Below are 44,270 nucleotides of genomic sequence, written 5' to 3'. Positions count from 1 at the left end.
GAGGGAGGGATTCGAACCCTCGGTAGAGTGTTACCCCTACAACCGCTTAGCAGGCGGATGCCTTCAGCCGCTCGGCCACCTCTCCGCGCGCCTGTCGTGTTCGTTCTGGCGGAGGGCGAGGGACTCGAACCCCCAAGGGCTTGCGCCCGGCGGATTTCAAATCCGCTGCCTTACCAGTTAGGACTAGCCCTCCACATGTGAATCCTCCGCGGGGGGAGGATTCTGCGAGAGTATACGAAGCGGGCGGACGGGTGTCAACCGGAATAGGGCCCGTCCGCGCCCGACGGACCGCGGGCGGCCGCCTCGTCCGCCTCCCACGCCGCGAGACGCCGCCGGTTGCGCCGCCGCCTGACCGCCCAGGCGAGGAGAAAGAGGAACGCGAGCGGCGTCCACCAGGAGGCCGAGGAGACGAACGCCCCTCCCGTCCGGTACCGCTTCCTGACGACCGCGTCGAGCCGGAGGGCGAAGGCGTCGACCGGCTCGCCGAACGTTGACGCGAAGGCCTCGTCGAAATCCCCGGTCTTCTCGATGAAGGCCGCGACGGTCCGCAGATCGTCCGGACGGTCGTTGAGGAGTTCCATGACGGCGAGGTAACTCAGCCCGTAGGCGAGGGAGGCCTCGTCGGCGGGGCGTGGAAAGCGGCCCTCGAGCTCGTCCACGAGCGGCGGTTCGTACCGCCAGAGCAGACGGGCGAGGCGGAGCTGCTCGCCGAAGCCCCACTCGCGGGAGAGCCGCATCGCCACCCCCTCGAGAAACCAGGTCGGGCACGCGGCGCCGCCGGTCCGCTGCGCGAAGAGGACGTGGGCGATCTCGTGGCGCAGGATCGTGGAGAGGGAACGGGGACCGTCGGCGAGCCGCGAGGCGTCGAGCCCGATCTCCCCGCGGTCGATTCGGCTGAAGGCGGCGCTCCATTCGGGGAGGATGCCCCGGTGGAGGCGGCGGTAGTGTTCGGTGTCGCCGGCGATGTCGACGACGATCGCCCCCGGCCGCGCGAGCCCGATCGCCTCGGCGATCCCTGGCGCCTCGGCGACGACGATCCGGACCGTCTCCTCTGCGAGCGCCCGCCGGTTGGCCGGATAGCGGACGACGACGTTCTCCCCCCTCAGGACCTCCTCCCCCGCCGCCGGTCCGGCGAGGACGGCGAGGAGGATCGCGGCGGCCGCGGCGATGCGGGTCACGGCGTCGACCCCGGCGCGATGACGCCGCCTCCCAGGACGACCCCGTCCCGGTACAGGACGAGCGACTGCCCCGGCGTCGGCGCGCGCTGGAACTCGGCGAGCTCGACAACGAACCCGCCGCGCACGATCGTGACGGCGGCGACGTCGGCGGGCCGGTGACGGGACCGTATCTTCGCCTCGAGGGGCGGAAGAAGCCGCCTCGTGCGGAGACGGGGAGACCGGCAAAGGACGCGGCGCGCGCCGAGGGCCTTCGCGGGCGCGAGGACGATCCGCCGCTTCGCCGGATCGATCTCCTTGACGTAGCGCGCCCCCGGCCCCGCGATTCCCAGGCCGCGCCGCTGCCCCACGGTGAAGAGCGCCGTCCCGTCGTGACGGCCGAGCACGCGTCCCTCCTCGTCGACGACCTCCCCCGGTTCGACGTCGATCCGGCCGGCGAGGAAATCGCGGAGACCGCCCGCCGGCACGAAACAGGCGTCCTGGCTCTCCCCGGCGCGCTGCGGCGCGACGCCGGCCCGCGCGGCCGCCCTGACGACCTCCTCCTTGCAAAGCCCGCCGAGGGGAAAGATTGTCCGCTCGAGGATCGAGACCGGCACGCGGTAGAGGAAATAGGACTGGTCCTTCTCTTCGTCGAGACCGGCGGCGAGAAACACGGCGCCTCGCGAAAAGCGCACCGTGCGCGCGTAGTGCCCCGTCGCGACGAGGGGCAGGCCCCGCCTGTCCGCCGCGCGGGCGAGGGCGGGAAACTTCACCTTCTCGTTGCAGAGGATGCAGGGGTTGGGAGTCTCCCCCCGGCGGTAGGCATCGACGAAACGGCCGATCACCTCGCGATCGAAGTCTTCCGCGAGATCCTCGACGACGTGCTCGACGCCGAGGCGGCGGCAGAGGGCCGCCGCGCCGAGGACGTCCGCGTCGTCGCTCTGTCCGCGATTCGATGCACACGGCGCCGATCGCGGAACAAACCGGAAGGTCACGCCGACGACGCGGTATCCCCGCCCGGCGAGGATCCACGCGGCCGCGGCGGAGTCGACGCCGCCGCTCATCCCGACGGCGACGCCCGCGCCGCGCCCCTCGGGCACCCCGCCGGCGGCGGCGATCGCTTCGCGGAGATCGTCCGGCGACTTCGTCATAGCGGCGAGAGTTCGCGGAGACGGGACACGACCGCGGGAAAGGCTTCGAGAAAGGCGTCGACCTCGTCGTCCGTGTTTTGGGCGCCGAGAGAGATGCGGACGGCCCCCTGGGCGACGTCCGGCTCGAGTCCCATCGCGAGCAGGACGTGACTCGTCTCCTCCGAACCGCTCGCGCAGGCGCTGACGCTCGAGACGGCGAAGCCGAGCACGGCGAGGTTGAGCGTGATCGCCTCCCCCTCGATCCGCGGCACGGCGAGGCTGATCGTGTTGGGTATCCGCCGGACGCCGCCGCCGTTCACGATGATCCCCCCGGTTCTCTCGAGCAACCCCGCCTGGAGCCGGTCGCGGAGCCGGCCGATCCGCATCGCCTCCCCCGGAATGGCCTCCCGCGCGATACGGCACGCCTCGCCGAACCCGACGATCGCCGGAACGTTCATCGTGCCCGGCCGGAGTCCGCGTTCCTGGGCGCCCCCGGTCATGAACCGTTCGAGCTCGATCCCGCGGCGCACGTAGAGGGCGCCGATACCCTTCGGCCCGTAGAACTTGTGCGCCGAGACGGAGAGCATGTCGATCCCGAGAGCCTCCACGTCGACGGGGATCTTGCCGACGCCCTGGACGCCGTCGACGTGCAGCGGGACGCCGCGGGCGCGGCAGAGCCGGGCGATGTCGGCGATCGGCTGGACGACTCCCGTCTCGTTGTTGGCGAGCATGACGCTCGCGAGCGCGGTGTCGGGGCGGAGCGCGTCCCCGAACGCGTCGAGACTGACGACGCCGTCCTCGTCGACCGGCGCGTAATCCACCTCGACGCCGCCGCGCTCGAGATCGCGGCAGGTCGCATAAACGGCCGGATGCTCGATCATGCTCGTCACCACGTGCGGCCGCGCCTTGCCGCGGACCGATCCGCGGACGGCGAGGTTATCGGACTCGGTGCCCCCCGAGGTGAAGATGATCTCGTCGGGCGCGCAGCCTATGAGCGCGGCGAGGCTCGCCCGCGCCCCTTCGACCGCCTCGTGCGCCTCGCTTCCGAAGTGATGGATGCTGTGCGGATTCCCCGGCCTGTCGGTGAACCAGGGGATCATCGCCTCGACGACCTCCGGCCGCGCGGCGGTCGTGGCATTGTGATCGAAATAGACGCGCCCGGCCGGCCTGATCGTCATCGCCCCGCCTTTCCGCGCTCCGGCCCCGCGCCGGGATCATTCATGTCGCAGGCGACATCGGCGAGCGTGTAGGATCCGAGGACACCGGTGATGTCGTCGCCGAGCTTGCGAAGCAGTGGCTGCGCCGCGCACCGGTCGATCCGATCGCACTCCTCGCTCTCGGAGCCTTCCGGGCAGACGCATTTCGCCACGCAGAGCGGCCCCTCGAGCGCCCGGGCGATCTGGTCGACACCGATCTGATCCGGGGATCGGGCGAGACGGAAGCCGCCGCCGGGTCCCCGCACGCCCACGACGACCCCACCGCGGCGGAGCCGCGCGAGGAGTTGCTCGAGGAACGCCGGGGAGAGATCCTCGAGTTCGGCGATGCGTCTCGCCGACACGGGCCCCTGGCCGTGCCGCGCCGCGATCACGGAGAGGGCGCGCAGCCCGTATCTGAACATGCTGGTGAATTTCATCGCGGATACACCTCGTCCCCATCGGCTTCGAACGTACGGTGGAACACTATAGGGAAACCGCGGGCCGGCGGTCAAGAGCCGATCCCCCGCCTGATCGTCTATTCGAGCAGGGAGACGTGCTCGATCTTCGCGCCCTTCTCGATCTCCGTCACGGCGTCCATCCCCTCGACGACGTGTCCGAAGAGGGTGTACTCCCCGTTGAAGGTCGAGCGCTTCTCCTTCATGATGTAGAATTGCGCGATCGCCGAGTCGTAGTCGTCCGGCAGCCTGGCGATGCCGACGGCGCCCGGATCGTGCCAGACCGTCTGGCCGAACATCTCTCCCTCGATCGGCGGCAGCTCGCACTCCTTCTTGCCCGCCTGGACGAGATAGGACTCGACGCGGTGGAAACTGCACCCGTCGTAGAATCCCTCGCGGACGAGCGCGAGGATCCGCTCGCAGGTGCATGGCGCCTCCTCGGGCAGCAGTTCGACGACGATCCGCCCTCCCGATTCGAGCTCGATCGCGATGCGCGGGTGCGTCTCTCCGTCCGTTCCTCCCTCGCCGTCGGCCCGCGCGGCCGTCTCCCGGGCCGTGGCGGAACCGAACGCGAGGGCGGCGACGGCGACGATGGCGAGGAGCCGGCACGTCGGCGTCCATCGGTGGGTATCCATCGCTTCAGCCTCCCGAAAAAGGAAAGGCCTCCCCGACGGTCGGGGAGGCCTGCATCATCGCCTGCCGCTCGTCTCGACCGTTCGGCCGCGTCCTACTGCTGCCAGTCGTCCTGCTCCTTCTTCAGCTGGGCGCGCTTCTTGAGCTTCTCCTGCCGGTCGATCTGCTGGACGGCGTACTTGGACCACGTGTCGTCCCTGAGGCCCGCGACGATCTCGAACCGCTCGATCGCCTCGTCGTACCGTCCGAGCTTGGAGAGCGCCTCCCCCCACTGGTAGTTGAGGAAGGCCTCCTGGCCGCCGATCGCCAGGCCGCGCTGCGCGGTGGAGGCGGCCTTCTGGTAGTTTCCGATCTCGTTGTATATGCGGGCGAGAAGGGCGAAGGTGAAGGGATCGTCGCCCTTCAGCTCGAGGGCCTTCTCGTACGCGGCTGCCGCCTCCGCCTTCCGGTCGGTCTCGGCAAAGGCGAACCCGAGGCGCTGGTAGTAGGCCGACCCGTCGGGATACTGTTCCACGAGCGCCTGGTAGACCGGGATGGCCGCGGCGTAGTTCTTGTCGTCGAAAAAGATCTTGCCGAGCTGCGTCTTGAACCGGTAGTTGTCAGGCGCCGCTTCCATCGCCCGGGTCAGCAACTCGATCTGCTTCTCCTTCTCGCCCCGGTCGCCGTAGAGCCCGGCGAGGGTGCCGAGACTCGTCGCGTCGTCCGGTTTCGCGGCAACCGCCGCCTCGTAGTACCTGATCGCCCGCGGCACGTCGCCCTGCTGCTGGTAGATGAATCCCAGGTGGACGTTGCCGTCGTAGTTCGTCGCGTCGGCCGCGACGAGACGCTCGTAGTACTCGGCCGCCGCGGTCCAGTTCTTGAGGACAAGGTGGTTGTAGCCGATCGCCGCGATCAAATTCGTGTCGCCGGCGTCGAGTTCGAGCGCCTTCTCGTAGGCGGCGACGCCCCCCTCGTAGTCCTTGCGTTGCGTGAGCGTGCGACCCAGGTCCTTCCACGCGGCGAGAAAGGCCGGCTTGATGGAGACGGCCTGCCGGAGATGTGCGATCGCCTCGTCGAAGTTGCCGGCGGAGAGAAACTGCCTGGCCGACTGGTACTCGATCTCGGCGGGCCCCATTTCCTGTTCGAAGCCGCTCGCGTCGGTGATCGTGCCTGCCGCGTCCCCGCCGCCCGTCGCGACCGTGCCGCCTCCGCCACCGGAAGCGCATCCGAGGAGGGAGACGAGCAGGGCCGCCGCGCAAAGGTGGATGATCCGTTTCACCGTACCGTCCTTTCCCTGAAACCGCTGTCTTGCGTTGAAGTTCCGGTTGTGCCCACCGGAGAAAATGTAGAACACGCGCTGCGGCCTGTCAAGGCGTCATTCGTTTCGTCAGCGCACGGGCTCCCACGTGGCGTCCGTCGGCGCGTTGAGCGCCTTCTGGAGCATGACGACATTCTCGCGGGCCTTCAGCGCGAGATACCCGTCGGGTTCGAGCTCGATCACCCGTTCCCATTCGCGGAGCGCCTCGCGGTAGATCCGGCTCTCCCAGAAGAAGATCGCCAGGTAGAAGTGCGGCTGCGGATGATCGGGGGCGACGGCGAGGGCATGGGAGAGATCCTCCCACGCGTCGGCGAAATCCCTGAACTGGAAACGGATGAAGGCGGCGTGCGATCGTGCGAGGACATCGTCCGGATCGACCGCCAGGGCCTTCTCGTACATCTGCAGGGCGAGGCTGAGTCTCCCGGCGTCGTCGTGGATGACGCCCATGTTGACGAAGGACTTCGCCGCGGTCTCCCCGTACCGGGACGCTCGCTCGTACCAGGCGAGGGCCGAATCGGGCTCGTCTTTCTCGTGCCAGGCCACGCCGAGCTGGAAGAGCGTCTCGGCGTCCGGGCCGTGCTGCTCGATCAGGTACCGGAGATAGGCGATCCTGGGTTCCGGGGCGAGCCCCTCGAGCTGATCGGCGAGGGGCACCGTCTCCCCGCCCGCCGCCGGAGAGGCGGCGAGGAGAAGCAGGAGGACGAATGCGGCGGTCTTCTTCATACGCCTGTCAGCGTCCGTCGCGGGCGCGACGCGTCCAGCGCTCGGATACGTTGATGCCGATGCCGATCCGGACGGTCTGCTCCTCGATTTCGTTGCTTCCCTGCGAGCCGATCCTGCCCAGCTCGACGGAGAGATCGATGCTCCCCGGGCCGCCGGGCATCCGGAATCCCGTGCCCAGTGTGATGAAGGTGGCCGCCAGCTCCTCGCCGAGAGGATAGGTCAGGTGCCACGTTCCGGTACGGACGCCGAGACGGAGCGGCATCCGGCCGATCAAACCCGCGCCGCCAGTTTCGCCGCGCCGTTCGATCCCGACGGCGAGAAGTCGCTCGTTTTCGAGACGGCCCTCGAGAGCGGGGAATCCAGCGGCGCCCGGCGCCTCGCGGAACCACCATGAGGCGGAAAGCCACCAGCGCTCGGTGAGTCCGAACGCCGCCCCCGCCCCCCAGGCGAGAGGCAGCTCGAAATCGTACGCGCCGGTCGAATCGAGATCCTCGCGCGAGTAGGTGAACTCGTCCTCGACCTCGTAGGAGACGCGGTCGTCGACGAACCCGCCCACCCAGAGCCGCCGGTGCACCCGCGCGAGCAGGGAGGCGGACCAGGAGGTGCCTGAGAACCGGCGTTTCCTCTCGGAGACCGCCGGCTCGTAGGAGCCCTCCGGGAGCTCGACGGAGATCTCGTCGAAGATCGAACCGTGCTCGAACTGCAGCTCGCCCGCCAGGCGGATCCGGTCGACCGGCTTCCATGCGACGGTGAGCGGCACGGTGAAGAGCGTCGAGCGCCGCTTGTAGATGTCGAGCACCTTCCCCACGTCGGGAACCGACGAGGCGAATCCGAAATCGCCCCGCCCCTCGAAACGGGTCCGGTAGCCGATTCCCAGAACGAGCCCCGGCCTCACGGGCGCGGCGACCATGACCGCGGGGAGCTGGAAACGGCTCTGGCCGAGCGATTCCTTTCCCTCCCGCCCGATCGAGCTCATGCCGATCGACTCGAAGACGGAGAAGGTGATGTCGCGGAGGTCGGCGAGGGAAGCGCTGTTCTGCGTGAGCGCGCCCGTGCTGTCAGGCACGGCGATCGCCGAGAAGGCGAGCGCCCGCTGCCGGGCGCTGCCGCGGTACCGGTGCTCGCCGAGGTAGTTGAGCCCGAAGACCGACTGTCCCGTCGCCGGAACGGAGAGGAGGAGCCCGAGCAGGGCCAGCGCGGCCGTCCTTTGCGTCCTCATCTCGAGCCTCCCCCGAAATCGGCCGGCAGGGTGTAGACGATCTCCAGACAGGGCCTGAGCGAGGAATCGGCCGCGGCGGCGGTGAAGTAGCTCGCCCGCTGCACGCGGGCGGTCTCGAGGTTCGACTGCAGAACCAGCCCCGTGTTCTCCCGCCGGCCCGTGACGACGTCGATGATGAAGCCGGTCATCGACATCCTGATCGTTTCGGAGACGCGCGGGTCGAACGAGGAGATGGCGACTCCCGTCCCCTCGAGGTACCCGGGATCGGCCGGGTCGGAGGAGTCCGGCGTATAGAGGTAGTAGTAGAAGTCCTCCGTGATCCCCTGCGCGATCTCGCCGGGGGTCGCCCCGAGCCCCTCCGCGCCGTCGACGGTGACGACGAGGGCGGCCCGCTGGACGATCGCCCGCTCGTCGAGTTCGTCGAGCGTGAAGGCGAAACCGACGCGCGTCGCCGTTCCGCCGACGGTGTGCAATCCCCCCTGGCGGCCGAAGGAGACGACGGTGTAATCGGCCTCGGCCGGGATGATCCGCTCGCTGCCGTCGTCGTACAGGATGCGCAAAACCGGCGGATCGCTCCCGTAATCGACCGACTTGAACTCCGCGATCCCCAACGTGTCGGCCGGATAGGCGATCATGACGATCCCCGCCGGCCAGGGGTCGGTCACGCCGTCGACCCATTCCTGCACGGTCGCCCGTTCGAGCGCGAAGGGACCGCTCTCGAGCGAGAAAAACCGGACCGTTCCGCCGGGACCGGGGATCGCCGCCGGATCGTGCGGCGGCACGACGGTGATCGTGTCCTCCTCGTCGAAGGCGCCGAGGAGTTCGTGGAAGGTCGCCCGGACGGCGAAGGAGGCCAGCGTATCGGACACCGAGACGATCGCGAGGTCGACGGCGGCGGAATCGACGGTCTTCCCGGCGTCGAACTGGAGGGAATCGAAATCGAAGCTGACGAGGACGGCCTCGAAGCGCAGCCCGGCCAGTCCGCCGAGCTTGAGTATCGAGCTCTGTCCGACCCCCGTCGGCACGGCGAAGGTCTCGCCGGCGAGGGGCTCGACGTACCGGAAGGTCCCTCCCGCCGCGGGGTCGAAGACCCCCGACTCGACGAACTCCGCCGAATAGGGCGCCTCGGGGTCGGAACCGCAGGATGCCGCGGCGAGCGCGGCCAGGGAAAGCAAGACGACGATCCAGCGCATGGAGCCTCCCGGCGTTGCCGTGGGTTGCGACGGTGCACAGACAAGTAACACACCGGCGGCGGCACCGTCAAGACAATCGGCGGAACGGCCGCTCTCCCTTCTTACGCAGAACGGCGACGACCGTTCCGGTGAACAGTTCGCCGACGAGCGGGATGCGGGCGAGGGAGGCGAGCCGGCGGAATTTCGGGGGCCGCAGCTCCTCGATGACCGTTTCGAGGGAATCGACGCCGCGGAGGATGCGGCGCCACCGCCGGACGGTGATGCGGTTGTTTTCCAGGCGATACCGCCGCATCAGTTCGGCGGCCGTCTTTCGGGGGGCTTCCGCGCCGCGGCGGGCGAGGGCGATCTCGAGGAGTTCCTCGAGGAGTTTCTCGGAATAGAGGAGATGGCACCAGGGCGTCCGGATCCAGTCGTAGAGATGAGAACCGAGGGGCGAACCCCACGGCGTGAAGAAGAGGAAAACGGAGCCGCCGGGCCGCGCGACACGCGCCAGCTCGGGCAGGGCCGCCTCTGGCCGCGGGAAGTGCTCCATCGAGTCGTTCGCGACGACGAGATCGAAGGTGTCGTCGGCGAAGGGGAGTCGCTCCGCGTCCCCCGCGGCGAATCGCGCCCGCGAACCGTGCTCGCGCGCCCAGCGGACCGACTGCGCCACGTGGGACGGCTCCACGTCGACGCCGGTGACCGATGCGCCGACCTCGGCGTAGACGACGGTCTTGCCGCCGAGCCCGCAGCCGATGTCGAGCACCTCGCGGCCCGCCAGATCGCCGAAGAGCCCGCCGTATCGATCGAGGAGATCGCGGCCGACGTCGTACTCCCACGCCGAGTAGGCGGCGGCCGACTCGCGGCCGCCGACGCGCGGCGGCGGAAAGAGCCGGTCGAACCGCGACACGAGACGCGCGAGCGCGCTCATCACCACTCCCTCCCGGCCGACGCGGTCGCGGTTTGCTTCGACCGCGCCCCGCCGGATCGCTCGAATCCCGTTTGCCCGCGCCGGGCGGGCGCCGGGCCGGGCGGGCCGATCGATCGTCCGGAGATGACCGTCGTCCCCGTCGCCGCCAGATCGGTCGTCACGCCGAGGAGTCCCTCGCCCCCCGCTTCGCGTCGATGTAGACGTAGGCGCAGAGAGCGACGAAGAGGACGAGGCTCACGATCTCGCCGGCCGCCGTCTCGCCGAATCCGGTGTGAAGGACGTCGTCCCAGCCGGGCAGCGCGATCAGCGCGCTCACGACGCCCATCAGGGCGCCGCCGGCGATGAATCCGGAGGCGATCAGCGTGCCGCGGGCCTTCCGCATGCGCTGGACGTCGCCGTCGGCGCTGCTGCGCATGACGAGCCAGGAGACGATCCCGCCGACGAGGATTGGCGTGTTGAGCTCGATCGGCAAATACATCCCGAGCGCGAAGGCCAGCGGCGGGATGTGGATGAACTCGAGGATCAGCGCCATGAATATCCCGGCGATGTAGAGCCCCCACGGGGCGGCGGCATCGCTCATCAGCGTCCGGATCACCGCGGCCATCGCGTTCGCCTGCGGCGCGGCGAGCGCGTCCGGGCCGGAGAACCCGTAGACGCGGTTCAACAGCAGGATGACCCCGGTGACGCTCGCCGCGGCGACGAGGATGCCGAGGAATTTCCAGCTTTCCTGCCGGCGCGGGGTCGAGCCGATCCAGTAGCCGACCTTGAGGTCGCTGATGAACGCTCCCGCCGTCGAGAGGGCCGTGCAGACGACGCCCCCGATGATCAGGGCCGAGACCATCCCCGCGGGACCGTGCAGCCCCGTCTTGACGAGGACGACGCTCGAGAGGATCAGCGTCATCAAGGTCATTCCCGACACGGGGTTGACGCCGACGATCGCGATCGCGCGGGCGGCCACCGTCGTGAAGAGGAAGGAGATCACCGCGACGACGACGAGGGCGATCAGGGCGAACGTCCACGTGTCGACCACGCCGAGCCCGAAGAAGAGGAAGACGGCCACGAGGGTCGCGAAAATGAGAACGACGACCGAGGACATCGGCATGTCGGTGTCGGTCCGCTCGGTCGCCTGCTCGGCGGCGTCCCGCCCGGCGAACATCCCCTTGAGCCCCACCGAGAAGCTCGAGACGATGATCTTCGAGTTCTTGAGGATCCCGATGATCCCGGCCGCCGCGATCCCGCCGATGCCGATATGCCTCACGTAGTTGGTGAATATCTCCTCCGCCGTCATGTCGGGGATCGGGATCTCCGCCCCCCCGATCGGCACGCCGATGTGGCGCCCGAAGAACCAGACGGCCGGGATGAGAACGAGCCAGGAGACGAAGCTCCCCGCCGCGATGATCGATGCGTACTTGATCCCGATGATGTAGCCGAGCCCCATGACCGCCGCCCCGGCGTTGACCTTGACGACGAGCTTGGCCCTGTCGGCGACGGCCGCCAGGGGCGGCAGGATCCTCGTGGAGATCACCTCGCGCCAGAGACCGAAGGTGGCGATCGCGAAATCGTAGAGTCCGCCGATCACCGCGGCCTTGACGAGGACCTTCGCCTGGTCGCCGCCCTGTTCGCCGGTGACGATCACCTCGGTGATCGCCGTCCCCTCGGGGAAGGGAAGGAGACCGTGCTGCTCCTTCACGAAGAACCGGCGCAGCGGCACGATGAACAGGATGCCGAGAAAGCCGCCGAGCAGCGCGGCGAGGAAGGTCTGGTAGAACCTGAGTTCGAGGTCGAGGATGAAGATCGCCGGCAGCGTGAAGATCATCCCCGCCACGACGACCCCGGAGGCCGAGCCGATCGACTGGATGATGACGTTCTCGAGGATCGTGCTCCGCCGCCTGAACACGCCCGACAGGCCGACGGCGAGGATCGCGATCGGGATCGCCGCCTCGAAGACCTGGCCGATCTTGAGGCCGAGGTACGCCGCCGCCGCCGTGAAGAGGACGGCCATGACGAGACCGGTCACGACGGCGCGGACGGTCGTCTCCGGGACCGACGCGCCTGCCGGGACATAGGGCGTGTAGCTCTCGCCCGCCTCGAGGGGCGTGTACGCGTTCGGGGGAAGCCCCTTGATGCCGTGCTGCTCCACGATCGTTCCTCCCTGGTCTGAGCCGGACGGTCGAATCCCGTATCGTGTTCACCTGTAACAGGGGGAACGGCGGATTGTCAACGGATTCGTCCGGTCAGGAGCGTTCGAGGGTCTCGAGGATCATTCCGAGCGTGGCCGTCTCCTTCGGCCGGTCGCCTTGCAGCAGCGTGTCGACGAGCGGGTGGCGTCCGCCGAGCGCGCGGGCGTAGGCGGCCGTTTCCCGATCGACCGTCGTGTTGTCGACCTGCCCCCAGGTCCAGTTCCGGTAACGGAGCTTCTTGACACCGTTGCGCCATTTCTTGACGAGCCTGCGCGCCGGCCCCGGCAGTTCGAGCACCTCGCGGAAGGAGATCCCCCGGTCGAGAACCGACCGGTAGATCTCCGGGTCGATCTCGCGCACGATCCGCGCCTCGGCCTCGAGGACGGCGATCGGGCCGCGGTGATCCCGGCGCAGGGCGATGTCGCGCGCGAAACCGAGTCCGAGCCGGGCGACGGCGGCGTTGATCGACGGCGAGATGAGCGGCTGGTAGACCCCCCGGCTCTTCAGGGGCAGGAGGATCATCCCGGCGAAGATCCGGCCGGGGAAGAACTCGAGCCCCCAGCGGCGGAAGGCCGCGGCCCCCGTCTCATCGTGGATATCCGCCAGGCAGTGAGCGTGCACGTCGGCGACGTACTCGGCCATCCCGCGGCGGAAGTCGGCGGGAAGATCCGCGAACTCCCGTTCGACCGCCTCGACGACGGTCTTGCCGCCGGCGACGACCAGGCGGTGGGCCGGTGAGACGATCGAGCCGACGTTCATCTCCCCCTTGAGGAACTGGCTCCCCAAGACGCCCTCGAACACCGGCTCCCCCTCGGGGATGAGCCGGTAGTACTCGTCGTAGTGCGTCCGGTAGGGATTGAGGAGCGCGTTCGTCGCCCGGAGGGTCCGCCGGAAACGGTCGATCCATGCCGACCGGAGACTGGACATGTCGATGAGGGACCACTCGACGCCGAGCTTGACGACGAGCTCGGCGATCTCGCGCGTTTCGACGAGGCGGGGCGCGCCGAAGGAGTAGGCGTGGACCGGCGCGCCGATCGCCCGGACGATGGCGAAGACGGTCCGGGAATCGCTTCCCGCCGAGATCGAGACGGCGGCGCGCCGGCCGTCGACCGCCCTGCCGGCCGCCTCGCAGAACCCGCGGACGGCGCCGCCGACCGAATCGGGCGGCAAGGCCGCCAGCCGCTCGTCGACGGGAATGGCGCCGGTGACCGAGACGCGGTGCCCGGCCGCCTCGTAGCGGAGGCCCTGCCCGGGCCGGAGTTTCTCGACGCCGTCGAACCACGTCCGTCCGGCGTCCGGGGCGAGGAAGAAGAGATACTCCCAGAGCGATTCCCGCGAGAGATCGGCGCCGGCGACGGCGGCGACGGCGAAGACGTCGTCGCTGCAGACGAAGGTGTCGTCGTCGCGGAACCAGTAATGCGTCTGTATCGCGTAGAAATCGGCGAGGCAGGCGAACCCGTCGCCGAGCGGCCCCGCCACGCTCACCAGGGAATCGTGGTCTCCCGTCGCGTCGCCGGCCGCGGCCCGCCCGAGGAGCACGGCGGCATCGTAATCGCCCAGTTCGTTGACGACGGAGACGAATTCTTCCCTCCCGCCGGCGGGACCGGCGTAGAAGATCTCGCGCCCGTCCGCACCGGGAGCCGCGCGGAGGCCGAGACGGCGCGACGCCCCGGCGGCCGTGGCGTCACGCGTTGCGACGTAGCAGTATGATCCGTCCTGTCGTTTCATGCGCCGGTAATGACGCTTTCCTGGCAAGCGGCCGTCTGGCGGCCGGAAAGCGCGTCGTTCGGTGTCCGTCGTTCCGTGCCTTTCCATGAGGATAGCAACCGAGGGACCATCGCGTCAACGTGATTCGGAATCGTTATCGCGCAATATCGCGAATTGCCGGTCACGCCCGAACGATCTTCGTCGCAGGCGCCCGGCGGCCGCCCGATTCGCGGTTGCCTTTCCTCGCGTCAGCGCGTAGAATGGCCCGGCCCCCGGATAGGCGCGGGGGCAGGACGATATGAGCATGCACAACAGCAATGGCGACGGCGCCGGCGAAGGCGGCGGAAGGATCCTGCCCGCGCTGACGATGGCGGCGACCGTCCTGTTCGCCGCCCTCCGGCTCGGTGCCGGGGCGGGGCTTCCGCACGTTTCCGTCTTCCTCTTCATGGCCGGGTACGTCGTCTTCCTGCCGGGCTGGCTTTTCGCGCGCCGCCTCTTCCCCGGCGCGAGAGGCGTCTGGCGGGCGCTCGTCGCCGCGCTTCTCGGCGCGGCGCTCTCCTTCGCGATTCTTCTCGTCCTCGCGATCTTCCGGCTCGACGCGGCGCTCCTCGGCTGGATCGTCGCGCCCGTCGTCGTGTTCTTCTCCTGGCCGGGAGGCATGCGGCAGCGGAGCGACGCGCTCCCCGATATCCGTTTCGTCGACGCGTCGATCCTCCTCGCCGCGATTCTCGCCGCCGTCATTTTCGTGATCGCGCGGGGCGACCCCCTTCTCTACACGAGCGACTCGGCCGACCATCTCGCGTATACCCGCGCCGTGGCGCGCACGGGCGAGGTCTTTCCCGACACCTTCTACTACGCGGACGGCGGGATCGAGACGCGCGACATCCGCAAGGGGATCGGGCACGCCCTCTGGGGCGCGCTCAACCGCATGGCGGGACGGCGCGACATGCTGCCCGTCTGGCCCGCCGTCTCCTCGATCGCGAGCGCGATCCTTCTTCTCGCCGCCTTCGGCGCCGGCACGCTTCTCTCCGGTCGTTCATCGATCGGGGCGATCGCCGCGGTCCTCGCCCTCTTCTTCCTCGACGGGGGGCTGCGGGGGAACGCCCTCTTCACGAACGCCTACGGCTACGCGTTCGGCCGGGGCTGGTACCTCCTCTTCCTCGGGTTCCTCGTCCGCTGGACGAGACGCGGCGGGCGCGAAAACCTGCTTCTCGCCGCCGCATCGCTCCTCGTCGCCGCGTGGACGCACGTGGCCCACGCCGCGTCGGCCGCCTTTTTCTTCGCCGTCTGCATCCCGATCTGCGCGTGGTCGCCCCCGCCGGGGGGGCGGCGGCCGGCATTCCGGCGCCTCGCCCTCTTCGCGGCGATCGCCGCGGCGACGAACCTTCCCTATCTCGTCATGCGCCTCGCGCGAGACTACGCCCCGGCCAACCCGATCCACACGCACACGCAGGGCGTGCTGCTTTTCGCCGACCGCCTCACCGTGATGAATCCGGTCGTCCTCTTCCGCGCCACGGGGCCCCTCGGCCTTCTCGCCCTCATCGCGGCCGTCCTCCTCTGGCGGCAAAGCCGAAACAACCTCTCCCTGCGGCTGCTCCTCGCGACGACGATCGCCTTCCACGCCGTGGTATTCTGCCCGCTTCTCTTCCCGCCGCTCTTCTCGCGGCTCTCGTACCTGCTCATCCGGATCGGCTTCGCGGCGCCGCCGGTCATCGTCTGCGCCTGGCTGCTCCGCGAGCTCTGGAAGAAGACGCGCGGCCGCAATCCCCTCCTCGGCGCCCCGGCGGCGACGGTCGGGCTTCTTTTCGCCGCGCTGCTGCTGCTGCCGCACCTCGCCCGCACGCCCGGTGATCTCTCCCGAAGCGGGACGCGGCGCGGCTTCCGGGATCTCGGCGACCTCTACGAGCGGATCCAGGCCCTCCCCCCCGGTTCGTCGGTCGCCGCCGACCCGGTCACGAGCTTCGGCATCCCCGCCTTCACCGACCAATTCGCCGTCTGCCCCTTCGACCAGCACGCCACGCCGAACGACGCGACCGCGCCGGCCAGGATCGCCGCGATGCGGTCGATCTTCGCCCCCGGAAGCGGGGCGCCGGAGGCGGCCGCCGCGATGCGGCGCTTCGGGGCGGCGTACCTCGCCGTCAACGGCCGCCTGCCGCGGGGAATCGAGACGATGTACTGGAAACCCGACCAAACCGGGGCGGAGCGGCTGGCGGCGGTCCTCGACCGGTCGGACTGCTTCGAGCGTCTCTGGGCCGCCGACGGGGCGTGGCTCTACGCCCTCGCCGGCGCCTGCCCGCCGGCGTCCGGCGGCGAACAGGCGCCGGCGGCGACGGTCCCGGCCGCCCCGGGGACGGGTGTCGCATCCGGTGTGCCCGGCATCCGCATCCTCTCCGTCGACCTCGCCGAGGGCGCGTCGCGCGGAGACACGCTCGGCGCGTCGATCAGGTGGACGGCGGACGAGCCGCCCGGCGCCCGCGGCTGGGTGGCCTACCTCCGGTTCGACGCGCCCTTTCCGCGCGGCCCCCTCTACCGGGAATGGTACGGCAAGATCTACCGGAAGATCGTCGAGCGCATCGAGGGGCGCCGCTACCGCTTCCGCGTGCAGTACCAGCCCCGCGGCGGGCTCGTCCCGCCCGACGAATGGCCCCCCGGCGGGGTCGTCGGCGAGCGGGTGCTATTCCGCGTCCCCGCCGATATCGCCCCCGGCCGGTACGCCGTCTCGCTTCGGCTTGCGGAGAAGACCCAGTTCTTCAACTACCGGATCGGCGACCTGCTGCGGAACGACGACTGCTTCAGCGGCCCGCCGCTCGACTCGCTGACGATCCGGTGACGGGGGTACGCATCGTGCACGACGAACGGCGGCGACACGGCGAAAGGCGGCCGAAGTGGCCTCGTTGACGAGACGAACGTCGATCCTGATCGTCTGCCGCGTGGCGAACTACGCGGTCCTGCTCCTCTCCCCGATCTTCCTCGTCAGGATCTTCGACGTGGAGGCGTACGGCCAGTACCGCGAGTTCGTCCTCTACGCGATGCTCTTCTCGCAGATCCTCCTCTTCGGCGTCAACCCGAACCTGATCTACTTCATCCCGAAGCATCCCGGCCGCGAGCGCGAGAGCATCACGCACACGGCGCTCTTCACCCTGACGACCTCGACCGTCGGCGTCGCGGCCATCCTCCTCGGCCGCGATCTCATCATCGACCGGACGAGCCTCGATTTCATCGCGCCGCTGGCCCTCTATACCTTCTTCTTCCTGAACCTCGACTTTCTCGAATACTACTGGCTCGGCCGCAAGCGGAGCGACTACGTCCTCTACTACACGACGACGCGGACGCTCCTCCGGATGGCCGCGATCATCGTCACCGCCTGGACGACGCGCAGCGTGACGGCCGTCATCTGGGCGCTGACCCTCGCCGAGGGGGTCAAGTGGCTCTTCCTCTTCTTCTATTTCCGCGGGTTCTTCACCGCCTCCCTCGACCGGTCGCTTTTGCGCGAGCAGCTGGGATTCATCCTCCCCCTCGGCTCGGCCTCCTCGATCACCTATCTCAACAACCACCTGGCGAAGCTCTTCATCTCGATCACGCTGGGACCGGAGAAGCTCGCCGTCTACACGATCGGCAACTACCAGATCCCGATCATCAACATCGTCCGCGCGAGCGTGATGGACGCGCTCTTCCCCGAGATGACCCAGGCGAACGAGCGCGACCGTCTCCGCCTCTGGCAGCGGGCGAACGTCATCTTCTGCTTTCTCGTCTTTCCCGTCTTCGTCGTCTTCTTCTGGTACGCGTCCCCCTTCATCGAGACGCTCTTCAAGAAGGAATACCTCGCGGCCGTGCCCCTCTTCCGGATCTATCTCGTGATGCTCGTCATCAACTGCTTCGAGATGGGCTCTCCGCTCAGGACGATCAACCGGAACATCTTCTTCGTGCTCGGATCGGTCTTCTTCCTCGTCGTCAACCTGGCCCTCATCCTGTCGCTCTACCGCTTGATCGGCTTCGCCGGCCCGGCGATCGCCTTCATCGCCGGCAACCTCGTGAACGTCGGATACCTGGGGCACAAGATCATGCGCTGCTACGGCGTGTCGATCCGGGGGCTCTTCATGTGGGGAAAGATCGCGCGCATCGCCGCGGCCACGATCGCGGCGATTCCCGTCCTGCTCGCGGGGAGTTTCGCGGGGCTGCATCCGGTGCCCCGCGCCGTCCTCTTCTCCCTCGCCTATCTCGCCGTCTACTACCTCGTCGTCCGTTTCATGCGGATCGACGAGGTCGTCTTCGTCTCCGACAAGATCTTCCGCCGGGTGACGAGGCGCTGACGCGGCGCCGGCGTCACTTCCGCTCGCCGAGCGGGATCTGCTCGAGCTCGAGCCACACGCCGCCCGTTTCCCACACGCGGGCGCGCACGCGGCCGATCACCTCGAGGATGTCGGCCGACGCCGCGCCTTCGGTCGTGACGATGAAGTTGGCGTGGCGGGGGGAGACGAGCGCGCCGCCGACCCGCAGCCCCTTGCAGCCGGCCGCCTCGACGAGCCGCCCCGCGTAGTCGCCCGGCGGGCGCTTGAAGACCGAGCCGGCGCTCGGCTCGTCGCAGGGATACTTCGCCCGCCGCTCCGCCCGCAGCGCATCGATCCGCCGGGTTGTCGCCGCGGGGTCGCCTCGCTCCAGTTCGAACTCGGCCGAGAGGACGAGCCAGCCGGCGTGGCGGAAGACGCTTTTCCGGTACCCGTAGGAGAGCTCGTCGCGATCGAAGGTCCGCCGCCCGTCGGGGCGGGTCATCACCTCGACCCGTCGGAGGAGATCCGCCGTCTCACGCTCGCGCGCCCCGGCGTTCATCACGACGGCGCCGCCGACGGTGCCGGGGATGCCGGCGAGCTCCTCGAGCCCGGCGAGCCCGCGTGCCGCCGCCGCCCGCGCGAGCGTCTCGAGGGGCACGCCCGCCCCGGCGCGCACGACCGTCCCGCCGTCGAAAACGATCTCCTCGTCTCCGCCGCGCAGGACGATCGTCAGCCCGTCGAGCCCCTCGTCGGGCGCGATCACGTTGGTGCCGGCGCCGAGGAGCGTGACGGGCACGCCCTGGCCGCGGGCGAAGGAGAAGGCGCGCGCGGCCGTCCCGGCCGGGCCGGCGACGAGCGCCTCGGCGGCGCCGCCCGTCCGGTAGGAGGTGAAGCGCGACAGGGGTTCGTTCCTGAGGGGCGAGACCCCCGCCGCAGCCGCCAGCCGATCGATCCATCCGTCCGTCATCGTCTCCTTCCGGGGCGCCGTCCGCGCCGCTTCGCGCCCGCGGCGCCGCGCGAATGGTATTGCAAAGGTTTGTCGGTTGCTATAGTTTTCTCCGCGCGGCCGGCGCCGCCGGGCGGTCGCCGGCCCGGAGGACGTTTCCTCCCTTCCGATACGACGAAAGGAGACTCTCGATGATACGGGAGAAGATCTCGCAGGCCCACGGCATCCTGGACGAGGAGGAGATCGGTCTCTGGCTGACCTTCGTGCGGGAGAGCGAAACGGCCGCCGATCCGGTGATGGATCTCATCGTCGGCCACCACGTGACCTGGCAATCGGCCTTCGCGATCGCCCCCGGTCACCCCCCGACGGCGATCGTCGGCTCCCTCGACGAGGCGCGCACGAGGGAGTCCGGCGCGTGGGAGACGATCGGCTACCGCGAGGGCATCGAGAAGCCGCTGCTCGAGATGATCAAACGAGTCGACCCGGCGACGATCGCGATCAATTTCTCGGAGAACGACGTGATGGCCGACGGGCTCTCGCACGGCATGTACCTTTCCCTCATGGGCTATCTCGAAAAGACCCCCTACGCCGGACGGATCGTGACGGCCGAGCGCGTCGTCTCGAAGCTCCGGGGCAGGAAGAGCCCCGAGGAGATCCGCCGGATCAAGGTGAACGTCGATCTCACGGAGGCCATCTTCGATCGCGTCACCGGATTCGTGAAACCCGGGATGACCGAGAAGGAGCTGGCCGCCTTCATTCTCGGGGAGGTCGACCGGGAAGGAGTCGACACCTCCTGGGAACGCGAGCTGTGCCCCTCGGTCTTCACCGGCCCCGAGTCGGCCGGCGCGCACGCGGGACCGACCGACCGCAGGATCGAACCGGGCCATGTCCTCAACATCGATTTCGGGACGCGCACCCTCGACTACTGCAGCGACTTGCAGCGCACGTGGTACTTTCTCCGCGAGGGCGAGACGGAGGCGCCGGCCGAGGTCACGAGCGCCTTCGAGACGATCCGCGACGCGATCCGCCTCGCCGCCGAGGCGATCCGCCCGGGCATGGAAGGGCGGGAGATAGACGCGATCGCCCGAACCCACATCACGTCCAGGGGATACGACGAGTACCCGCACGCCCTCGGCCACCAGGTCGGGCGTTCGACCCACGACGGCGCCGGTCTCCTCTGCCCCGAGTGGGAACGCTACGGGAACCTCCCCTACCTGAAGATCGAGGAGTCCCAGGTCTACACCCTCGAGCCGCGGATCACCATCCCCGGCCACGGGATCGCGACGATGGAGGAGATCATCGTCGTCAGGCCGGAGGGAGGCGAGTTCCTCTCGCGGCCGCAGACCGGACTCTGGACGGTCGGGTAAGCGGCCCCGCGGGTACCATTCTTGCTGGCCCGTGGGAGGGTCATGAACGAACGTGAACACATCGCGGCGCCGGGCCGGACAACCGGGCGCTCCCGCTTCCGGTGGCTCAGGCCGTCGGCGATAGTGCTGGGGATGGGCATCCTCGTCGGCTCGCAGATCGCCTCGCCGGCGAAGCGGGTGATCGAGGCGATCGTCGGGGTCGTCGTCGTTCTCGTTCTCTGGAACTTCTCCACGATCGGCGCGCTCTGGTTCCTCGTGGTGATGTACCCCTTCCCCTTCGCCATCTCGCTCGGGACGTCCAACTTCGTCTTCACGATCGTGATCTTCCTGATCCACATGATCCGCGTGTCGGCCGGGCAGGAACGCTTCTTTCTCGACAAACGGGTCGCCGCGCCGGTGCTCTTCCTCGTCGGCACCTACATCCTCTCGCTGTACAACGTCCTCGGGGTGCAGCCCATGCTGCTGCAGCGTTCGGCGCTCCTTCATACGGGCAACTTCATCGCCGCCGCCCTCTTCTTCTTCATGATCATCTCCTTCGTCGACAACGAGAAGGCCCTCGAGCGGACCGTCAAGTTCATGGTCGTCTGTTCCACCCTGGTGGTCATCTTCACGGTGGTAGAGATGCTCTATCCCGGCCGTACCCTGATCCCCTTCTGGCTCTACACGCGCCATCGCGCCCAGCTGATCATGCGGGACATCCGGATGGGAGGGCCATTCCACGATTTCGAGCTCGTCGCCGAATTCTTCGCGATCAACATCCTGATCCTCCTCTTCATGGTCGTCCGCGCCAGGCGGATGCTCTGGCGCGGCCTCTACCTCTTCCTGCTCGTCTCGAACCTGGCGATGATGCTCGCCACGATCACCAGGGGGGCGTTCATCTCGCTCTTCATCGGTCTCGCCTACCTGACGATCCTCTCGCGCCGCGATCTCGACATCGTCCGGTTCGTCGGCATCGCGGCGGGCTTCGCCCTGCTGATCGTCATACTGGAGACCTTCGTCTCGCAGTACACGACCTCGGGCTCCCTCTTCGAACGTCTTCTCAAGACGACCTTCGAGCGGGGGGTGGTGCCCACCAACCGGATGGCCGCCTGGAGCGGCGCGATCGAGCGGGGGATGGAGCATCCATTCATCGGGAAGGGTCCCGGGTGGGATTTCGCGAGCGGCCTCGACAAGGGGCTCTGGCCGCACAACGTCTACCTCTTCTATTTCAACATCACGGGGATCGTCGGCCTCGCCGCCTTCCTCTTCTTCCTCTGGCGGATCTTCCGGATGACCACGCCGGCGATCCACGCGTCGATCGTCACCGCGTCGTTCCCCGTCGCCTTCCTCAAGATCCTGCACGTCTGCTTCGTCTTGTTCGCGGTCGACCAGCTGAAGATCGAGTACCTCCGCAACGAGAAGTACGTCTTCTTCATCTGGCTGCTCTTCGCGATGATCGCGGCCACGAGCAACATCGTCCGGAAACAGGAACGGGAGCGGAACCGCTCCGCTCCCGTGCTCGCGCCATCGTCCGGGGGCGGCCCTACGTAACGAGGAACTTGCCGTTCCTGATGAGGGTCTTGCGCCCGGCGACGAGTGTGACCTTCTCGACGAGCCCGTCGAAGTGCCACTTGCTCTTGTTCTTTCCCAGGCCGTAGGAATCGCCGATGGCGAAGTGCACCGTGCCGAAGGCCTTCTCGGCCTCGAGCATGTTCCTGCAGATCTTCGCCCCCCGGTTGGTGCCGATCCCGAACTCGCCGATCATGCGGCCGGTCTTGTCGCGGCCGATCGACTTCATGATCTCCGTCACGCCGCGCCCTGAGAAATCGACCAGCTCCCCCTTCTCGAAGGTGAGCACGCCCCTGCCGAGCTTGTCGTCGATGAGGCCGATGACGATCCTGCCGGTGAAGGTGCTCTCCACGGGACACGTGTAGCACTCCCCGGCGGGGAGGTTGCCGTGCATCCCCTTCTTGCTGATGTCACCGTTGTCGTTCATCCACTTCCGGCCCTTGACGCTGAAGGTGATGTCGGTCCCCTTCGCGTTCGTGACGTGCACCTCGGGGCAGTCCTTGATCGTCCGGATGACCTTCTTCGTGAGGGCGTCCATCTTCCGGAAGTCGACGTTCACGAGGCGCTCCATCATGTCGGACGTGATCCCCGGCATCATGCAGATCCGGCCATACCGGCCGCCGGCGCCGACCATGAAGTAGCGGAAGGGCTTCTCCTCGGGACGGCCCTCGAGCATGTAGACCATGGCGTCGATCCTGCGGATCATCGTCTTGAAGAGCTCGGTGGGCTCGTCGATGGGCCGCAGGGTCTCCGTCATGAGGTAGGTCGTCGTCTCCGCGCCGACAGTCTTCGCCCAGTACGCCATCGCCTCGGCGATCTTCATCTTCTGCCGATCGGTGACGATGAGGAACCGCTCGCCCTTCTTCAGCTTCAGCGAATTCACGACCGCGCGTTTCGCGGCGCTGTGCAGCTTGTCCATCCCGTCCTCCTTGTTGCCGTACGAGTGTCGTCTTCCGGCCGCAGCCCGGCGCCAACCATACCGCAGACCGGCCGCGCGCGCAAGGGGGCATCGAGTTTCAGCGGAGCAGCACCGCCTTGCGCGCGAATCGGCGGCCTCCGACCAGCAGCCGCGCGAAGTAGACGCCGCTCGCCGCCCGCCGACCGGAGGCGTTCGTCCCGTCCCACCGGACGGCGTAGCTTCCCGGCGCCCGTGGCCCCTCGTCGATCGTCGCGATCCGGCGTCCGGCCGCGTCGTAGAGTTCGAGGCGCACCGCCGCCAGTCCGCCCGGGGCGTCCGCGGCCCCGACGACGTATCGGAAGATTGTCGAGGGATTGAACGGGTTCGGCCGGTTCGGCGGGAACGCCGACGCCGCCGAAGGAAGATCCGCCGGCGTCGTTCGGTCCACTTCTGTCCCGGCGAGGCGGCTCCGCCGGCCGGCGTGCCCCTCGGCGTCGATCCCCCGCGCGAGGTAGTGGAACGTTCCCGTCCGCACGGGCGTGACGACGAGAAAGGTGTCGGGGACGGCCGTCGCCGCGAGCGCGAACGACTCGCAGTCGGCGACGGGCGAGACGAGATCCAGGTAGACGCCCTGCCCGCTGATCGACGAATCGGTGTGGTAGGAGAAGCGCAGCCTGAGCGCCGCGTCGCCGAGGAGGACGCCGAGGCGGTCGAGCAAAAACAGGGCTTCGACCCACCCCTCCGAGGATCCGGTGATCCCCTCACCGCGGTTGGCGCCGAAGGGATCGGCGTCGGTGGTGAGATTGCCGGGAACCGTCTCCCAGGTGAGGCCGTCGTCGAGGCTCGCCTCGAGGTAGAAGAAGTCGTAGTAGTCCTCGATGTCGTACCAGAGCATGCACCGCAAGGTGTCGCCGAGCCAGAGAGGATAGATCGTTCGCATCTCGAGACGCGACGCCAGATCGTTTCCCCGCCCCGAATACCAGCTCCCCGGCAGGGCGTACCCCCACTCGTCGGTCTGGACGAAGCCGTCCGGCTCCCAGAGGACGTCTCCCGCCTCGCAGGAATCCTCGACGCCGCCGAGGCCGGCGATCTCCCACACGTCCCAGCGGACGGCGGGGTTCGGATCTTTCGCGGCGCTCCGTTTCCAGGAGACGAGATAGCTCGGCGCGGCGAGCGGCGTCACCGGCTCGATCGCCGGTGGGCGCGGCCCGAGGACGCCGCGCGGTTCGCCGGCGCGGCGGATGAGCGCGAGATTGAGTTCGAGCACGGCGTCGAAGGTGGGTCCGATCAACCCCTCGGGAGGAGCGAACCCGCCCTCCTCGAAGGAGTTCAGCTCGACGGTGAAGGAGAAGAAGCGGCCCTTTTCCGCCGTCTCGCCGTAGGCCCAGTCGTCGGTGTCGCCGTTCGTCGGGTAGAGGATGTCCTCCGCCGTGCAGCCGGGCGCGTACCCGTTGCCGCGTCGGAGCGTGTCGGCGAGAATCGAGAAGAGATCGTGATCGTCGGTGTAGACGGCGTCGTATCCCCACGGATAGATGATCAGCTCGCCGTAGGAATGGTACGAGAGCGCGACGGAGAACTCGCGGCCGGCGCAGAAGTCCCGGACGGCCCGCGTCTCCGGCTCGCTGAAGGGGGCGGGGCCGCGGTAGAGGCTGCTGCCCGTCGATCCGGACGAGCCGATGTCGTCGTACCCCCAGCGATACGAATAGTTGCGGTTGAGATCGATGCCGAAGGTGCCGTCCCCGTTGTCGCGGCGGTTCTTTCGCCACCACGTCCACCAGTCCCCGGCGTGGTTCTGCTCGACATAGACGTGCCCGTCGGGATTGACGATCGGCACGATCCAGATCTCCCGGCCGTCGACGAGCCCGGCGATCGCCGGGCTCTCGCCGTAGCGGCCGAGCAGGTGGCCGGCGAGCAGGAGCGGCACCTCGACCGACATGAGCTCGCGGGCGTGATGGCAGCCCATGAGCAGCACCTCGGGCTCGTCCTCGTCGATCGCGGCGTCGTCCGAGATCTTGATCGCCCGGATCGGCCGGCCCTCGACGCTCCAGCCGAGCGTGTCGATCCGCGTCAGGGCGGGGTAGGCGGCGGCGAGCGAATCGAGAGCCGCCTCCGTCTCGGCCACCGTGTGGTAGAGGCCGAGGTTCGCGTCGAGGGCGGCCGCCGCCGCGAGAGACGGCCGGGCGAGTATCCGCACGTGGAAGGTCCGGTTGCGGAGCCACGCGAGCTGCTCGTCGGTGACGGCGACGTCGAGCCGGCCGTCCGGGTAGGAGGCGATCGTCTCGACGCCGGCGGCGGCGAGGTCGGCGGGGGAGAGATCGCGCGACAGCCTGACGCGCGCGAGGGTCGTCGTTTCGGCGTCGCAGCGGAGGGCGGCGGTGATCGTCGCGGCGAGCAGGATCACGACGGCGATGCGTTTCACGGCGGCTCCTCTCTTCCCGAGCTCGCGCGGGTTGACCGGACAGATGGCGACATCGTATACTCACAGTATATCAATTCGCCGATGCCCGCGAAACCCCGACGAAAAGCGCCGTATGCCCGATACCGAGATTGTTGTCGATCCCGCCCGGCTCGTCATCAGGCGGCCGCTGCCCGATCCGCCGATCAACGACCGGCAGGCTGAGTACGCCGACCGCCAGGAGCAGTACACGCGGGACATCGGCCGCTACCGCCGCGAGGTGGAGATGTTTCTCCGTCTCGTCGACTTCCGCCCGGGAATGCGCATACTCGAGATCGGCGGCGGCGTCGGATACACCTCCTTCGAGCTCGCCGCACTCGGCGGCCACCTCGTCGACATCGACATCTGCCCGGGCAACCCCGAGTTCGTCAGGGGGTTCGCCGCGGCGAACCGGCTCGACGTGGCGTCGCTGCGCGGCGATACCTGCGCCCTCCCGTTCGGCGACGGGCACTTCGACGCCGTCTATTCCAAGGACACCTTCGAGCACGTCTGGGACGTCGACCTCGCTCTCACCGAGCAGGCGCGGGTGCTCCGCCCCGGCGGCCGCATCGTCATCGTCGTGGGAAACCTGCTCAACCCGCGCACCTTCGGCGAACAGTTCTTCGGCAAGTTCGTCCGCACGCGCGGCCGCGAGGGAGGGCCGCGCTGGCTCTTCACCAAGAGCCGCAATATCGAGAATTTCGGGATCGGCTGGTACGGAAGGGACGAGGATTTCAAGACCGCGCGCTGGTGGAAACGGCGCCTCCGCCGTCATCCCGGCCTCGAGGTTTGCGAGCTGACGACGACCCGCGCCTTCAACTTCCCCGAACGGCCTCTCTACCGTCTTCTCCGCCACTACGTCGGCGCCCACGTCATCGCCCTCGTCAAGCGGTGAGGATCATCCGTTTTTTTTCCTTGCCCGCCGCCGCCATCGGCCCTACTTTACGGAAAACCCGCCGCGACCGGAAACGAGAGGTGCAACATGCCGACATACCACTACGAATGCGAGAAATGCGGTCACGAGTTCGAGATCGACCAGGGGATCAACGACGAGCCGCGCAAACGCTGCCCGGCGTGCCGGGGCAAGGTGCACCGTGTGATCTACCCGGTCGGCCACATCCTCAAGGGGAGCGGATTCTACCGCACCGACTACCGCAGCGACGATTACCGGAAAGCCGAGAAGGCCGATACGAAGAAGCCCTCGCCGCCCTCCTGCGACAAGTGCGACAAGGCCTGCGGTTCCTGAGCCCGCATCGTCCGGGGCGGAAACAGAACGGGCGGCCGTCTTCGACGGCCGCCCGTTCTTCGTTCGTTCGTTCCGCGTATCGGGCTACTCGGTGTGGACCGCCCCGGAATCGTCACCCTCGCACATCGCCTCCGCCTGCAGGGCGCAGACCTCTTCGAGGATCCCGGCCGCCCGGTCGATCTCGGCGGCGGTGACGTTGATCGGCGGACGGAACCGGACCGTCCGCGGACCGCACTTGAGAACGATCATGCCGCGCTCGATGGCGCGCGTCACGAAGGTGTCGCGGCAGTGCGAATCGGGCAGGTCGAAGGCGCAGAAGAGTCCCATGCCCCGCGCGTTGGAGACGAGGTCGGGGTGTTTCTCCTGGATCCCGTGCAGGCGATCCTGGAAATGCTTTCCCATCGCCACGCAGTTGTCGACGAGGTTCTCCTCCTCGATGATCTCGAAGATGCGCTTCGCCCGGTACATGTCGACGAGGTTCCCCCCCCACGTGGAGTTGATCCGGCTCGAGACCTTGAAGACGCTGTCGACCTCGTTGAGCCGCTCGCTCGCCATGATTCCGCAGACCTGGGTCTTCTTGCCGAAGGCCAGGATATCCGGCTGCACGCCGAAGTTCTGGTGGCACCACATCTTCCCGGTCATGCAGACGCCGGTCTGGACCTCGTCGAAGATGAGGATGATCTCGTGCTCGTCGGCGATGCGCCTCAGCTCGGCGAAGAACTCGGGACGGAAATGGTTGTCGCCGCCCTCGCCCTGGATCGGCTCGATGATCATCGCGGCGATGTCGTCGCCGTCCTTCGCGATCGCGGCCATGATCTGCGCGATCGCCTTCTTCTCCGCCTCGACCGTCTCGGCGAGATGCGCCTCGAGCGGGAAGACGATCTTGGGATTGTCGATGCGCGGCCAGTCGAACTTCGGGAAGAGATCGGTCTTGGTCGGATCGGTGTTGGTCAGCGACATCGTGTAGCCGGTGCGTCCATGGAAGGCTTCCCGGAAATGGATGACCTTCTGACCCGTCTCCTTCTTCGCGCCGCGCGCGCGGTTCTTCCTGACCTTCCAGTCGAAGGCCGCCTTGAGCGCGTTCTCGACGGCGAGGGCGCCGCCGGAGATGAAGAAGAGATTGCCGAGCCCCTCGGGAACGGCGACGCGTGCGAAGGTATCGACGAACTCGGCCATGTAGGTCGTGTAGAGATCGGAGTTCGAGACCTTCGTGGCGGCGATCGACGCGAGGGTCGCGCGGAACCCGGGCTCGGCCAGCTTCGGGTGGTTGTGGCCGAGGGGACACGAGGCGAAATAGGTGAAGAAGTCGAGATACTCCTTGCCCGTCCGGGCGTCGCAGAGCCAGGTCCCGTGACTCTTCTCGATATCGAGAACGAAGGGGTACCCGTCGACCAGCATGTGCCGGCCCAGGGATTCGTGGACGGCGGCGGGAGCGATCGTGGAGCCTTTCATGTATCACCTCGCACTGGTTAAATTCCGCACGGAAAAGAAGTTGAACGCTTCCTCACGGCAACGGCCCGCCGGGAAAACGCAATGAATATATCCGGTTTACCCGCTTTTTTCAACTTTTTTTATACGGAGGCGGCCGGCATGCGGATCGGACGAGAAGGCGGCCCGTCTCCCCGGGGACACGGGCCGCGAAAACGGGTAAGGGGCTCGAAAGGACCCGGTGAAGGACTGGTTTCCCGGAACCCCAGTGTCAGGAGTCAATGGGAACTTTCCGGAAAGGACCGGCGAAAAGAGAGTCGATTTCTCGCCCCTTGCCCCGCGTGAGGTGATCGCAGTCCACTTCACGCTCCCGACGCTCGTCGTTCTACTTTCGTTCGAAACGCTCCCGTCTGTTCTCGGGCCAGAACGACCTCGTCTTCACGAGGGTGCTGTTCTCATCGAAGACGAATTCCTTGCCGAGTTCGTAGTACGTCCAGTGCTCCGTGACACGGCCGTATCCGTATTCGCGTATCCGGTGGACGGGAAAGCCGTTCTCCCGGTAGATGCGAAGCTTGTCCCCTTCCCACTTGTCGGCGAGATTCGCGTAGCGGACCGCCCGGCGCCCGCCCTTGCCGTGGTAGGAGTAGATCACGCGCGCCTGTGAAGCGGTCGCCACGAGGACGAGGAGCGCGACGAGAAACGCGATCCGTCTGGTCATCCCTCTCACATCCTTTCGCTGCAGAACCAAAAGATGCTATACACGCCGCCTCACAGTTGCTTATTATACCACAGATTGCCACATGGATTCAAGAAGCTGCTTTAAGTGCCAGGCAAGGTGCCGCGATGCCCGATAGTTCCCGATCGTGCCCCTGGTCGCCGGCCGTGACGCGGGGAATGCTGGTTCTCCTCTTCGTCATCTGGTCGAACGCCTTCACGGCCATCCGGCATCTGCGCGAGATCTTCCCGCCGATGCAGCTCGTCCTCGCGCGTTTTCTCCCCGTGGCGATCTTCTGTCTCGGCTGGCTGCTTCTCGACGGCCGGCGGCGGCGCGAGAGCGTCCGCCTGCTTCGCACCGCGCCACTGCGCGTCGCGATGATGGGCATCTTCGGGGTGGCCGGCTACAACGTGTTCCTCTATATCGGCCAGGGCGAGATAAAGCCGGGGGCTGCGGCGCTTCTCACCACCCTCTCCCCCCTCTTCACGGTCCTGCTCGCCGTGCCCCTGCTCCGGGAGAAGGTGCCCTTCCGCCGGATCGTCGGCGTCGTGGTGGCCTTCACCGGCCTCTATGTCGTCGTCAGGTGGGGCCGCGTCGGACGCGGCATGATCGTGGGGATCGGCGACGCCGAGGCAATCTACGCCCTCATCACCGCCCTCGCGCCCCTGAGCTGGTCGCTCTACACGATCGCCGGCAAGGACCTCCTGCGCCGGTGGTCGCCGCTGACCGTCACCTATCTCTCGACGATCATCGGGACCCTTCCCTTCCTCGTCTTCGCCGACCGGGCCTTCTTCGCGACGATCGCCGGCATGGGCTGGACCCACTGGCTCGCCCTCGGCCACCTCGCAGTCCTCTCGACGATCGTGGGATTCCACATCTGGAACACGGCCCTGCAGTCTCTCCCGGCGACGTCGGTCGCCTCCTTCATCTATCTCAACCCGCCGCTCGCGGCCCTCTTCGGATGGGCGATCTTCGGCGAGGAGATCACCCTCGTCTTCCTGCTCGGCAGCGCCGTCGTCCTCGCCGGTCTCTGGCTGACACAGCAGCGCGCCCGGCGGGTTTCCCCGACACGATAAAATTCTTGCCCGTCCGGCGGACTTTCCGGTAGGGTATCCGCAATCGGGCGCGCCCGCGGGGTTTTCGAGGAAAGGAACCGACGGTGGAATCCATCGAACGGGGCACCGACCGCGGCCAGTGGAGTTCGAAGCTCGGCTTCATACTCGCCGCTGCGGGATCGGCGATCGGTCTCGGCAACATCTGGCGATTCCCCTACGTCACGGGACAGAACGGGGGCGCCGCCTTCCTCGTCATCTACCTCGCGTGCGTCCTGCTGCTCGGACTGCCCGTCATGATCGCCGAGCTGACGCTCGGCCGCTACAGCAGGCGGAACCCCGTCGGCGCGATCGAGTCGATCCGCGCGGGAAGCGCGTGGAAGATCGTCGGCTATCTCGGGGTCATCACGGGACTCTGCATCTTCTCGTACTACGGCGTGATCGCCGGCTTCACCCTGGGATACATCTTCAAGACCCTCGTGGGCAATCTCACCCCCTACGCCGAGTTCGCCTCGAATCCGCTCGTCAACTTCCCCCTCTTCGCCGCCTTCATCGTCATCACCGTCCTCGTGGTGCAGGGAGGCGTCCGCGAGGGGATCGAGCGGTGGTCGCGCATCCTGATGCCGCTCCTCCTCGTCATGCTCGTCCTGCTCATCGTCCGCTCGATCACCCTCCCCGGCGCGGAGAAGGGGCTCACATTCTACCTGAAGCCCGATTTCGGGAAGGTCGACGGCCGGATGATCCTCGAGGCGCTCGGCCAGGCCTTCTTCTCGCTCTCGCTCGGCATGGGGTGCATGATCACCTACGGCTCCTACCTGTCGAAAAAGGACAACATCGTCACATCCGGACTGTCGGTCGCCTTCTTCGACACGCTGATCGCCGTGATGGCCGGGCTCCTCATCTTCCCCGCCCTCTTCGCGATGGGAAAGAGCCCCGACGAGGGCACCGGGCTCGTCTTCAACGTCCTGCCGGGAATCTTCTCGAGTTTGCCGGCGGGGAACATCATCGGCGCGCTCTTCTTTCTCCTCCTTTCGATCGCCGCGCTCACCTCGACGATCTCGCTTCTCGAGGTGGTCACGGCCTGGTTCGTGGACGAGCGCGGCTGGCTGCGGAAGCGGGCGGTCTGGATCACGGCGCTGCTCGCCTTCCTCCTCGGGATCCCCTCGGCCCTCTCGACGGGCATGGTCGCCCGGCTCGGGGATCTCCCCCTGCTGCACATGGATTTCTTCAGCCTCATGGGCCTCGTCTTCGGTACGATCTCCCTGGCGGTGGGCGCGCTTCTCATATCCATCTTCTTCGGCTGGATCTGGAAGATGGACAACGCCGCCGCGGAGATCGCCTCCGGATGCCCGTGGTTCGGCCGGTGGAAGGGGCTGTTCGGAATCATGCTGAAGTTCGTCTGTCCCGCGTGCATCCTCGTGCTCCTGCTCTTCAAGCTCTTCGGCGGCGAGTAGCGGCGGCCCATGCGGGGGGCGGGAGGTTGTGTCGTGAGCGCGGTGAAGAACACGATCGATTTCGTGTACGGCTACGTCTGGGAGTTCCCCGACGCCTTCCCCTACTTCATCGTCCTGCTTCTCGGCACGGGGATCTTTCTCACCTTCCGCATGCGCTTCATCCAGCTGCGGAAGGTCTTGCACAGCCTCGCCGTGATCGCCGGGTACTACGACAATCCCGAGGACGCCGGCGAGATCAACCATTTCCAGGCCCTCACCTCGGCCCTGTCGGCGACGATCGGTATCGGCAACATCGCCGGCGTCGCCACGGCGATCCACTACGGCGGCCCCGGCGCGCTCTTCTGGATGTGGGTGACCGCAATCCTCGGGACGGCCTCGAAATTCGTCGAGTGCACGTTGAGCACGCATTTCCGCAAGGTCAACGAGGAGGGCGTCGTCTCGGGCGGTCCGATGTACTACATCGAGAAGGGGCTCGGCCCCCGGTGGAAACCCCTCGCCGTCGCCTTCGCCGCCTGCGCCGTCGCCTCGTCCTTCGGCAGCGGCAACAGCGTGCAGGCCTTCACCGTGGCCGACTCCTTCCGGAGCGACTTCGGCATCCCGACGTGGATCACCGGGGCGGTCATGGCCACGCTCGTCGCCCTCGTCGTCATCGGCGGGATCAGGCGGATCGGCATGGTGACGAGCCGGCTCGTCCCCTTCATGTCCGTCGTCTACTTCCTCGGGGCCGTCACGGTCCTCTTCCTCAACGCCCCCCTCGTGCCGAAGGCGGTCTCGACGATCTTCCACGGCGCCTTTACCCCCTCGGCGGGGATCGGGGGATTCTTCGGATCGACCTTCATGTTCACGCTGATCTGGGGGATCAAACGCGGGATATTCTCGAACGAGGCCGGGCAGGGGAGCGCCCCGATCGCCCACGCGGCGGCACGGACGAAGGAACCCGTCCGGGAGGGGCTCGTCGCGATGCTCGGGCCCTATATCGACACGCTGCTGATCTGCACCCTCACCGGGCTCGTCATCGTCACCGTCGGCGTGTGGAAGAACAAGAAGCCGGAGTTCGTCCTCTTCGACGAGCAGTCGGCGATCTCGGTGATGCACGGGGAGGGACGCGTCCGCATCAACGGCGAGATAGACGGCCAGGACGCGTACGTGGGCGAATTCGCCGTGGAGGGCGGCGTGCCGCGTGGCGTCGTCTTCGTGCGGAACGACAGCCCCGTCGACGATCCGGCCGTCTACGCGGACGGCGCCCGGTTCACCGGCACGGCCGTCGTCGACGAAAACGGGACGATCCTCTTCCGCGAACCCGACGGCTCGCCGCTTCCCGGGGACGGGATGGAACTCCAGGGCTCGATGCTGCAGAACGGCTCGCCCCTGACCGCCTGGGCCTTCCAGGTGGGCCTCGCCCCGCTCGGGGGGTGGGGCAACTACATCGTGACGATCGCCGTCTTCCTCTTCGGCATCTCGACGGCGATTTCCTGGTCGTACTACGGCGACCGCAGTGTCGAGTATCTCTTCGGCGAACGGGCGATCATGCCCTACCGCGTCCTCTTCTGCATCGTCCACTTCCTCGGCGCGATCTTCTCCCTGGAAATCGTCTGGGCCTTCGGCGACACGGCGCTCGGACTCATGGCGATTCCCAACCTCGTCGCCATCCTCGCCCTCAGCGGGGTCGTCCGCCGACTGACGGTCGACTATTTCTCCCGTCCGCAGAAACGCTACCGCGCCACCCTGTTCCGGGGCCACGGCGGAAACCGATGAGCCGGAACGGCCCCCCGGTACGGGATAGCGGGGCGCGTTACGTTGACAGCCGCCCCCGGTAGGTATATAATTGAAATGAAAGGTCGCTGCTGTACTGGCAAGGTGTAATTATCTGGAGAGAAAACCGCGGGCTCAGCTCTTGCAAAAGAGTGCGTTCCAGGAGTTCACCGACCCTTTACGGCGGGGGCCTTTTTTTTCACCGGAAATTGCCCGCGAAGACCGCCCGGACGCTACTCCTCCCACCGGTCGACCTTGCCGTCGAGGATGTAGATGTAGCGTTTCTTGTTCTTCTGCCGGGGATCCTTGTAGATCCACTGTTCCTGGACCGATCCGCTGATCTCGCTCTGCCTCGTCTCGTCGGGATAGCCCCATGACTCGAGCGCGGCTTCCTTCGTCATGTCCTTGAAGAGCTCGTGGTTGTAGATGGCCTTGGCCGTCTTCTTGCCGTACGCGCGCAGGTTCATCCGGTACCGGTAATCCGGCTCCTTGAACCAGAAGAGCCTGTTCATTTTCTCCTCGAACTTCTCGAGGGTCATCGGCCGCTCTATTTCGAGGCCGTGGCGGATCTTGACGCGCCCGGGACCGCTGACGGTCACGGCGCCCGTCCAGTGGAAATCGATATCGACGATGGTGACCTCGACGTCCCGGTCGATGACTCCCTCGGGGCCGAGATCGTCGAGGAGCGACCGTGTCCATCCGGTGCGCCCCGTGTATTTCTCCTTCAGGGCGTCCATCTCATCGAGCGACAGGTCCTTGTCGATGACCCTGTTGTAGAAGGTGCAGCCGCCGAGGGCTACCGTCGCGACGAGGAGCAGCAGCAGCGATCTCTTCATCATCACGGGAACTCCTTCACCATCTGGTTGGGTATACGGTTATCCTCGGATAAGATAGGCACGGTCGCCGGGCGAATCAAGCGAAAAACCGGTCGACGCCGCGCAGGTGGCTGAGCGACATCCGTCCGCCCCCGCTGTCGATGTCGATGGCGACGAGATCGCAGCGCGCCTCGCGCCACCGCCCGCCCCGGCGTCCGGCGAGCCATCGGCCCGCGGCACGCCTCATGTTGCGCAGCTTGCGCGCGTCGATCGACGCGACGGCCCCGCCGAAGGCCCCGCTCCTGCGCGTCCTGACCTCGACGAAGGCGACGTCGCCGTCCTTCGCCGCGACGAGATCGATCTCGAGCGGACCCGACCGCCAGTTGCGGTCGAGTATCTCCCACCCGCCGAGTCCCAGGTACTCGGCGGCGATCCGTTCCCCGGCCGCGCCGAGCGCTCGCGTGTTCGCCACCGCCGCCACCCCCTTCACCTCACACGCCGTCTCCGGTCCGGAAGCTCCTGCGATGCAGCGCGGAAAGACCGAGTTCCGCGATGGCCCGCCGGTGGGCCGCCGTTCCGTACCCCTTGTGCTGTCTGAACCCGTACCCGGGATAGTCGCGGTCGCGCTCCCGCATGATACGGTCCCTCGTCACCTTGGCGACGATCGACGCCGCGGCGATGACGAAGCTCTTCCGGTCGCCCCCCGTGACCGCCTCGGCCGGACAGGCGATCTCCGGAAGACGGTTCCCGTCGACGAGGACGAGGCCGGGACGCATCCCGAGCCCCGCCACGGCTTGTTTCATCGCGCACATCGTCGCGAGGAGGATATTCGTCCTGTCGATCTCGTCGGGACCGACGATCCCAACGCACCAGGCGCCGGCCGCCCGGACGATGCGCTCGTAGAGCTCCTCGCGCTCCTTCTCGGGAACGAGCTTGGAGTCCCGCACGCGGCCGAGTTCCTCTCCCGGCTCGCAGACGACCGCGGCCGCCACGACGGGACCGGCGAGGGCGCCGCGTCCCGCCTCATCGACGCCGGCGAGCGGGCCGCTCCCCCGGGAGCGATCGAACCCGGCCAGCGCATCGACGGGGGCGAGGGTCATCTAGCGGCGCTCCGTCTTCTCGGGTATCCGCGCGGCCTTGCCCTTCAGCTTGCGGAGATAGTAGAGCTTCGCGCGCCGGACCTTGCCCCGGCGAAGCACCGTGATCCCGCCCACGTTGGGCGAGTGCAGCGGGAAGATCCGCTCGACGCCGATCCCCTGGCTGATCTTCCGCACGGTGAAAGTCTCCTTCACGCCGGCGCCGCGGCGCTGGATCACCGTTCCCTGGAATGCCTGCGTCCGGGTACGGCCGCCCTCGACGACCTGCACGTCCACGCGAACGGTGTCGCCGATTGCGAAAACGGGGATCGTCTTCTCGTCCTTGAGGTATCGCGCCGATACCGAATCCAGGATGTCCATCGTTCCTCCTTGTCGTTCTTGTCGTCGTTCGTCAGCCGTCGACGGGCGGGCCGTCGGCGGTTCCCTTGCCGAGGAGATCGGGTCGGCGGCGTTTCGTCCGCTCCCGCGCCGACCTTCTCCTCCATTCCTCTATCTTCGCGTGGTCACCGGAGATCAGCACGTCCGGCACCCGCAGTCCCTCGAATTCCGGCGGCCGCGTGTAGTGGGCCGCGTCCAGCGAGAACCCGCGCTTTCCCGAAAAGGAATCGGTGTCGCGGGAACGCTCGTCGCCGACCGCGCCGCGCAGGTAGCGGACGACGGCGTCGGCGACGACGAGGGCGGGAAACTCCCCGCCGCTCACGATATAATCGCCGATGGATATCCTCTCGTCAACAACCAGCTCGTCGACGCGGGCGTCGATGTCCTTGTACCGGCCGCAGACGAAGACGATCCTCCGGAATTCGGCGAGCCGCTCGGCGGCGGCCTGGTCGAACAGCTCCCCCGCGGGGGTCATGTGGACGACCCGCGTACCCTCCTCGCCGGGGCTGCAGACCGAACGCACCGCCTGGACGATCGGCGGCGCCATCATGATCATTCCCGGTCCGCCCCCGTAGGCGTAATCGTCGACCGTGCCGTGGTCGTCGACGGCGAAATCCCGGACGTTGACCGTCCGGAAGCGGGCCAGGCCCTTCCGCGAGGCGATCCCGAGGATCCCGGTCTCGAACGGCCCCCGGAAGAGATCGGGAAAGATCGTGACGAAATGGATATCGAGGGCCATCCCGCTACCACCCGATCTCCATCAATCCCTCGGGCGGATCGATCTCCACGACTCCCTCGCCGAGGTCGATCCGCCGGACGACATCCGCGACGAGCGGCACGAGAAACCGGCCCGTCTCCCGTTCGACGACGAGACAGTCCTGCGCGGGACCCGTGACGATGTCGACCACGCGCCCCACCGGCGCGCCGTCGACCAGCCGGACGGCGAGGCCGATCGCCTGGAAGGGCCGCAGCTCGCGCGGCAGGTCGCTCTCGTCGAGCGCGTCGACGTCGACGACGAGCGTGCTCCCGATGAGATTCTCGGCCTCGTCGATTGAATCGACGCCGCCGAGCTTGAGCACCCAGACCGTCTTCTTCGCGCGGCTCCGCTCGATCGCCGCCTCGCGGCTCTCCCCCTCGGGCGAGACGAGAAGGATCCCGTCCACGTCCAGGATCTCGGGCCAGAAATCCGGCCCGGGCAGGAACTTCACTTCCCCCTTGAGACCCACCGCCTTCACGATGGCGCCGAGCGTGACGATCGCGGCCGGCATCCCGCCGTCACTCCCTGATCTCGAGGAGCACCCGTTTGCCCATCCGGGTGGCAGCGGCGTTCACGAGAGCCCGCAACGCCTTCGCCGTCTGGCCGTTCCGGCCGATCACCTTGCCGACGTCGGCCTTGTCCACCGACAACACGATGATGATCGAATCGTCGCGTGTCTCCTCGATGATCGTGATCGACCCGGGGGCATCGACGAGCATCGCCGAGATCGACCGGATCATGTCCTTAATCTTGTCAACACTCATGGATCGCCGCCTCTTCCTGGTGGCGGCGCGCGGCCGGCGCGCCTGTTACTCGGATTCGGCCGGAGCGTCGGCGCCAGCCTCGCCGGCGGCCGCCTCCCCGGTCTCTTCGACAGCGGGAGCCGCGGCCTCCTTCGCGGCCTTTTCCTGCTCGGCCTTCAGCTTCGCCGCCGCCTTCTTGGAGAGTTTATCCTCCGTCCGGAGCTGCGCCATCGGCTGCTTCGCACGCATCGTCTCGATCGCGGTGTCGAGATCGGCGATCGCCACGCCGCGCTTCAGGAGCTGCCATCGCTCGAGCAGGCCGGCCTGCTTGAGGACGTTGGCGGCGTTCCGCGTCGGCTGGGCGCCGTCGTCGAGCCACTTGTATACCTTGTCATCGTCGAGGACGATCTCGGGGGGATCGATCAACGGGTTGTAGTGGCCGAGCGTCTCGATGAAACGGCCGTCGCGCGGACTGCGCGAGTCGGCTACCACCACGCGGAAAAAGGGCCGCTTCTTCGATCCCATCTTCTTGAGCCTGATCTTTACTGCCAATGTCGACCTCCGTATGCGGCGCCCGCGGCGCCCTAGGAGAAGGGAAATCCCGCGGGGCTCCGTCCCGCGGACTTCGAGAATCGCTTCATCATCTTCTTCATCTGCTGGAACTGGTTCAGGAGGCGGTTCACCTGCTGAACGCTGCTGCCGCTGCCGCGCGCGATCCGCCTGCGCCGCGATCCGTCGATGATCGACGGCACGCGCCGCTCCTCGCGGGTCATCGAATTGATGATGGCCTCGATCCGGACGAGCTCCTTCCCGCCGATGTCGGCGCCGAGCCCCTTCGGCTTCATGCCCGGGATCATGCCGAGCAGCTGATCGAGCGGCCCCATCTTCTTCAGACGCTGCAACTGGCCGAGAAAGTCCTCGAGCGAGAAGGACTCCTTCCGGAGCTTCGTCTCGAGCTCTCTCGCCTCCTTCTCGTCGATCTGCTCCTGCGCCTTCTCGACGAGCGTGAGGACGTCCCCCATCCCGAGGATCCTGCCAGCCATCCGGTCGGGGTGAAAGGCCTCCAGGTCTTCCGCCTTCTCCCCGACGCAGGCGAAACGGATCGGCTCGCCGGTGACGGCCGCGACGCTGAGCGCCGCGCCCCCCCGCGTGTCCCCGTCCAGCTTGGTGAGGACCACGCCGGTGAGATCGATCGCGCGCTCGAACTCCACGGCAACCGCGACGGCTTCCTGGCCCGTCATGGCGTCGAGGACGAGCAGCGTCTCCTCCGGCTTCAGGACGTCCCTGACGGTCACGAGCTCCCGCATCATCTCCTCGTCGATGTGGAGCCGTCCCGCCGTGTCCACGATCACCGTGTCGTGCAACCCCCGCCGCGCCTCCCGCAGCGCCCCCTCGACGATCTCCGCGGCGGGCATGACGCCCGGCGCGTGGCAGGGAACATCGATCTGCCCGGCGAGGACGACGAGCTGTTCGATCGCCGCCGGCCGGTGGATGTCCGCCGCGACCATGAGCGGACGCCGCCCCTTGCCGCGCAGGAACAGGGCGAGTTTCGCGACGAAGCTCGTCTTCCCCGCTCCCTGGAGGCCTGCGACCATGACACCGGCCGGTGAGCCGGAGAGGGTGAATGGCGCCGGCCGGTCGCCGAGGACGTGCACAAGCTCCTCGTGGACGATCTTGACGATCTGCTGGTCGGGGGTCAGGCTGTCGAGGACCGCGCTTCCCAGGGCCCGTTCACCGACACGCTCGACGAACCCCTTGACTACCTTGTAGTTGACGTCCGCCTCGAGCAGGGCCTTGCGCACGTCGCGCATCGCCGCCCTGATATGCGTCTCGCGGACCTTGCCCTGTCCGCGGAGTTCCTTGAACACCCTGGCGAACTTTTCGCTAAGGTCCTGAAACACCGACACCTACCCCCATCCGCAAATACAGCAAAATATCAGAAACGGCGAGCGTTGGCAAGGGAAATCGATGTCAGGCGCCGCTCAGCCCCTGATCGCCCGGATCGCCGCGGCGTAATCCTTCGCCCCGAAGACGGCGGTCCCGGCGACGAGGATGTCGGCGCCGGCCTCGCGGATGGACGCCGCGTTCTCCGCCTTGACCCCGCCGTCCACCTCGATGAGCAGTTCCAACCCTTCGCGCCGCCGGATCGCGTCGGCGCCGCGGATCTTGTCGAGCACCGCCGGCATGAACGACTGCCCCCCGAACCCCGGAAACACTCCCATGACCATGAGGAGATCGATTTGGTCGAGGAGTTCCTCGAACCGCGCGAGAGGCGTGTCGGGATTGACCGAGAGCCCGGCCAGCCTCCCGGCGTCGCGGATCCTGCCGGCGAGGGCCGCCGCGTCGTCGATCCCCGGCGCCTCGAGATGGAAGCTCACGAGCGCGCTTCCCGCCCCGATGAACCGGTCGATCCAGGCAGCCGGGTCGTCGATCATCAGGTGCGTGAAGAGGGGCAGCGAGGCCAGCCGCGAGATCGCCTCGACGACGAAGGGACCGAAGGTGATATTCGGCACGAAGTGCCCGTCCATCACGTCGAGGTGGAGCACGTCGGCCCCGGCGTGCTCGACGGCGCGGATCTCCTCGCCGAGCCGCGCGAAATCGGCGGCGAGCAGCGAGGGGGCCACCGCCGCATGCCCTGCGTCAGTCAACCGACGATACAACGAGTTCAATCGTCCCTCCTTGCCTGATCAGCGATCCCGCCGGGGGAGCCTGGTCGAGGATCGTGCCGGGAAAGCGGCCGGCGTCCCGCCGCGTCACGATGCGCGTCACCTCGAAGCCGAGCCGGGTGAGCCGGTCCCGCACGAAGGTCAGGTCCTTTCCCGCGAGATCGGGCATCCGAAAGCGGGCCGGCTCCCCGCGCATGACGAACAGCAGGTCGACGCTCGAGCCGTGCGGCACCGCCGAGCCGGGCGGCGGGCTCGTCGCGGCGACCATATTCTCCCCCGGTTCCCGCGAGAAGATGCGCACGACGCGCCCCTTGAGCAGCTCCGTGCTCTCCAGCGTGAGCTCCACCTGCCGCATCGTCATGTTCCGCAGGTCGGGGACCGTCTCCATCCGCTGGCCCGAGGAGAGGACGACGAGGATCGTCCGCCCCGATTTCAGCTGCTCGTCCGCGCCGGGATGCTGCTCGATGACGGCTCCCTCGGGCACCTCGTCCGATGGGCGGTTCGATGAGACGCGGCAGACGAGTCCGCTCCCGGCGCATCGCTTCCCCGCCTCGTCGATGTCCAGCCCCCGCACGTCGGGAACGATCGTCACGTCCGCACGGCCGACGAGCCGCGGAACGACGATCTGCTGGAAGACCACGATGCCGACGACGAAGGCGGCGAGCGCCACGAGGAGGGTGCGGGCCAATCGTTTCCAGGAATGCGTCCGGTCGCTCATCGTTCGCCTCCAAGCGTCTCTCCCGCGCACATCTCGAACCCCCGCAGGAACTCCGTGGCGTCGAGGCAGCGTTTCCCCTCGCACTGCAGCTTCTCGAGGAGCACCGACCCGCGCCCGCAGGCGACTGCGACGCCGCGGTTGGAGACCTCCAGCACGCGCCCCGGCGGCGTTTCGTAGTCGATGACGTCCCGGAGCCGCGCCCGGTGCACCTTGACGTACCGGTCGCGGCAGTAGGTGAAGGATCCCGGCCACGGGTTCATCCCGCGGACATGGTCATGGACGGCGATCGCGTCGAGTTCCCAGGGGATGCGGCCGTCCTGCTTGCCGAGACGCGGGGCGAAGCTCACGCCCGCTTCCAACTGGGGCCGCGCCTCGAGCGTCCCCGCCTCGATGCCGCGCAGCGTCTCCACGAGAAGCCCGCCGCCGAGTTCGGCGAGCCGGCCGATGAGGTCTCCCGCGGACTCCATCGCATCGACCGGGATCGCCCGCTGCAGGTAGATCGGTCCGGCGTCGAGCTCGCGCACCATCCGCATCGTCGTCACGCCGACCCAGCGGTCGCCCGCCGCGATCGCGGCATTCACCGGGCTCGCGCCCCGCCACGCGGGAAGCAGCGACGCGTGGACGTTGACGCACCCCATGCGCGGGATCCGCAGGAGACGCTCGGGAAAGATCAGCCCGAAGGCGGCGACGACGAAGAAGTCGGGCTGGAGGTCGAGGAGGCGGTCGCCCCCGCCGTTCCGGAAGGAGCCGACGATCTCCACGGGGAGTCCGAGATCCTCGGCCGCGCTGCGGACGGGGGTCGGCCGGGGGGTTCGACCCCGCCCCGCGGGGCGATCGGGCTGCGTGACGACGAGCGCCGGCGCGCAGCCGCTCTCCACGAGCGCGGCGAGCGTCGGGAGGGCGAAATGGGGGGAACCGAAAAAGACGACGCGGGCCATCTCGTCACTCCCCGTCGCGCCCGCGGAGCAGCTGGCGCAGCCGGGGCTTGAGGAGGACCCGTTTGGCCGCCGAGACCCGGTCGACGAAGAGGACGCCGTCGAGGTGGTCGAGTTCGTGCTGGATGATGCGGGCGAGGAGCCCGTCGGCGTCGAGGGTGCAGTCCCGGCCCTCGCGGTTCTGGTAGGTCACCGTGACGGCGGCCGGCCGAACAATGTTCGCCCGGATGCCGGGAACGCTGAGGCACCCCTCCTCGATGGACACTTCCTCGTCGCTGACGGCCACGATACGTGGATTGATCATCTCGACGAGGGTGTCGGGGTTATCGGGGTCGGGGTTGATCACCGCGATGAGACGGGAGACGCCCACCTGGGGCGCGGCGAGTCCCACGCCCCCCTCGATGACCATCGTCTCGGCCATCCGTTCGAGAAAGGGCACGAGCCGCTCGTCGAAATCCTCCACGGGATCTCCCATCCGGCGAAGGACCTCGGCCCCGTACGTCTTGATGCCGAGCGATGTCACGACGACCCATCCTCCCTGAACGCCGTCAGTTTTCCCTCTTCTCGATGACGGTGGCCACCGCGCTCTTGGCGATCTCGACCTTCACGTTCTCGGCGATCCGGAGAACGATGATGTGCTCCTTGACGTCGGAGACGGTGCCGAAGATCCCGCCGTTGGTGACGACGCGGTCGCCCTTGCGAAGGGCGGATACCATGTCCTGGTGTTCCTTCTGCTTTTTCTGCTGCGGCCGGATGAGAAGAAAATAGAAGATCACGAAGATCAGCAGGATCGGGATCAGGCTCGTGAAAAGTGAGGGCTGCGATCCGCCGCCGCCGCCGCTCATGAGAAAAAGCAGATGTGTCATCGTTCCTCCTCGTCGGGTTCGTCGGGGACCGTTCCGGACACGTGGTATACGCGCAGGAACTCCTCGCGCCACGGCCCGAAACGACCGTCCCGTATAACTTGACGCATTTCTTCGAGAAGATGCAAGTAGAAATGAATGCTGTGGTACGTGGCGAGCACCGGGCCGAGGATCTCACCCGCCATGAAGAGGTGCCGCAGATACGCCCGGCTGAAGGAACGGCAGACCCGGCAATCGCAGTCGGGGTCGATGGGGATCATCTCCGACGCGTGGCGGGCGTTCTTGAGATTCAGGCGCCCGCGCGACGTGAAGACCGTCCCGTTGCGCGCGTTGCGCGTGGGGATGACGCAGTCGAACAGGTCGATCCCGCGGGAGACCGACTCGACGAGGTCCTCGGGATATCCCACGCCCATGAGGTACCGCGGCTTCTCCGCGGGCAGCCGTTCCGCGGTGAAGGCCGTCATCCGGTAGAGATCCTCCTTGGGCTCGCCGACGGAGAGGCCGCCGATCGCGTAACCGGGAAAGTCGAGGGCGACGAGCCGATCTGCGCTCCGCTCGCGCAGGTCGGGCCAGACCGATCCCTGGACGATCCCGAAGAGGACCCGTTCCCAGCCGTCCTTCAGCACGCGGGGACCGCGGTGCCCGATGCTCTGCTCGGCCCACCGCTGCGTCCGCTCGACCGCCGCCGCGGCCTGCGCCTTGTCGCAGGGCCAGGGGGCGCAATGGTCGAAGACCATCATGATGTCCGAGCCGATCGCGAGCTGCGTGTCGACGACCATCTCCGGGCCGAGAAAGCGCCACGAGCCGTCGACGTGGCTCCTGAACTCGACGCCGTCGTCGCCGATGCGGTTCAGGTCGGCGAGGCTGAAGACCTGGTACCCGCCGCTGTCGGTGAGGACGGGCCCGTCCCACGACATGAACCGGTGGATCCCCCCCGCCTCCTCGATCAGCCGTTCGCCGGGGCGCAGGTGGAGGTGGTAGGTGTTGGAGAGGATGATTTTCGCCCCCGCCTCGGCGAGGTCCCGCGGCTGCATCCCCTTGACGGTCCCCTGCGTTCCGACCGGCATGAACATCGGCGTCTCGAAACCGCCGTGATCGGTGGTCAACCGGCCGAGACGGGCGCCGGTCGGATCGGTGGACAGAAGCGTGAAATCGAATGGCACCGTCGCGGCCTTCCGTCACTTGATGAACATCACGTCGCCGTACGAGTAGAAGCGGAACCGGCGGGCGACGGCCCACCGGTACGCGCGGAGGGTCTCCTCCCGTCCCGCGAAGGCGGAGACGAGCACCAGCAGGCTCGACCGGGGGAGGTGGAAGTTCGTGAGCAGCGAATCGACCACCTGGAACCGGAATCCCGGGTAGATGAAGAGCCGCGTCCAGCCGTCCAGCACGGCCTCGCCGTCGATCTCGGTCTCTTTTGCTTGCTCCGCGTGGCCGCCGGCGAGGGATTCGAGCACGCGCGTCGTCGTCGTGCCGACGGCGACGACCCGCCGCCCCGTTTCCCGCGCCGCGCGGATCTCCTCCCAGATCGCCTGGCGGACGGAAAAGCGTTCGCGCCCGAGCGTGTTCTCCTCCACCCGTTCCTTCTCGAGGGGCCGGAAGGTCCCCGGGCCGACGTGCAGGGTCACCGGCGCGATCGTGATCCCGCGGCGGCGCAGGTCGCGCAGGACGGCGTCGGAGAAGTGGAGGCCGGCGGTGGGCGCGGCCACCGAGCCCTCCCGGCGGGCGAAGAGCGTCTGGTAGCGTTCGTGGTCGCGCTCGTTCGCCTCGCGCCGGATGTAGGGAGGCAGGGGCACCCGCCCGTAGAGATTGATGAACCGCTGGGAGGGCATCTCGTCGGGGAGCGAGACGATCCACTCGCCGCCTTCGGCCCCCTCGACGGTCACGCCGAGTTCCCCCTCCCCGAAGAGGATCGTCTCCCCGGAGGCGATCCGCCGGGCGGGACGGAGGAGCGCCGACCACCGGCGCCCGCCGATCCGGCGGGTAAGGAAGATCTCCACCTGTCCGCCGGAGGCGCGGCGGCCGATCAGCCGCGCCGGGATCACCCGCGTCTCGTTGACGACGAGGATGTCGCCCTCCCGGAGAAACCGGGGGAAATTGGAAAAGCGCGTCTCCCGCAGGTCCCCGCTGCGGCGCTCGAAGTACAGCATCCTGCTCTCGTCGCGTTCGGCGGCCGGATGCTGCGCGATGAGCTCCTCGGGAAGATCGTAATCGAAGTCGCTGGTCTTCATGGCGAGTGCGGGGCCTAGATCAGTTTCCCCTGGTCCCGGCCCCCGCCGGGGGAGTCGAGCCCGAGGTGACGGCAGGCGGCGTCCGTGGCCACGCGGCCGCGGGACGTGCGGTGGAGGAATCCCTCCTTGATCAGGTAGGGCTCGTAGACGTCCTCGATCGTC

General features: G+C 67.7%; 43 protein-coding genes and 1 tRNA gene. 9 read left to right on the top strand and 35 right to left on the bottom strand.

Annotated elements, in window-relative coordinates:
- Positions 1 to 106 precede the first annotated feature (106 nt).
- From JW876_02930 to JW876_02870, 13 genes are all read right to left on the bottom strand, one after another.
- Positions 107 to 193, bottom strand: a tRNA-Ser gene (locus JW876_02930).
- 61 nt (positions 194 to 254) lie between these two features.
- Positions 255 to 1,178 (bottom strand): hypothetical protein, encoded by a 924-nt coding sequence (locus JW876_02925; GenBank protein ID MBN1884464.1) that lies wholly within the window; start codon positions 1,176 to 1,178, stop codon positions 255 to 257.
- Positions 1,175 to 2,305 (bottom strand): tRNA 2-thiouridine(34) synthase MnmA, encoded by a 1,131-nt coding sequence (gene mnmA / locus JW876_02920; protein ID MBN1884463.1) that lies wholly within the window; start codon positions 2,303 to 2,305, stop codon positions 1,175 to 1,177. The genes JW876_02925 and mnmA overlap by 4 nt, the downstream gene beginning before the upstream one ends.
- Complete coding sequence (locus tag JW876_02915) at positions 2,302 to 3,462, bottom strand: cysteine desulfurase (protein ID MBN1884462.1); 1,161 nt, start codon at positions 3,460 to 3,462, stop codon at positions 2,302 to 2,304. The genes mnmA and JW876_02915 overlap by 4 nt, the downstream gene beginning before the upstream one ends.
- Complete coding sequence (locus tag JW876_02910; protein MBN1884461.1) at positions 3,459 to 3,917, bottom strand: Rrf2 family transcriptional regulator; 459 nt, start codon at positions 3,915 to 3,917, stop codon at positions 3,459 to 3,461. The genes JW876_02915 and JW876_02910 overlap by 4 nt, the downstream gene beginning before the upstream one ends.
- A 98-nt stretch (positions 3,918 to 4,015) precedes the next feature.
- Entirely contained in the window at positions 4,016 to 4,570 is a 555-nt protein-coding gene (locus JW876_02905) for a peptidylprolyl isomerase (protein ID MBN1884460.1), read from the bottom strand.
- A 92-nt stretch (positions 4,571 to 4,662) separates the two neighbouring features.
- Positions 4,663 to 5,826, bottom strand: coding sequence for a tetratricopeptide repeat protein (locus JW876_02900; GenBank protein MBN1884459.1), 1,164 nt, complete (start codon positions 5,824 to 5,826; stop codon positions 4,663 to 4,665).
- A gap of 108 nt (positions 5,827 to 5,934) precedes the next feature.
- Complete coding sequence (locus tag JW876_02895; GenBank protein MBN1884458.1) at positions 5,935 to 6,588, bottom strand: tetratricopeptide repeat protein; 654 nt, start codon at positions 6,586 to 6,588, stop codon at positions 5,935 to 5,937.
- Between the two features lie 7 nt (positions 6,589 to 6,595).
- Positions 6,596 to 7,807 (bottom strand): hypothetical protein, encoded by a 1,212-nt coding sequence (locus JW876_02890; protein MBN1884457.1) that lies wholly within the window; start codon positions 7,805 to 7,807, stop codon positions 6,596 to 6,598.
- A complete protein-coding gene (locus JW876_02885; GenBank protein MBN1884456.1) occupies positions 7,804 to 9,000 on the bottom strand; it encodes a hypothetical protein in 1,197 nt (398 codons plus the stop codon). Before JW876_02885 ends, JW876_02890 begins: the two co-directional genes overlap by 4 nt.
- Before the next feature lie 67 nt (positions 9,001 to 9,067).
- Positions 9,068 to 9,910 carry a class I SAM-dependent methyltransferase gene (locus JW876_02880; protein ID MBN1884455.1) on the bottom strand — a complete coding sequence of 281 codons (843 nt, stop codon included), beginning with the start codon at positions 9,908 to 9,910 and terminating at the stop codon, positions 9,068 to 9,070.
- A 157-nt stretch (positions 9,911 to 10,067) separates the two neighbouring features.
- Positions 10,068 to 12,050 (bottom strand): oligopeptide transporter, OPT family, encoded by a 1,983-nt coding sequence (locus JW876_02875; GenBank protein ID MBN1884454.1) that lies wholly within the window; start codon positions 12,048 to 12,050, stop codon positions 10,068 to 10,070.
- Positions 12,051 to 12,144: 94 nt separating this feature from the next.
- The gene (locus JW876_02870) at positions 12,145 to 13,818 is read right to left on the bottom strand and encodes a hypothetical protein (GenBank protein MBN1884453.1); all 1,674 of its coding nucleotides are present in this window, start codon (positions 13,816 to 13,818) and stop codon (positions 12,145 to 12,147) included.
- A 283-nt stretch (positions 13,819 to 14,101) separates the two neighbouring features.
- Between JW876_02870 and JW876_02865 the strand changes: the two genes are divergently transcribed.
- Together JW876_02865 and JW876_02860 are read left to right on the top strand one after the other, a co-directional pair.
- Positions 14,102 to 16,627, top strand: coding sequence for a hypothetical protein (locus tag JW876_02865; protein ID MBN1884452.1), 2,526 nt, complete (start codon positions 14,102 to 14,104; stop codon positions 16,625 to 16,627).
- Between the two features lie 64 nt (positions 16,628 to 16,691).
- Positions 16,692 to 18,107 (top strand): oligosaccharide flippase family protein, encoded by a 1,416-nt coding sequence (locus tag JW876_02860; protein ID MBN1884451.1) that lies wholly within the window; start codon positions 16,692 to 16,694, stop codon positions 18,105 to 18,107.
- Positions 18,108 to 18,120: 13 nt separating this feature from the next.
- Here JW876_02860 and murB read toward each other — a convergent pair whose 3' ends face one another.
- Complete coding sequence (gene murB, locus JW876_02855) at positions 18,121 to 19,032, bottom strand: UDP-N-acetylmuramate dehydrogenase (GenBank protein MBN1884450.1); 912 nt, start codon at positions 19,030 to 19,032, stop codon at positions 18,121 to 18,123.
- Between the two features lie 170 nt (positions 19,033 to 19,202).
- Between murB and JW876_02850 the strand changes: the two genes are divergently transcribed.
- Together JW876_02850 and JW876_02845 are read left to right on the top strand one after the other, a co-directional pair.
- On the top strand, positions 19,203 to 20,378 hold the full coding sequence (locus JW876_02850; GenBank protein MBN1884449.1) for an aminopeptidase P family protein: 1,176 nt from the start codon (positions 19,203 to 19,205) through the stop codon (positions 20,376 to 20,378).
- 42 nt (positions 20,379 to 20,420) lie between these two features.
- Positions 20,421 to 21,908 (top strand): O-antigen ligase family protein, encoded by a 1,488-nt coding sequence (locus tag JW876_02845; GenBank protein ID MBN1884448.1) that lies wholly within the window; start codon positions 20,421 to 20,423, stop codon positions 21,906 to 21,908.
- Here the strand turns inward: JW876_02845 and JW876_02840 are convergent.
- Both JW876_02840 and JW876_02835 read right to left on the bottom strand, forming a co-directional pair.
- A complete protein-coding gene (locus tag JW876_02840; GenBank protein ID MBN1884447.1) occupies positions 21,901 to 22,845 on the bottom strand; it encodes an aminopeptidase in 945 nt (314 codons plus the stop codon). The genes JW876_02845 and JW876_02840 overlap by 8 nt on opposite strands.
- Before the next feature lie 97 nt (positions 22,846 to 22,942).
- Positions 22,943 to 25,243 (bottom strand): immune inhibitor A, encoded by a 2,301-nt coding sequence (locus tag JW876_02835; GenBank protein ID MBN1884446.1) that lies wholly within the window; start codon positions 25,241 to 25,243, stop codon positions 22,943 to 22,945.
- 112 nt (positions 25,244 to 25,355) lie between these two features.
- Between JW876_02835 and JW876_02830 the strand changes: the two genes are divergently transcribed.
- Together JW876_02830 and JW876_02825 are read left to right on the top strand one after the other, a co-directional pair.
- Positions 25,356 to 26,153, top strand: a complete 798-nt coding sequence (locus JW876_02830) for a methyltransferase domain-containing protein (GenBank protein ID MBN1884445.1) — start codon at positions 25,356 to 25,358, stop codon at positions 26,151 to 26,153.
- Between the two features lie 87 nt (positions 26,154 to 26,240).
- Positions 26,241 to 26,504, top strand: coding sequence for a zinc ribbon domain-containing protein (locus JW876_02825; GenBank protein MBN1884444.1), 264 nt, complete (start codon positions 26,241 to 26,243; stop codon positions 26,502 to 26,504).
- 84 nt (positions 26,505 to 26,588) lie between these two features.
- Here the strand turns inward: JW876_02825 and JW876_02820 are convergent, their stop codons facing one another.
- Positions 26,589 to 27,956 (bottom strand): L-lysine 6-transaminase, encoded by a 1,368-nt coding sequence (locus JW876_02820; GenBank protein ID MBN1884443.1) that lies wholly within the window; start codon positions 27,954 to 27,956, stop codon positions 26,589 to 26,591.
- A gap of 361 nt (positions 27,957 to 28,317) precedes the next feature.
- Positions 28,318 to 28,650 (bottom strand): hypothetical protein, encoded by a 333-nt coding sequence (locus JW876_02815; protein MBN1884442.1) that lies wholly within the window; start codon positions 28,648 to 28,650, stop codon positions 28,318 to 28,320.
- 125 nt (positions 28,651 to 28,775) lie between these two features.
- Here JW876_02815 and JW876_02810 point away from each other — a divergent pair, with 125 nt between their 5' ends.
- From JW876_02810 to JW876_02800, 3 genes are all read left to right on the top strand, one after another.
- The gene (locus JW876_02810) at positions 28,776 to 29,723 is read left to right on the top strand and encodes a DMT family transporter (GenBank protein MBN1884441.1); all 948 of its coding nucleotides are present in this window, start codon (positions 28,776 to 28,778) and stop codon (positions 29,721 to 29,723) included.
- A 92-nt stretch (positions 29,724 to 29,815) separates the two neighbouring features.
- Complete coding sequence (locus tag JW876_02805; protein MBN1884440.1) at positions 29,816 to 31,153, top strand: sodium-dependent transporter; 1,338 nt, start codon at positions 29,816 to 29,818, stop codon at positions 31,151 to 31,153.
- 9 nt (positions 31,154 to 31,162) lie between these two features.
- Positions 31,163 to 32,908 carry a sodium:alanine symporter family protein gene (locus JW876_02800; protein MBN1884439.1) on the top strand — a complete coding sequence of 582 codons (1,746 nt, stop codon included), beginning with the start codon at positions 31,163 to 31,165 and terminating at the stop codon, positions 32,906 to 32,908.
- A gap of 230 nt (positions 32,909 to 33,138) precedes the next feature.
- Here the strand turns inward: JW876_02800 and JW876_02795 are convergent, their stop codons facing one another.
- The 17 genes from JW876_02795 to JW876_02715 form a co-directional block, all read right to left on the bottom strand.
- Positions 33,139 to 33,744, bottom strand: coding sequence for a hypothetical protein (locus tag JW876_02795; GenBank protein MBN1884438.1), 606 nt, complete (start codon positions 33,742 to 33,744; stop codon positions 33,139 to 33,141).
- Between the two features lie 73 nt (positions 33,745 to 33,817).
- Positions 33,818 to 34,192 carry a YraN family protein gene (locus JW876_02790; GenBank protein ID MBN1884437.1) on the bottom strand — a complete coding sequence of 125 codons (375 nt, stop codon included), beginning with the start codon at positions 34,190 to 34,192 and terminating at the stop codon, positions 33,818 to 33,820.
- Between the two features lie 19 nt (positions 34,193 to 34,211).
- Positions 34,212 to 34,820, bottom strand: coding sequence for a ribonuclease HII (locus JW876_02785; GenBank protein MBN1884436.1), 609 nt, complete (start codon positions 34,818 to 34,820; stop codon positions 34,212 to 34,214).
- Positions 34,821 to 35,177 (bottom strand): 50S ribosomal protein L19, encoded by a 357-nt coding sequence (gene rplS / locus JW876_02780; protein MBN1884435.1) that lies wholly within the window; start codon positions 35,175 to 35,177, stop codon positions 34,821 to 34,823.
- A gap of 31 nt (positions 35,178 to 35,208) precedes the next feature.
- Positions 35,209 to 35,934: a tRNA (guanosine(37)-N1)-methyltransferase TrmD gene (gene trmD, locus JW876_02775; GenBank protein MBN1884434.1), complete on the bottom strand. Its 726-nt coding sequence runs from the start codon at positions 35,932 to 35,934 to the stop codon at positions 35,209 to 35,211.
- A gap of 4 nt (positions 35,935 to 35,938) precedes the next feature.
- Complete coding sequence (gene rimM, locus JW876_02770; protein MBN1884433.1) at positions 35,939 to 36,463, bottom strand: 16S rRNA processing protein RimM; 525 nt, start codon at positions 36,461 to 36,463, stop codon at positions 35,939 to 35,941.
- Positions 36,464 to 36,470: 7 nt separating this feature from the next.
- The gene (locus tag JW876_02765; protein ID MBN1884432.1) at positions 36,471 to 36,701 is read right to left on the bottom strand and encodes a KH domain-containing protein; all 231 of its coding nucleotides are present in this window, start codon (positions 36,699 to 36,701) and stop codon (positions 36,471 to 36,473) included.
- 60 nt (positions 36,702 to 36,761) lie between these two features.
- Positions 36,762 to 37,247 (bottom strand): 30S ribosomal protein S16, encoded by a 486-nt coding sequence (gene rpsP, locus JW876_02760; GenBank protein MBN1884431.1) that lies wholly within the window; start codon positions 37,245 to 37,247, stop codon positions 36,762 to 36,764.
- A 32-nt stretch (positions 37,248 to 37,279) separates the two neighbouring features.
- Positions 37,280 to 38,596 carry a signal recognition particle protein gene (gene ffh / locus JW876_02755; protein MBN1884430.1) on the bottom strand — a complete coding sequence of 439 codons (1,317 nt, stop codon included), beginning with the start codon at positions 38,594 to 38,596 and terminating at the stop codon, positions 37,280 to 37,282.
- 81 nt (positions 38,597 to 38,677) lie between these two features.
- On the bottom strand, positions 38,678 to 39,343 hold the full coding sequence (gene rpe, locus JW876_02750; GenBank protein ID MBN1884429.1) for a ribulose-phosphate 3-epimerase: 666 nt from the start codon (positions 39,341 to 39,343) through the stop codon (positions 38,678 to 38,680).
- Complete coding sequence (locus tag JW876_02745; GenBank protein MBN1884428.1) at positions 39,336 to 40,079, bottom strand: PASTA domain-containing protein; 744 nt, start codon at positions 40,077 to 40,079, stop codon at positions 39,336 to 39,338. The genes rpe and JW876_02745 overlap by 8 nt, the downstream gene beginning before the upstream one ends.
- A complete protein-coding gene (locus JW876_02740) occupies positions 40,076 to 41,017 on the bottom strand; it encodes a methionyl-tRNA formyltransferase (protein MBN1884427.1) in 942 nt (313 codons plus the stop codon). The genes JW876_02745 and JW876_02740 overlap by 4 nt, the downstream gene beginning before the upstream one ends.
- A gap of 4 nt (positions 41,018 to 41,021) precedes the next feature.
- Positions 41,022 to 41,489, bottom strand: coding sequence for a peptide deformylase (gene def, locus JW876_02735; GenBank protein ID MBN1884426.1), 468 nt, complete (start codon positions 41,487 to 41,489; stop codon positions 41,022 to 41,024).
- 73 nt (positions 41,490 to 41,562) lie between these two features.
- Positions 41,563 to 41,880, bottom strand: coding sequence for a preprotein translocase subunit YajC (gene yajC / locus JW876_02730; GenBank protein MBN1884425.1), 318 nt, complete (start codon positions 41,878 to 41,880; stop codon positions 41,563 to 41,565).
- Complete coding sequence (tgt, locus tag JW876_02725; protein MBN1884424.1) at positions 41,877 to 43,040, bottom strand: tRNA guanosine(34) transglycosylase Tgt; 1,164 nt, start codon at positions 43,038 to 43,040, stop codon at positions 41,877 to 41,879. Before tgt ends, yajC begins: the two co-directional genes overlap by 4 nt.
- 15 nt (positions 43,041 to 43,055) lie before the next feature.
- Positions 43,056 to 44,108, bottom strand: a complete 1,053-nt coding sequence (gene queA, locus JW876_02720; GenBank protein ID MBN1884423.1) for a tRNA preQ1(34) S-adenosylmethionine ribosyltransferase-isomerase QueA — start codon at positions 44,106 to 44,108, stop codon at positions 43,056 to 43,058.
- Positions 44,109 to 44,122: 14 nt separating this feature from the next.
- A partial coding sequence (locus JW876_02715) for a Holliday junction branch migration DNA helicase RuvB (protein MBN1884422.1) occupies positions 44,123 to 44,270 on the bottom strand: 148 nt, incomplete at its 5' end.

The organism is Candidatus Krumholzibacteriota bacterium, assembly GCA_016931295.1.
Lineage (GTDB): Bacteria > Krumholzibacteriota > Krumholzibacteriia > Krumholzibacteriales > Krumholzibacteriaceae > JAFGEZ01.
The sequence above is the reverse complement of the archived record's forward strand: the minus strand, read 5'-3'. Positions and strand labels throughout refer to the sequence as shown.

Excerpts from the sequence above, each read along its gene's own strand:
- mnmA (MBN1884463.1), bottom strand. The coding sequence starts at position 2,305 with ATGACGAAGTCGCCGGACGATCTCCGCGAAGCGATCGCCGCCGCCGGC.
- JW876_02915 (MBN1884462.1), bottom strand. The coding sequence starts at position 3,462 with ATGACGATCAGGCCGGCCGGGCGCGTCTATTTCGATCACAATGCCACG.
- JW876_02910 (MBN1884461.1), bottom strand. The coding sequence starts at position 3,917 with ATGAAATTCACCAGCATGTTCAGATACGGGCTGCGCGCCCTCTCCGTG.
- JW876_02905 (MBN1884460.1), bottom strand. The coding sequence starts at position 4,570 with ATGGATACCCACCGATGGACGCCGACGTGCCGGCTCCTCGCCATCGTC.
- JW876_02895 (MBN1884458.1), bottom strand. The coding sequence starts at position 6,588 with ATGAAGAAGACCGCCGCATTCGTCCTCCTGCTTCTCCTCGCCGCCTCT.
- JW876_02890 (MBN1884457.1), bottom strand. The coding sequence starts at position 7,807 with ATGAGGACGCAAAGGACGGCCGCGCTGGCCCTGCTCGGGCTCCTCCTC.
- JW876_02885 (MBN1884456.1), bottom strand. The coding sequence starts at position 9,000 with ATGCGCTGGATCGTCGTCTTGCTTTCCCTGGCCGCGCTCGCCGCGGCA.
- JW876_02880 (MBN1884455.1), bottom strand. The coding sequence starts at position 9,910 with ATGAGCGCGCTCGCGCGTCTCGTGTCGCGGTTCGACCGGCTCTTTCCG.
- JW876_02870 (MBN1884453.1), bottom strand. The coding sequence starts at position 13,818 with ATGAAACGACAGGACGGATCATACTGCTACGTCGCAACGCGTGACGCC.
- JW876_02865 (MBN1884452.1), top strand. The coding sequence starts at position 14,102 with ATGCACAACAGCAATGGCGACGGCGCCGGCGAAGGCGGCGGAAGGATC.
- murB (MBN1884450.1), bottom strand. The coding sequence starts at position 19,032 with ATGACGGACGGATGGATCGATCGGCTGGCGGCTGCGGCGGGGGTCTCG.
- JW876_02850 (MBN1884449.1), top strand. The coding sequence starts at position 19,203 with ATGATACGGGAGAAGATCTCGCAGGCCCACGGCATCCTGGACGAGGAG.
- JW876_02845 (MBN1884448.1), top strand. The coding sequence starts at position 20,421 with ATGAACGAACGTGAACACATCGCGGCGCCGGGCCGGACAACCGGGCGC.
- JW876_02840 (MBN1884447.1), bottom strand. The coding sequence starts at position 22,845 with ATGGACAAGCTGCACAGCGCCGCGAAACGCGCGGTCGTGAATTCGCTG.
- JW876_02830 (MBN1884445.1), top strand. The coding sequence starts at position 25,356 with ATGCCCGATACCGAGATTGTTGTCGATCCCGCCCGGCTCGTCATCAGG.
- JW876_02825 (MBN1884444.1), top strand. The coding sequence starts at position 26,241 with ATGCCGACATACCACTACGAATGCGAGAAATGCGGTCACGAGTTCGAG.
- JW876_02820 (MBN1884443.1), bottom strand. The coding sequence starts at position 27,956 with ATGAAAGGCTCCACGATCGCTCCCGCCGCCGTCCACGAATCCCTGGGC.
- JW876_02815 (MBN1884442.1), bottom strand. The coding sequence starts at position 28,650 with ATGACCAGACGGATCGCGTTTCTCGTCGCGCTCCTCGTCCTCGTGGCG.
- JW876_02810 (MBN1884441.1), top strand. The coding sequence starts at position 28,776 with ATGCCCGATAGTTCCCGATCGTGCCCCTGGTCGCCGGCCGTGACGCGG.
- JW876_02800 (MBN1884439.1), top strand. The coding sequence starts at position 31,163 with ATGCGGGGGGCGGGAGGTTGTGTCGTGAGCGCGGTGAAGAACACGATC.
- JW876_02795 (MBN1884438.1), bottom strand. The coding sequence starts at position 33,744 with ATGATGAAGAGATCGCTGCTGCTGCTCCTCGTCGCGACGGTAGCCCTC.
- JW876_02785 (MBN1884436.1), bottom strand. The coding sequence starts at position 34,820 with ATGACCCTCGCCCCCGTCGATGCGCTGGCCGGGTTCGATCGCTCCCGG.
- rplS (MBN1884435.1), bottom strand. The coding sequence starts at position 35,177 with ATGGACATCCTGGATTCGGTATCGGCGCGATACCTCAAGGACGAGAAG.
- trmD (MBN1884434.1), bottom strand. The coding sequence starts at position 35,934 with ATGGCCCTCGATATCCATTTCGTCACGATCTTTCCCGATCTCTTCCGG.
- rimM (MBN1884433.1), bottom strand. The coding sequence starts at position 36,463 with ATGCCGGCCGCGATCGTCACGCTCGGCGCCATCGTGAAGGCGGTGGGT.
- JW876_02745 (MBN1884428.1), bottom strand. The coding sequence starts at position 40,079 with ATGAGCGACCGGACGCATTCCTGGAAACGATTGGCCCGCACCCTCCTC.
- JW876_02740 (MBN1884427.1), bottom strand. The coding sequence starts at position 41,017 with ATGGCCCGCGTCGTCTTTTTCGGTTCCCCCCATTTCGCCCTCCCGACG.
- def (MBN1884426.1), bottom strand. The coding sequence starts at position 41,489 with ATGGGAGATCCCGTGGAGGATTTCGACGAGCGGCTCGTGCCCTTTCTC.
- yajC (MBN1884425.1), bottom strand. The coding sequence starts at position 41,880 with ATGACACATCTGCTTTTTCTCATGAGCGGCGGCGGCGGCGGATCGCAG.
- queA (MBN1884423.1), bottom strand. The coding sequence starts at position 44,108 with ATGAAGACCAGCGACTTCGATTACGATCTTCCCGAGGAGCTCATCGCG.